The organism is Sphingomonas sp. CFBP 8760, assembly GCF_014841615.1.
Classification (GTDB): Bacteria; Pseudomonadota; Alphaproteobacteria; order Sphingomonadales; family Sphingomonadaceae; genus Sphingomonas.
The window spans coordinates 1-55,364 of sequence record NZ_JACYUG010000019.1; the positions used below are offsets into that span (position 1 = coordinate 1).

General features: G+C 68.6%; 60 protein-coding genes and 1 other RNA gene (1 of these 61 running past the window's edge). 29 read left to right on the forward strand and 32 right to left on the reverse strand.

Annotation, left to right across the window (positions count from 1 at the left end; all coding sequences use genetic code 11):
• Nucleotides 1–115 precede the first annotated feature (115 nt).
• Nucleotides 116–427 (reverse strand): hypothetical protein, encoded by a 312-nt coding sequence (locus IFT82_RS17090; protein WP_192129083.1) that lies wholly within the window; start codon nt 425–427, stop codon nt 116–118.
• A gap of 28 nt (nt 428–455) precedes the next feature.
• Between IFT82_RS17090 and IFT82_RS17095 the strand changes: the two genes are divergently transcribed.
• From IFT82_RS17095 to IFT82_RS17120, 6 genes are all read left to right on the forward strand, one after another.
• Nucleotides 456–1,034 (forward strand): thymidine kinase, encoded by a 579-nt coding sequence (locus IFT82_RS17095; protein WP_192129085.1) that lies wholly within the window; start codon nt 456–458, stop codon nt 1,032–1,034.
• A gap of 66 nt (nt 1,035–1,100) precedes the next feature.
• Nucleotides 1,101–2,009, forward strand: a complete 909-nt coding sequence (truB, locus tag IFT82_RS17100; protein WP_192129087.1) for a tRNA pseudouridine(55) synthase TruB — start codon at nt 1,101–1,103, stop codon at nt 2,007–2,009.
• Entirely contained in the window at nt 2,006–2,275 is a 270-nt protein-coding gene (rpsO, locus tag IFT82_RS17105) for a 30S ribosomal protein S15 (RefSeq protein ID WP_192129089.1), read from the forward strand. The genes truB and rpsO overlap by 4 nt, the downstream gene beginning before the upstream one ends.
• A gap of 160 nt (nt 2,276–2,435) precedes the next feature.
• Complete coding sequence (gene pnp / locus IFT82_RS17110; RefSeq protein WP_192129091.1) at nt 2,436–4,823, forward strand: polyribonucleotide nucleotidyltransferase; 2,388 nt, start codon at nt 2,436–2,438, stop codon at nt 4,821–4,823.
• A 128-nt stretch (nt 4,824–4,951) separates the two neighbouring features.
• Nucleotides 4,952–5,695 (forward strand): GDSL-type esterase/lipase family protein, encoded by a 744-nt coding sequence (locus tag IFT82_RS17115; RefSeq protein ID WP_192129093.1) that lies wholly within the window; start codon nt 4,952–4,954, stop codon nt 5,693–5,695.
• A 1-nt stretch (nt 5,696) separates the two neighbouring features.
• Nucleotides 5,697–6,824 (forward strand): acyltransferase family protein, encoded by a 1,128-nt coding sequence (locus IFT82_RS17120; protein ID WP_192129095.1) that lies wholly within the window; start codon nt 5,697–5,699, stop codon nt 6,822–6,824.
• Nucleotides 6,825–6,878: 54 nt separating this feature from the next.
• Here IFT82_RS17120 and ssrA read toward each other — a convergent pair.
• Nucleotides 6,879–7,220: a transfer-messenger RNA gene (ssrA, locus tag IFT82_RS17125) on the reverse strand.
• Between the two features lie 40 nt (nt 7,221–7,260).
• Between ssrA and IFT82_RS17130 the strand changes: the two genes are divergently transcribed.
• Complete coding sequence (locus IFT82_RS17130; protein WP_192129096.1) at nt 7,261–7,692, forward strand: RrF2 family transcriptional regulator; 432 nt, start codon at nt 7,261–7,263, stop codon at nt 7,690–7,692.
• A 47-nt stretch (nt 7,693–7,739) separates the two neighbouring features.
• Here IFT82_RS17130 and IFT82_RS17135 read toward each other — a convergent pair whose 3' ends face one another.
• The 4 genes from IFT82_RS17135 to IFT82_RS17150 are packed head-to-tail and all read right to left on the reverse strand — an operon-like array spanning nt 7,740 to nt 10,334.
• On the reverse strand, nt 7,740–8,261 hold the full coding sequence (locus IFT82_RS17135) for an NUDIX domain-containing protein (RefSeq protein ID WP_192129098.1): 522 nt from the start codon (nt 8,259–8,261) through the stop codon (nt 7,740–7,742).
• The gene (locus tag IFT82_RS17140) at nt 8,258–8,923 is read right to left on the reverse strand and encodes a TPM domain-containing protein (RefSeq protein WP_192129100.1); all 666 of its coding nucleotides are present in this window, start codon (nt 8,921–8,923) and stop codon (nt 8,258–8,260) included. Before IFT82_RS17140 ends, IFT82_RS17135 begins: the two co-directional genes overlap by 4 nt.
• Complete coding sequence (locus IFT82_RS17145) at nt 8,923–9,732, reverse strand: TPM domain-containing protein (protein ID WP_192129102.1); 810 nt, start codon at nt 9,730–9,732, stop codon at nt 8,923–8,925. Before IFT82_RS17145 ends, IFT82_RS17140 begins: the two co-directional genes overlap by 1 nt.
• 14 nt (nt 9,733–9,746) lie before the next feature.
• Nucleotides 9,747–10,334, reverse strand: coding sequence for a LemA family protein (locus IFT82_RS17150; protein WP_192129104.1), 588 nt, complete (start codon nt 10,332–10,334; stop codon nt 9,747–9,749).
• 109 nt (nt 10,335–10,443) lie between these two features.
• Between IFT82_RS17150 and mscL the strand changes: the two genes are divergently transcribed.
• Nucleotides 10,444–10,896: a large conductance mechanosensitive channel protein MscL gene (gene mscL, locus IFT82_RS17155; protein ID WP_192129106.1), complete on the forward strand. Its 453-nt coding sequence runs from the start codon at nt 10,444–10,446 to the stop codon at nt 10,894–10,896.
• 209 nt (nt 10,897–11,105) lie between these two features.
• On the opposite strand, the gene IFT82_RS17160 is transcribed toward mscL, so the two are convergent.
• Nucleotides 11,106–12,056, reverse strand: a complete 951-nt coding sequence (locus IFT82_RS17160; RefSeq protein WP_192129108.1) for an L-threonylcarbamoyladenylate synthase — start codon at nt 12,054–12,056, stop codon at nt 11,106–11,108.
• Between the two features lie 38 nt (nt 12,057–12,094).
• On the opposite strand from IFT82_RS17160, the gene IFT82_RS17165 reads away from it, so the two are divergent.
• Both IFT82_RS17165 and IFT82_RS17170 read left to right on the forward strand, forming a co-directional pair.
• A complete protein-coding gene (locus IFT82_RS17165; RefSeq protein WP_192129110.1) occupies nt 12,095–13,810 on the forward strand; it encodes an acyl-CoA dehydrogenase in 1,716 nt (571 codons plus the stop codon).
• 247 nt (nt 13,811–14,057) lie between these two features.
• Complete coding sequence (locus IFT82_RS17170; RefSeq protein WP_192129112.1) at nt 14,058–14,879, forward strand: arylamine N-acetyltransferase family protein; 822 nt, start codon at nt 14,058–14,060, stop codon at nt 14,877–14,879.
• A gap of 136 nt (nt 14,880–15,015) precedes the next feature.
• Here IFT82_RS17170 and IFT82_RS17175 read toward each other — a convergent pair whose 3' ends face one another.
• Both IFT82_RS17175 and IFT82_RS17180 read right to left on the reverse strand, forming a co-directional pair.
• A complete protein-coding gene (locus IFT82_RS17175) occupies nt 15,016–15,372 on the reverse strand; it encodes a GntR family transcriptional regulator (protein ID WP_192129197.1) in 357 nt (118 codons plus the stop codon).
• A gap of 35 nt (nt 15,373–15,407) precedes the next feature.
• On the reverse strand, nt 15,408–15,980 hold the full coding sequence (locus tag IFT82_RS17180) for a nitroreductase family protein (RefSeq protein ID WP_192129199.1): 573 nt from the start codon (nt 15,978–15,980) through the stop codon (nt 15,408–15,410).
• Between the two features lie 89 nt (nt 15,981–16,069).
• Here IFT82_RS17180 and IFT82_RS17185 point away from each other — a divergent pair, with 89 nt between their 5' ends.
• On the forward strand, nt 16,070–17,668 hold the full coding sequence (locus IFT82_RS17185; protein WP_192129201.1) for a peptide MFS transporter: 1,599 nt from the start codon (nt 16,070–16,072) through the stop codon (nt 17,666–17,668).
• Nucleotides 17,669–17,781: 113 nt separating this feature from the next.
• On the opposite strand, the gene IFT82_RS17190 is transcribed toward IFT82_RS17185, so the two are convergent.
• Nucleotides 17,782–18,774 carry an aldo/keto reductase gene (locus tag IFT82_RS17190; RefSeq protein WP_192129114.1) on the reverse strand — a complete coding sequence of 331 codons (993 nt, stop codon included), beginning with the start codon at nt 18,772–18,774 and terminating at the stop codon, nt 17,782–17,784.
• Nucleotides 18,774–20,021 carry a dicarboxylate/amino acid:cation symporter gene (locus IFT82_RS17195; protein WP_192129116.1) on the reverse strand — a complete coding sequence of 416 codons (1,248 nt, stop codon included), beginning with the start codon at nt 20,019–20,021 and terminating at the stop codon, nt 18,774–18,776. Before IFT82_RS17195 ends, IFT82_RS17190 begins: the two co-directional genes overlap by 1 nt.
• Nucleotides 20,022–20,097: 76 nt before the next feature.
• Here IFT82_RS17195 and glmM point away from each other — a divergent pair, with 76 nt between their 5' ends.
• From glmM to IFT82_RS17235, 8 genes are all read left to right on the forward strand, one after another.
• Nucleotides 20,098–21,435: a phosphoglucosamine mutase gene (gene glmM, locus IFT82_RS17200; protein WP_192129118.1), complete on the forward strand. Its 1,338-nt coding sequence runs from the start codon at nt 20,098–20,100 to the stop codon at nt 21,433–21,435.
• Nucleotides 21,435–21,629: a DUF1272 domain-containing protein gene (locus tag IFT82_RS17205; RefSeq protein ID WP_192129120.1), complete on the forward strand. Its 195-nt coding sequence runs from the start codon at nt 21,435–21,437 to the stop codon at nt 21,627–21,629. Before glmM ends, IFT82_RS17205 begins: the two co-directional genes overlap by 1 nt.
• Nucleotides 21,630–21,863: 234 nt before the next feature.
• The gene (thiD, locus tag IFT82_RS17210) at nt 21,864–22,649 is read left to right on the forward strand and encodes a bifunctional hydroxymethylpyrimidine kinase/phosphomethylpyrimidine kinase (RefSeq protein ID WP_192129122.1); all 786 of its coding nucleotides are present in this window, start codon (nt 21,864–21,866) and stop codon (nt 22,647–22,649) included.
• On the forward strand, nt 22,637–23,254 hold the full coding sequence (locus tag IFT82_RS17215; RefSeq protein ID WP_192129124.1) for a ribonuclease HII: 618 nt from the start codon (nt 22,637–22,639) through the stop codon (nt 23,252–23,254). Before thiD ends, IFT82_RS17215 begins: the two co-directional genes overlap by 13 nt.
• 186 nt (nt 23,255–23,440) lie before the next feature.
• Complete coding sequence (locus IFT82_RS17220; protein WP_274602265.1) at nt 23,441–24,571, forward strand: site-specific DNA-methyltransferase; 1,131 nt, start codon at nt 23,441–23,443, stop codon at nt 24,569–24,571.
• Between the two features lie 10 nt (nt 24,572–24,581).
• On the forward strand, nt 24,582–25,634 hold the full coding sequence (folP, locus tag IFT82_RS17225) for a dihydropteroate synthase (protein ID WP_244646901.1): 1,053 nt from the start codon (nt 24,582–24,584) through the stop codon (nt 25,632–25,634).
• A gap of 51 nt (nt 25,635–25,685) precedes the next feature.
• Entirely contained in the window at nt 25,686–26,570 is an 885-nt protein-coding gene (locus IFT82_RS17230) for a bestrophin family protein (protein ID WP_192129125.1), read from the forward strand.
• A gap of 10 nt (nt 26,571–26,580) precedes the next feature.
• Nucleotides 26,581–27,240 carry an MBL fold metallo-hydrolase gene (locus IFT82_RS17235; RefSeq protein WP_274602263.1) on the forward strand — a complete coding sequence of 220 codons (660 nt, stop codon included), beginning with the start codon at nt 26,581–26,583 and terminating at the stop codon, nt 27,238–27,240.
• Between the two features lie 65 nt (nt 27,241–27,305).
• Here the strand turns inward: IFT82_RS17235 and IFT82_RS17240 are convergent, their stop codons facing one another.
• Complete coding sequence (locus IFT82_RS17240) at nt 27,306–28,931, reverse strand: M28 family peptidase (RefSeq protein WP_192129127.1); 1,626 nt, start codon at nt 28,929–28,931, stop codon at nt 27,306–27,308.
• 66 nt (nt 28,932–28,997) lie between these two features.
• Nucleotides 28,998–29,453, reverse strand: coding sequence for a hypothetical protein (locus tag IFT82_RS17245; RefSeq protein ID WP_192129129.1), 456 nt, complete (start codon nt 29,451–29,453; stop codon nt 28,998–29,000).
• Nucleotides 29,454–29,659: 206 nt separating this feature from the next.
• On the opposite strand from IFT82_RS17245, the gene rpmF reads away from it, so the two are divergent.
• The 5 genes from rpmF to IFT82_RS17270 all read left to right on the forward strand — a co-directional run bounded on the left by rpmF (nt 29,660) and on the right by IFT82_RS17270 (nt 32,633).
• Nucleotides 29,660–29,839 carry a 50S ribosomal protein L32 gene (gene rpmF / locus IFT82_RS17250; RefSeq protein ID WP_192129131.1) on the forward strand — a complete coding sequence of 60 codons (180 nt, stop codon included), beginning with the start codon at nt 29,660–29,662 and terminating at the stop codon, nt 29,837–29,839.
• 23 nt (nt 29,840–29,862) lie between these two features.
• A complete protein-coding gene (plsX, locus tag IFT82_RS17255) occupies nt 29,863–30,942 on the forward strand; it encodes a phosphate acyltransferase PlsX (protein ID WP_192129133.1) in 1,080 nt (359 codons plus the stop codon).
• On the forward strand, nt 30,939–31,907 hold the full coding sequence (locus IFT82_RS17260) for a beta-ketoacyl-ACP synthase III (protein ID WP_192129135.1): 969 nt from the start codon (nt 30,939–30,941) through the stop codon (nt 31,905–31,907). Before plsX ends, IFT82_RS17260 begins: the two co-directional genes overlap by 4 nt.
• 61 nt (nt 31,908–31,968) lie before the next feature.
• Entirely contained in the window at nt 31,969–32,274 is a 306-nt protein-coding gene (locus tag IFT82_RS17265; protein ID WP_192129137.1) for an integration host factor subunit alpha, read from the forward strand.
• Nucleotides 32,275–32,279: 5 nt separating this feature from the next.
• Nucleotides 32,280–32,633, forward strand: coding sequence for a MerR family transcriptional regulator (locus tag IFT82_RS17270; protein WP_192129139.1), 354 nt, complete (start codon nt 32,280–32,282; stop codon nt 32,631–32,633).
• Between the two features lie 86 nt (nt 32,634–32,719).
• Here IFT82_RS17270 and IFT82_RS17275 read toward each other — a convergent pair whose 3' ends face one another.
• Both IFT82_RS17275 and IFT82_RS17280 read right to left on the reverse strand, forming a co-directional pair.
• Nucleotides 32,720–34,408, reverse strand: a complete 1,689-nt coding sequence (locus IFT82_RS17275) for a GH39 family glycosyl hydrolase (RefSeq protein WP_342355144.1) — start codon at nt 34,406–34,408, stop codon at nt 32,720–32,722.
• Nucleotides 34,409–34,508: 100 nt separating this feature from the next.
• Nucleotides 34,509–36,035 carry a peptide chain release factor 3 gene (locus IFT82_RS17280; RefSeq protein ID WP_342355145.1) on the reverse strand — a complete coding sequence of 509 codons (1,527 nt, stop codon included), beginning with the start codon at nt 36,033–36,035 and terminating at the stop codon, nt 34,509–34,511.
• Between the two features lie 198 nt (nt 36,036–36,233).
• Here IFT82_RS17280 and IFT82_RS17285 point away from each other — a divergent pair, with 198 nt between their 5' ends.
• A complete protein-coding gene (locus IFT82_RS17285; RefSeq protein WP_192129143.1) occupies nt 36,234–38,588 on the forward strand; it encodes a penicillin acylase family protein in 2,355 nt (784 codons plus the stop codon).
• Nucleotides 38,589–38,609: 21 nt separating this feature from the next.
• Here the strand turns inward: IFT82_RS17285 and IFT82_RS17290 are convergent, their stop codons facing one another.
• On the reverse strand, nt 38,610–39,488 hold the full coding sequence (locus tag IFT82_RS17290; RefSeq protein ID WP_192129145.1) for an aldose 1-epimerase family protein: 879 nt from the start codon (nt 39,486–39,488) through the stop codon (nt 38,610–38,612).
• A gap of 123 nt (nt 39,489–39,611) precedes the next feature.
• On the opposite strand from IFT82_RS17290, the gene IFT82_RS17295 reads away from it, so the two are divergent.
• Nucleotides 39,612–39,806 (forward strand): hypothetical protein, encoded by a 195-nt coding sequence (locus IFT82_RS17295; RefSeq protein ID WP_192129147.1) that lies wholly within the window; start codon nt 39,612–39,614, stop codon nt 39,804–39,806.
• A 39-nt stretch (nt 39,807–39,845) separates the two neighbouring features.
• Here IFT82_RS17295 and pheT read toward each other — a convergent pair whose 3' ends face one another.
• From pheT to rpmI, 5 genes are all read right to left on the reverse strand, one after another.
• Nucleotides 39,846–42,194 (reverse strand): phenylalanine--tRNA ligase subunit beta, encoded by a 2,349-nt coding sequence (gene pheT, locus IFT82_RS17300; protein ID WP_192129149.1) that lies wholly within the window; start codon nt 42,192–42,194, stop codon nt 39,846–39,848.
• Nucleotides 42,191–43,300, reverse strand: coding sequence for a phenylalanine--tRNA ligase subunit alpha (pheS, locus tag IFT82_RS17305; protein ID WP_192129151.1), 1,110 nt, complete (start codon nt 43,298–43,300; stop codon nt 42,191–42,193). The genes pheT and pheS overlap by 4 nt, the downstream gene beginning before the upstream one ends.
• A complete protein-coding gene (locus IFT82_RS17310; RefSeq protein WP_446740985.1) occupies nt 43,293–43,562 on the reverse strand; it encodes a GIY-YIG nuclease family protein in 270 nt (89 codons plus the stop codon). The genes pheS and IFT82_RS17310 overlap by 8 nt, the downstream gene beginning before the upstream one ends.
• A gap of 101 nt (nt 43,563–43,663) precedes the next feature.
• A complete protein-coding gene (gene rplT / locus IFT82_RS17315; RefSeq protein WP_192129153.1) occupies nt 43,664–44,038 on the reverse strand; it encodes a 50S ribosomal protein L20 in 375 nt (124 codons plus the stop codon).
• A 17-nt stretch (nt 44,039–44,055) separates the two neighbouring features.
• A complete protein-coding gene (gene rpmI / locus IFT82_RS17320; RefSeq protein ID WP_192129155.1) occupies nt 44,056–44,259 on the reverse strand; it encodes a 50S ribosomal protein L35 in 204 nt (67 codons plus the stop codon).
• A gap of 181 nt (nt 44,260–44,440) precedes the next feature.
• Here rpmI and IFT82_RS17325 point away from each other — a divergent pair, with 181 nt between their 5' ends.
• Entirely contained in the window at nt 44,441–46,555 is a 2,115-nt protein-coding gene (locus IFT82_RS17325; RefSeq protein WP_192129214.1) for an AsmA family protein, read from the forward strand.
• A 48-nt stretch (nt 46,556–46,603) separates the two neighbouring features.
• On the opposite strand, the gene IFT82_RS17330 is transcribed toward IFT82_RS17325, so the two are convergent.
• The gene (locus IFT82_RS17330; RefSeq protein WP_192129157.1) at nt 46,604–47,398 is read right to left on the reverse strand and encodes an aldo/keto reductase; all 795 of its coding nucleotides are present in this window, start codon (nt 47,396–47,398) and stop codon (nt 46,604–46,606) included.
• A gap of 74 nt (nt 47,399–47,472) precedes the next feature.
• On the opposite strand from IFT82_RS17330, the gene IFT82_RS17335 reads away from it, so the two are divergent.
• A complete protein-coding gene (locus IFT82_RS17335; RefSeq protein ID WP_192129160.1) occupies nt 47,473–48,108 on the forward strand; it encodes a DedA family protein in 636 nt (211 codons plus the stop codon).
• Here the strand turns inward: IFT82_RS17335 and IFT82_RS17340 are convergent.
• Entirely contained in the window at nt 48,089–49,513 is a 1,425-nt protein-coding gene (locus IFT82_RS17340; protein WP_192129162.1) for a hypothetical protein, read from the reverse strand. The genes IFT82_RS17335 and IFT82_RS17340 overlap by 20 nt on opposite strands.
• Before the next feature lie 196 nt (nt 49,514–49,709).
• On the opposite strand from IFT82_RS17340, the gene IFT82_RS17345 reads away from it, so the two are divergent.
• Nucleotides 49,710–50,195, forward strand: coding sequence for a Tsi3 family protein (locus IFT82_RS17345; RefSeq protein WP_192129164.1), 486 nt, complete (start codon nt 49,710–49,712; stop codon nt 50,193–50,195).
• A gap of 6 nt (nt 50,196–50,201) precedes the next feature.
• Here the strand turns inward: IFT82_RS17345 and IFT82_RS17350 are convergent, their stop codons facing one another.
• The 9 genes from IFT82_RS17350 to IFT82_RS17390 all read right to left on the reverse strand — a co-directional run.
• Complete coding sequence (locus IFT82_RS17350) at nt 50,202–50,687, reverse strand: hypothetical protein (RefSeq protein ID WP_192129166.1); 486 nt, start codon at nt 50,685–50,687, stop codon at nt 50,202–50,204.
• Between the two features lie 23 nt (nt 50,688–50,710).
• Nucleotides 50,711–51,247, reverse strand: a complete 537-nt coding sequence (locus IFT82_RS17355; RefSeq protein WP_192129168.1) for a demethoxyubiquinone hydroxylase family protein — start codon at nt 51,245–51,247, stop codon at nt 50,711–50,713.
• On the reverse strand, nt 51,244–51,729 hold the full coding sequence (locus tag IFT82_RS17360) for a disulfide bond formation protein B (protein ID WP_192129170.1): 486 nt from the start codon (nt 51,727–51,729) through the stop codon (nt 51,244–51,246). The genes IFT82_RS17355 and IFT82_RS17360 overlap by 4 nt, the downstream gene beginning before the upstream one ends.
• Before the next feature lie 4 nt (nt 51,730–51,733).
• Nucleotides 51,734–53,080 (reverse strand): S41 family peptidase, encoded by a 1,347-nt coding sequence (locus IFT82_RS17365; RefSeq protein WP_192129172.1) that lies wholly within the window; start codon nt 53,078–53,080, stop codon nt 51,734–51,736.
• A gap of 103 nt (nt 53,081–53,183) precedes the next feature.
• Nucleotides 53,184–53,852: a murein hydrolase activator EnvC family protein gene (locus tag IFT82_RS17370; protein ID WP_192129174.1), complete on the reverse strand. Its 669-nt coding sequence runs from the start codon at nt 53,850–53,852 to the stop codon at nt 53,184–53,186.
• Nucleotides 53,849–54,271, reverse strand: coding sequence for a 23S rRNA (pseudouridine(1915)-N(3))-methyltransferase RlmH (locus IFT82_RS17375; RefSeq protein ID WP_192129175.1), 423 nt, complete (start codon nt 54,269–54,271; stop codon nt 53,849–53,851). Before IFT82_RS17375 ends, IFT82_RS17370 begins: the two co-directional genes overlap by 4 nt.
• Before the next feature lie 4 nt (nt 54,272–54,275).
• Nucleotides 54,276–54,641, reverse strand: a complete 366-nt coding sequence (gene rsfS / locus IFT82_RS17380) for a ribosome silencing factor (RefSeq protein WP_192129220.1) — start codon at nt 54,639–54,641, stop codon at nt 54,276–54,278.
• Nucleotides 54,642–54,702: 61 nt separating this feature from the next.
• Nucleotides 54,703–55,308 (reverse strand): nicotinate-nucleotide adenylyltransferase, encoded by a 606-nt coding sequence (locus tag IFT82_RS17385; RefSeq protein WP_192129177.1) that lies wholly within the window; start codon nt 55,306–55,308, stop codon nt 54,703–54,705.
• On the reverse strand, nt 55,305–55,364 hold the final stretch of the coding sequence (locus tag IFT82_RS17390) for a type II toxin-antitoxin system RelE/ParE family toxin (RefSeq protein ID WP_192129179.1). Its footprint extends 228 nt past the window's final position; 60 of the gene's 288 nt are visible here — the last part of the coding sequence; its start codon lies off the right edge, out of view — the gene reads right to left on this strand; the stop codon is at nt 55,305–55,307. The genes IFT82_RS17385 and IFT82_RS17390 overlap by 4 nt, the downstream gene beginning before the upstream one ends.

Below are 55,364 nucleotides of genomic sequence, written 5' to 3' on the forward strand. Positions count from 1 at the left end.
TTCAGCCCCCTTGGGAATCCCCCAACGATTCACGCCGTTCGGATTATGCTCTAGCCGCCGATCGATCGGCTCACGTCTGATGGGATTATGGCGGTCAGCGAAACTTTTCGCGCCATCATGGATCGACCTCGATCGGCGGCGGTGACCAGTCGTCGCCCCCCGCTCCTGGCTGTGCGATCAGACTGGCAACGGCTGCGTCAGGACTTGCCCCGGAAGCTATCCACGGTGGCGCATGTTGCCAGAATACCGCAGCCGTCACATCGTCACCGCTAGGTCCCGTATCCATAAGCCACGCGATCCGCGTCATCCCCTCAAACGGCTCGTCGGCCTGTGCCACCGCCCACCAGCGACCGCGCGAATAGACGCCCTGATAACGATCCTCGGCGACGAGCACCGGATGCAATCTGGCAGGCGGGTTGCTGGACATGTCGTCGATCCTGCGGTCTGAAGCAGGGATGGCCAAGCTCTATTTCTACTACGCCAGCATGAACGCGGGCAAGTCGACCAATCTGTTGCAGGCCGATTTCAACTATCGTGAACGCGGCATGGCGACGATGCTGTTCACCGCCGCGATCGACGATCGCTATGCGGCCGGCACCATCACCTCGCGTATCGGCCTGTCCGCCCCCGCCACCACCTTCGATACGACGACCGATCTCGGCCGCTGCATCGCCGATCGTCACGTCGGCGAGCCCTTGTCGTGCGTGCTGGTGGACGAGGCGCAGTTCCTGACCCCCGCGCAGGTCGATCAACTGGCGCAGGTGTGCGACGGGATCGGCGTTCCCGTGCTCGCCTACGGCCTGCGCACCGATTTCCGGGGGCAGTTGTTTCCCGGTTCGGCGCGGCTGCTGGCGCTGGCGGACAGTCTGGTCGAGATCAAGTCGGTCTGCGTCTGCGGGCGCAAGGCGACGATGAACCTGCGTGTCGACGATAGCGGCCGGGCGCTGGCGGAGGGGCGGCAGACCGAGATCGGCGGCAACGACCGCTATGTCGCGCTGTGCCGCCGCCATTTCGCCGAGGCGCTGCTGGGCTGATCGCCCTCCCCGTTCGCAACGGCCGTTCGCACTGGCATCCCTCGCCCGAACCGCTATCGCGCCCCGATGCACGGCTGGATCATCATCGACAAACCCCTTGGCCTCGGCTCGACCCAGGCCGTGTCCGCGGTCAAGCGTGCGCTGCGCACCGGCGGCTACGGCAAGTTCAAGGTCGGGCATGGCGGCACGCTCGATCCGCTGGCGACCGGGGTGCTGCCGATCGCGGTCGGCGAGGCGACGAAGCTGGCGGGCCGCCTGCTCGACGGCGACAAGGTCTACGCCTTCACGATCCGCTTCGGCGAACAGACCGATACGCTGGACCGGGAAGGAAAGGTGATCGCCACGTCGCCGGTGCGTGCGACCATGGCGGCGGTGGCGGCGGTGCTGCCGCGCTTCACCGGCCCGATCGATCAGGTCCCCCCCGCCTATTCCGCGCTGAAGGTGGACGGCGAGCGCGCCTATGATCTGGCGCGCGCGGGCGAGACGGTGGAGTTGAAGAGCCGCGCGGTGACGATCCACGATCTGCGGGTGTCGCCGGACGATCCCATGGGCGATGACCTCACCCTCGTCGCTCATGTGTCGAAGGGCACCTATATCCGCAGCCTGGCGCGCGACATCGCGCTGGCGCTCGGCACGGTCGGCCATGTGGTCATGCTGCGGCGGATCAGGGCGGGGCCGTTCGGGCTGGAGCCGGCGATAACGCTGGACAAACTGGCCGAATTGGGGCAGTCGCGCGCCCTTGAAGGCATACTCCTGCCGCTGAGGGCGGGGCTGGACGACATCCCGGCTTTCCCCCTCACCCCCGACCAGGCAGGGGCGCTCCGTCAGGGGCGTGTACTGGCCGGGATCGCAGCCACCGATGGCGCGGCCTTTGCGATGCTCGACGACGTCCCCGTGGCGCTGGTCGATGTCACCGCAGGCGAGGTCCGCGTCGTCAGGGGTTTCAACCTGACGATGTCGAAGGAAGAATCATGACGATCACGGCAGAGCGCAAGGAAGCGCTGATCAAGGAACACGCCCGCATCGACGGCGACACCGGTTCGCCCGAAGTGCAGGTCGCGATCCTGACCGAGCGGATTCGCAACCTCACCGAGCATTTCAAGGGTCACAAGAAGGACAATCATTCGCGCCGCGGGCTGCTGATGATGGTCAACAAGCGCCGGTCGCTGCTGGATTATCTCCGGCACAAGGACGGCCAGCGTTATCTGGACCTGATCGCGAAGCTGGGTCTTCGCAAGTAACACGGAAGGGCGCCGGCAGCGGCGCCCTTCTCGTATCTGCCCCCGCGCAATCCGGCGTGCGGGCACCACGGGGCGACAACTCGCCCCACACCGCCGCGGGCCGGCTTAGCCCGCAGACAGGCCCCGGCCGGGATTTGCCCGCCGGAGTGAAGGAAAACATATGTTCGATACCAAGAAGGTGGAAATCCAGTGGGGCGGCAAGACCCTGACGCTGGAAACGGGCCGTGTCGCCCGCCAGGCCGACGGCGCGGTGCTCGCGACGCTGGGCGAAACGGTGGTGCTGTGCGCGGTGACCGCCGCCAAGACCGTGAAGGAAGGGCAGGATTTCTTCCCGCTGACCGTCCACTATCAGGAGAAGTTCTCCGCCGCCGGCCGTATCCCGGGTGGCTTCTTCAAGCGCGAGCGTGGCGCGACCGAGCGTGAGACGCTGGTCAGCCGCCTGATCGATCGTCCGCTGCGCCCGCTGTTCCCCGAAGGTTTCTACAACGAGATCAACTGCATCGCGCAGGTGATGTCGTATGATGGCGAGAACGAGCCCGATCTGCTGGCGATGATCGCCGCGTCGGCCGCGATGACGCTGTCGGGCGTGCCCTTCATGGGCCCGATCGGCGCCGCGCGCGTCGGTTACCAGGATGGGGAGTACATCCTGAACCCGTCCGATTCGCAGGTCGCCGCCGGCGAACTGGACCTGATGGTCGCCGCGACGCACGACGCGGTGATGATGGTCGAATCGGAAGCCAAGGAGCTGTCCGAGGACGTGATGCTGGGCGCGGTGATGTTCGCGCACAAGGCGTCGCAGGACATCATCAACGCGATCATCGAACTGGCCGAGCAGGCCGCCAAGGAGCCCTGGGAGCTGAAGGTCCAGGCCGACAAGGCCGAAGTGAAGGCCAAGCTGAAGAAGCTGATCGGCAAGGACATGGAGGCGGCCTACAAGCTGACCGACAAGCAGCAGCGCCAGACCGCGATCAACGAGGCCCGCGCCAAGGCGCGCGACGGCATGGCCGACCTGAAGGACGGCGATCCGCAGGGCTATCTCGCCGCGCTGAAGCTGGTGAAGAAGCTGGAGGCGGAGATCGTCCGCACCGCGATCCTGAAGACCGGTCGCCGCATCGACGGCCGCGACACCAAGACGGTCCGTCCGATCGCGGCGGAGGTCCACTTCCTGCCGCGCGCGCACGGTTCGGCGCTGTTCACGCGTGGCGAGACGCAGACCATCGCGACCACCACGCTGGGCACCCGCGATGCGGAGCAGATGATCGATGGGCTGAACGGCCTGTCGTACCAGCACTTCATGCTGCATTATAACTTCCCGCCCTATTCGGTCGGCGAAGTCGGTCGCTTCGGTGCGCCCAGCCGTCGCGATGTCGGCCATGGCAAGCTGGCGTGGCGCGCGCTGCACGCCGTGCTGCCGACCAAGGAGGAGTTCCCGTACACGATCCGCGTGACGTCGGACATCACCGAGTCGAACGGCTCGTCGTCGATGGCCACCGTCTGCGGCGGCAGCCTGGCGCTGATGGATGCGGGCGTGCCGATCAAGCGCCCCGTGTCGGGCATCGCGATGGGCCTGATCCTGGAGGGCAAGGACTTCGCCGTCCTGTCCGACATCCTGGGCGACGAGGATCACCTGGGCGACATGGACTTCAAGGTCGCGGGCACCAGCGAGGGCATCACCAGCCTGCAGATGGACATCAAGATCGCCGGCATCACCGAGGAGATCATGAAGGTCGCGCTGGCACAGGCGCATGAGGGCCGCGCGCACATCCTGGGCGAAATGGCCAAGGCGCTCGATTCGACCCGGTCGGAACTGTCGGCGCACGCCCCGCGCATCGAGACCTTCACGATCGACAAGTCGAAGATCCGTGAAGTCATCGGCACCGGCGGCAAGGTGATCCGCGAGATCGTCGCGCAGACCGGCGCCAAGGTCGACATCGACGACGAGGGCGTCATCAAGGTCTCCTCGTCCGATCCGGCGCAGATCGATGCGGCGGTCAAGTGGATCAAGGGCCTCGTCGAGGAAGCGGAAGTCGGCAAGGTCTATGACGGCAAGGTCGTCAATCTGGTCGATTTCGGCGCGTTCGTGAACTTCATGGGCGGCAAGGACGGTCTCGTCCACGTCTCGGAGATCAAGAACGAGCGGGTCGAGAAGGTGTCGGACGCGCTGTCCGAGGGCCAGGCCGTGAAGGTCAAGGTTCTGGAGATCGATCCGCGCGGCAAGGTGCGCCTGTCGATGCGCGTCGTCGATCAGGAAACCGGTGCCGAGCTGGAGGACACCCGTCCCGCGCGCGAGCCGCGCGAAGGCGGCGACCGTGGTCCGCGTGGTCCGCGCAGCGGCGGTGGCGACCGTGACGGTGGGCGTGATGGCGGCCGTGACGGTGGCCGTGGCCCGCGTGGCGGCGGCGGCGAAGGCCGTGGCGGCCCGCGTCGTGACCGTGGCGACCGCGGCCCCCGCGCCGAGGGCGGCGACCGCGCCCCCCGTGGCGGCGGCAACGAGGACGGCCCCGCGCCCGAATTCGCGCCGGCGTTCCTGACGAACGATCGCGACTGATCCTTTCGTCACGCTACGGAATACGAGAAGGGGTCCGGGCAACCGGGCCCCTTTTTCATGCGCTCTTAATCCCGTTCTAACCCCGTCCGGGCCAGCAGGACGTCGTTTCGCCACGACACGGATGATACGTGCCCGCCCACCCCGATCCTTCCTGCACGCTGCGCAACCGGTTACGATTCATCGTGACGATGGGCGCGGTGTTCGGAATCGTCGTCGGTGCGTATCTGATCTTGGCCCAGGCCTATACCGACCATCGCCGCGCCACCGCGCCGCTGCCGGAGGCGGAACGGCGCACCGATGCGTGCAGCCTGTGGTTCATCGGCAGTTCGACGATCTTCAAATGGTCGACGCTGGCCGCGGACATGGCACCGTGGGATGCGCATAACCGCGGCGTCAACGGTGCGATCATCCCGCAGATCACCGGCTGGCTGGCCAACGAGCCGCCGGGCCCGCCACCCGCCGCCATCGTCCTTTATGGTGGCGAGAACGATATCGATGGCGGCGACACGGGCGCCCAGACGCTGATGTCGCTCGATCGTTTCCTGGCGCTCAAGACCCGTCGCTACGGATCGCTGCCCGTGATCGCGATCTCGCTGAAACCCAGTCCGGCCCGCTGGTCCGAACGGCCGCAACAGATCGTGTTCAACGACGGGCTGCGCCGGCTGGCGGCCGGGCGCGACGATCTTCATGTCGTCGACATCCAGTCGTCGATGTTGGTGAACGGTCGCCCCGGCCCCTTCTACGTCGCCGACGGTATCCATATGAACGCGATCGGCTATGCCCGCTGGACGGCACGCCTGCGGCCCGCCCTGACAAATATTCTGCCCGCCGACACCATGGTGCGGTGCCGGACGATCGCGGATCGCCGCTGACATGCCGGGTCAGGCGGCCGACCGGATCGAGGGCCTGTATGCCTGGCGCGCGATCCTGATGCTGGGCGGCCTGTTGCTCCATGCCACCATGGGCCGGGAGGATTATCCGCCCTTCGTCGCGATCAACATCGCCTCCGGGTCGTTCCGGATGGGGACGTTCTTCATGATCGCGGGGCTGCTCAGCGGGTTCGCGCTGGTGCGGCGCCCCTCCCCCCACGCGTGGCTGCGCCGGCGGTTGCTGCAACTGGGTATCCCGACCGTTTTCTCGCTGCTGGTGATATCGCCGGTCATCGGGGCGCTGACGACGATCCGGTCCGCAGCGCCGATGCCGCCGTTCAGCATGTACCATCTGTGGTTCATGGTGACGTTGATCGCCTATTCGCTGCTGGCCTATGTCGTCCACCGGGCCGATCGCCATTGGCCGGTGTTCCGCCATGTCGAGCAGCGCTCGCCCGTGGCGCGGGTGCGGCAGTCGATCGTGCTGCTGGGCACCGGCACCGCCTCGTTCGTGTTGACGATCGTGACGCTCAGGATGCTGGCCGGTCTTACCGGGCCGGTCGCGTCGCTGACGCGGCAGGTGCCGCTGATGGTCGGTTACGCCCCGGTGTTCCTGCTGGGGCTGGCCACGGCGCGGATACCGACGCTGCGCCGGATATTGATCGCCCGCGTGCGGATGCCGATGCTCGTCCTGATCGGCACCGTCGTCGCGCATCTGCTGTGGCGATCGGTCCTGCGGCCGGAGGTCGGCACCCTGCTGACCGGATCGATCGACAATCTGTTGCTCGCCGCCAGCGGCGCATGGTGCCCGCCCGCCGCCGCCGCGCTGATCCTGCGATCCGCGAGCGCGATCCGCCATGTCCCACCGCTGCTGCGGCGATTGAGCGACGCCTCGCTCACCATGTACATCCTGCATTATCCGATCATCGTGGCGCTGAAGGTCATGGTCCTGCCGTGGCACTGGCATCCGCTGGTGGAATGGGCCGCGTCGGTGATCGTCGGGGGCACGCTGTCCTACATCGCCCATGTCCACATCGTCGATCGATCGCGGTTCATGGCGCTGTTGCTCAACGGCCGGCTGCCGCCACGACCGCAGGCGGACATCGGCCTGCCGGCCACCGCGCGGGTGTGATCGTCGATCGGGGAAAGTGGGGAGCTTCTGTTGCCCGGTGCCCCCCGTACCGCTGGATTCCGCTTCTGTTGCCCGGTGCGGTCCAACCGCGCTATCTTGGAGTAACCTTAGGCCGTGAGGCCCTCAGTTACGCCGCAATCGCGAGTGCTTCGTTATCGTTGGCACTTGTGTAATGGGCCGTTACGGTGGTCCCATTCCGAGCGAAAACAGCGCCTTTCAACACACGTCGATCCTAGTTCGGCCCCGTCATTACCGCCCCTTGCGAGCCGGTAGTGGTGGAGCCGCCGGGTACCGCCCCCGGGTCCGCTGCGCCTAGTCTACGCCGCAGTTTATCGCCATAGCCGGGTAGAACCCGACCGAAACGATATAGGGCGTCATGTCCCTGTGTGCAAACGCCTTTCGCTCGCCACAATGCGGGTGCATAGGACAGCCCATCATGTTGACCCAGCGTTCCCGCTATGGCCTCCGCGCGATGCTGTTCCTCGCCACCGCCCCGACCGGCACGTCGCCCACGCCGATGACCCGGATCGCGGCGGAGGCGAACGTCCCGCGCAAGTTCCTCGAACTGATCCTCGCCGATCTGCGCGATGCGCGGCTGGTCGACAGTTTCCGTGGCAAGCTGGGCGGTTACGTGCTGGGGCGGCCGGCGCACCTGATCTCGCTGGGCGACATCATCCGCGTGATCGAGGGGCCGCTGGCGCTGGTCCCCTGCGTCAGCCGCACCGCCTATCGCCGCTGCACCGACTGCAAGAGCGAAGCGGACTGCGCGATCCGCCATGCGATGATGCGGGTGCGCGACGAGACGGCCCGCATCCTCGACGGCACCAGCCTGGCCGATGCCACGGCGGAGACGTTGGCGGCGGCGTGATCCTTTACGCCGTCATTGCGAGCGCAGCGAAGCAATGACGGAAGAATTCACGAACTGCGTTCCACCGTCGCGATATCCAGCAGCAGCAGGATCTTCGCATCGATCCCCAGCCCCGCCGCGCGCCGTTCCGCGATGAAGCGCGGCACGTCGGCGGGCATCACGTGGTGGACGGTGATCCCCTCCTCCGCCGTGCCGCCGCCCTCGCCGACCCGGACCAGATCGGTCGCGCGGACGATCGTGAAACATTCGGAGGTCATGCCGGGCGAGGAATAGAACAGCCCGCAATCCTCGATCCGGCCGGCGCGATAGCCGGTTTCCTCCTCCAGTTCGCGCCGTGCGCCGTCGATCACCGCCTCGCCGGCGGTTTCGTCGCCCACCAGCCCGGCGGGCAGCTCGATGCAGTTGCGGCCGATCGGCACGCGGTACTGCTCGACCAGCACCAGCCGCCCGTCGGGATCGGTGGCGACGATCACCGCCGCGGCGATCTCCCCCTGCCGTTCGGCATATTCCCAGTTGCCCTGCTTGCGGACCGCGAGGAAGCGGCCCTCCCACATCGTCTCCACGGTCACAGTTCGATCAACCGGTCGGGCAGTTCGTTCATGTCGCTCTCCGTCTTGGGAACATGGTCGGCCAGCACCGCGCCGATCCGCTCGATCGCGGCGACCAGCCCGGCGGCGGGATGGCCGGCGCGCACCTGATCGACCAGCGCCGCCATCGCATCGCCCCATGCCTCGGGCGGGACACGGCGGTGGACCTGCTCGTCCGCGACGATCTCGGCCAGATGCTCGTCGAGCGACAGGTACAGCAACACCGCCTCGCGCGTCGCGGTGCGGCGATCGGCACCCAGCCGATAGGCCCGCACCGCCTGCCGCCGCACCCGTCGCGCCTTGGTGGCGCGCGGGGTCAGCACCAGCCGCAACGGCCGCCACGCCAGCACGAACCGCACGATCAGGAAGGCGAGCGTCTGTGCGACCAGCAGCCCGAACAGCGCGCGCTCCATCCCCGCCCCGCCCCAGCCGTCGTCCCCGGCCGGCAACAAAGCGGGATGGATCGCCGCGACGGCGGTGACCAGCAGCATCGCCGCCACCGCATAATGCAGCGCCACGTCGTGATAGGCATCGGAACGTTCGGCCAGCACGGTGACGATCTCGCCATCGGTCGTCGCCTCCGCCCGCGCCACCGCGGCCGCCACCGCGTCGCGCCCGGCCTTGTCGAGATGCAGTATCGCCATCACCACCCGCCCGAGGCGCCACCGCCCCCGAACGAGCCGCCGCCACCGGAGAAGCCGCCACCGCCGCCGCCTCCCCAACCGCCGCCGCCGCCATCACCGCCGCCGCCCCAGCCGCCGCCCAGCCCCGGTCCCCAGATCACCACCGGCGCACTGCCGCCGCGAAAGCGCCGGCCCTTCGCGCGACTGACGATCAGCGGCAGCACGATGAACACGATCACCACCGCCCAGAAGATCGCGACCCCGATATCGCCATTGTCGTTATCCTGGCGACGATTGCCGGCGGATGCCTTGACCTGTTCCTGCGCGCGCCGTTCCGCCGCCTCCAGCGGCAATTTCAATTGCTCGCCGATCGCCTGTGCCCCCGCGACGATGCCACCGCCCATGTCGCCGGCACGGAATCGGGGCAGGATCGTCTGGTTCACGATCACGCTGGCCAGCGCGTCGGTGACGATCGGTTCCAGGCCGTAACCGACCTCGATCCGCACCTTGCGCTCCTTGGGCGCGACCAGCAGGATGACGCCGTTATTCGCCTCGCCCTGCCCGATCTTCCACGCGCGGCCCAGCCGATAGCCGTAATCCTCGATCGGATAGCCCTGCAGGTCGGGTACCGTCGCGACCACGAACTGGCGGGACGACGCCTGTTCGACCTGTTCGGACAATTGGGTCAGTTCCCGCACCTGATCGGGCGACAGGATCGACGCACCGTCGACCACGCGCCCCGACAGCGCCGGAACCGTCTGTGCCATCGCCACGCCCGCGCCGACCAGCAGCAACAGCGCGGCCAGCCAGCGGAGCGGATGCAGGCCCATCGCGTATCCCCGGGTCAGCTCGCATTCCCGAAATTGACGGTCGGCGCGGTCTCCGCCCCCGGCGTCACCGCCTCGAACGGGGTCAGCGGCTTGGCGCCGTAGAAGATGCGCGCGCCGATCGCGTCGGGGAAGGTGCGGATGCGGGTGTTATAGTCCTGCACCGCCTGATTATAATCGCGCCGGGCGATGGTGATGCGGTTCTCCGCGCCCTCCAGCTGGCTCATCAGCGTGGTGTAGTTCCCCTGCGAGCGCAGTTCCGGATAGGCTTCCTGCAACCGCTGCAACGACATCGTCACCGCGCCCTGCGCACGGGCGAACTGCGCGACCTGCGCCGGATCGCCCAGCTGGTCGGGCGATACGCGGACCTGCGACGCACTGGCGCGGGCCTGCGTCACCTCGACCAGGATCGCCTTTTCCTGCGCGCCGGCGGCCTTCACCGTCGCGACCAGATTGGGGATCAGGTCGGCGCGGCGCTGATATTCGTTCTGGACATCGGCCCAGCGCGCCTTGGCATTCTCCTCGGCGGTCGGCACCGAATTGACACCGCATCCGGCAAGGGACAGCGCCAGCACGGCGGCGACGGGAACGAACGGGCGGTGCATGGAGCCTCCTGATGATCTGGATCGCACCCATACGACACGGGCATGGCTTGGCGAATAGGCAATCGTGCCCTAGCCTTACACCGGCTATCCACAGACGAAGGCGACGATCATGCTCAAGGAATTCCAAGCGTTCATCGCCCGCGGCAACGTGCTGGATCTGGCGGTGGCGGTCATCATCGGCGCCGCGTTCGGGCGGATCGTCACCTCGCTGACCGACGACATCCTGATGCCGATCATCGGCAAGATCTTCGGCGGCCTCGATTTCTCCAGCTACTTCGTCACGATGGGGCCGGTACCCGCCGCGTTGCAGGGATCGAGCGACTATGCCGCCCTGAAAAAGGCGGGCGTGCCGCTGCTCGGCTACGGCGAGTTCATCACCGTCGCGGTCAATTTCCTGATCGTGTCGTTCATCATCTTCATGGTCGTCCGCGCCGTGAACCGCGCGACCACCGTGTTCGAGCGCGAAAAGGACAAGGCCGCCGCCGTCCCCGCCGCCGAGCCGACCGATGTCGCGCTGCTGCGCGAAATCCGCGACGAGCTGCGCGCCCGCCGCGAGGTCTGACGGCCGGGGCGTGCCGGCTGGGTCGGGATAACCCGAAACCCACCTGTCCGTCATTGCGAGCGTAGCGAGGCAATCCAGGGTGTCGCGCACCGGGCTCTGGATTGCTTCGCTACGCTCGCAATGACGGGACGGGGAAGGAATGGGGACGGGGAAGGAACGGGGACGGGACAGGAACAGGGACGGGACAGGCCGGCCCGATGCCACCCCCCCTACCGGCTCGCCGCTCGGGCCAGCCGGTCGTTGATCGCCGCGCCGATCCCCGCCGCCGGGATCGGCGCCACCGCGATCGCACGGGCCGGTGAGGCATCGGCGACATGCAGCGCGGCGAACAGGTTCGCCGCCGCCTCCACCGGGTCGCCCTGTGCCGACAGCGTCGCGTCGCCCGCCACCGTGCCGAACCCGATCAGCCATTCGTCCGCCGCCGCCGTCGTCGCGTTCAGGCGCAGCGGCTTGGCGGGGGCGTAATGCGTCGCCAGCTGTCCCGGTGCCGTCACCGGTCCGGGCGCGACCGGCGTCTCGTCCAGCCCGCCCGGCAGCAGCGCCGCGATCGCCGCCGCCGGGATCGGCCCCGGCCGCAGGATGCGCCGCCCCGCCACGATCGTCGATTCCACCCCCGCCGCGCAGGGGCCGTCGTCGATCACCAGCCCCACCGCGTCGCCCAGACTGGCGATGACATGCGCGGCGGTGGTCGGGCTCAACCCGTTGCTGCGGTTGGCGGAGGGCGCGGCGAGCGGTCGCCCGGCCGCCGCGATCAGCGCCTGCATCGCCCGGTGCGCGGGCACCCGCAGCGCCACCGTCTCCAGCCCCGCCGTCACCAGCGACGCGATCGGCGCGCCAGCCCGTATCGGCAACACCAGCGTCAGCGGCCCCGGCCAGAATGCCGCTGCCAGCGCCCGCGCATCCGCATCGAACACCGCCAGTTCCGCCGCCGCCGCCAGCGAGGCGACATGGACGATCAGCGGATTGAACGCCGGCCGTCCCTTCGCCGCATAGATACCCGCCACCGCGCCGGCATCGCCGGCATCCGCCGCGAGTCCGTACACCGTCTCGGTCGGCACCGCGACGATCCCGCCGCCCCGAATCACCGCCGCCGCCGCATCGATCGCGGCCTTGCCGTAGGGGCGGACAACCGATGTGGAGGGGGCGTTTGGCGACGGCATGATTGACCCCCTATAGAGGTCGAAAAGCAGGAGAGACCATGACCTTCGTGCCCCCCGTCGCCGAACAGCGATTCGTGCTCGACACCGTCGTCCGGTTACCGGAACTCGCCGCCACCGACCGCTTCGCCGCCGCCGGCGACGACGTGGTGGAGGCGGTACTCGAAGGCGTCGGCCAGTTCGCGGCGGGCGAATGGGCGCCGCTCGCGCGGATCGGCGACACGGTCGGTGCGCGCTGGACGCCGGAGGGGGTGCGGATGCCCGACGGCTTCGTGCAGGCGTATCGCGATTATGTCGATGGCGGCTGGGGCACGATCGGCGCGCCGGAGGCATGGGGCGGGCAGGGCCTGCCCTTCGCGCTCCAGACCGCGGTGCTCGATACGCTGGGGGCCGCCAACATGGGCTTCGCGCTGTGCCCGACGCTGACGGTCGGCGCGATCGAGGCGTTGCAGCATCACGGCAGCCCCGAACAGCAGGCGGCGTATCTGCCGCGCCTGTCGACGGGCGAGTGGACCGGCACGATGAACCTGACCGAACCGCAGGCGGGCAGCGATGTCGGCGCGCTGCGCGCCACCGCCACGCCCCGTGGCGACGGCACATGGAGCGTGAAGGGCACGAAGATCTACATCTCGTTCGGCGATCACGACATGGCGCCGAACATCGTCCACCTCGTGCTGGCCCGCACCCCCGATGCGCCGCCGGGCACGCGGGGCATATCCTTGTTCCTCGTTCCCAAACACCGGCTGGATGCGGCCGGCAATCCGGGCGATTTCAACGACGTGCGGGTGGTGTCGATCGAACACAAGATGGGCCTCCACGCCTCGCCCACCTGCGTCCTGTCGTTCGGCGACGACGGCGACTGCATCGGCGAGCTGATCGGTCCCGAACATGGCGGGATGCGCGCGATGTTCACGATGATGAACAATGCCCGGCTGAACGTCGGCCTGCAGGGCGTGCAGGTGGCCGAAGGCGCGACGCAGCGCGCCGTCGCCTATGCGCTGGACCGCGTGCAATCCCCCCGCGCCGGCGCGAACAGCCGCGAATCCGTCGCGATCGTCGAACATCCCGATGTCCGCCGGATGCTGTTGCGGATGAAGGCGCAGACGCAGGCCGCGCGCGCGCTGGTCTATTACGCGGCCGGACAGGTCGACCGGGCGGGCCTGAATGAGGCGGGTGCGCGCGACCGGCTGGAACTCGTCACCCCGCTGGCCAAGGCGCACGGCACCGATATCGGCAACGAGGTCGCCAGCCTCGGCATCCAGGTGCATGGCGGCATGGGTTATGTCGAGGAGACGGGCGCCGCGCAGTATTTCCGCGATGCCCGCATCACCCCGATCTATGAAGGCACCAACGGCATCCAGGCCGCCGATCTGGTCGGTCGCAAGCTGGGCCTCGGCGGCGGCAGCGCGTTCGCCGCGCTGATCGCGGATATTCGGGCGGAGGCGGAACACCCCGACCTGATCGAACTGGTGTCGGCGTGCGAGCGGGTCGGCACCCACCTCGCCGCCGCCGGCCATGACGATCGGCTGGCGGGCAGCTATCCGTTCCTCACGATGCTGTCGGTCGCGACCTGCGGCTGGCTGATGGAGCGGCAGGGGCGCGCGGCCACGGGCGACGCGCCGTTCATCGCGATGAAGCGCGCGGCGGTGCGTTTCTATCTCGACCAGATCGTGCCCGAGGCGCTCGGCCTGCGCGCCGCGGCGATGGCGAGCGCGGACGTGCTGTACGCGGTGCCGGCGACGGCGTTCGCGGCGTAGGGGGGTTCCTCAGGCACTGTCCCGGCAAAGCCTTTGCCAGACTTCTTCCACTTCCCCGGCGGAGGCCGGGGCCCAGTTGGGTGAAGTGTCGTGATAACCCACCACGGCCTTCCCAACTGGGCCCCGGCCTCCGCCGGGGAGGCAGGTAAGTAGGCATGAGCATTCTTACGTAAATGCCGACCGGCCAGGCCGATACCGCCCTGACGACGGCATCGATTTCCCGCCATCATGCGCTACATACCCCGTCATGTTCGACCTAGACGCCTATCTCGCCCGTATCGATATGCCCGCGCGGCCCACGCCCGATGCCGCCGGCCTCGCCCGCCTCCAGCACGCGCACCGGCTGGCGATCCCGTTCGAGAATCTGAACGTGATCCTCGGTCGCGGCATCGCGATCGACAGCGAGTCCGTGTTCGCCAAGCTCGTCACGGCGCGGCGCGGCGGCTATTGCTTCGAACAGAACCGGCTGTTCGGCGACGCGCTGACCGCGCTGGGGTTCGACCATCGCCCGCTGCTGGCGCGGGTGTGGCTGGGGGTCGGCGATACCGTCCCGCCGCTGACCCACACCTTCAGCCTTGTCAGCGTGGCGGGGCAGGACTGGGTCGCCGATCCCGGCTTCGGCGGCAGCTATGCCCCGGTCATGCCGCTGGTCGACGGTGCTGAGGCGGAGGCGCCCGATGGCGCGCGTTTCCGCCTGCGCCACGGTGCCGCGCATGGCTGGACGCTGGAACGCCATGGCCCCGCCGCCACCACCGATGGTCGCGGCGGGCATGACGGCTGGCAGGTGCAGTACAGCTTCACGCTGGCGACGGCGCATGACAGCGATCTGGCGATGGGCAATTTCTGGTCCGCCACCGCGCCGGCCAGCCGGTTCCGCCTGCACCGCATCGTCAGCATCATCCTGCCGCATGGCTTCGCCACGCTGACCGACACCGCCTATCGCCGCCATGCCGCGGGCAAGGACAGCGCCGGCACGATCACCGATCCGCGCGTCTACCGGATGCGGCTGGGCCTGATGTTCGGCATCGCGCTGGACGAACAGGAGGTCGCGGCGCTGGGCTTGTTCTGACCGGACGGCCCGTTGCCGGCGCAGGATGACGTGAAACTTAGCCTGTCGTCATTGCGAGCGTAGCGAAGCAATGACGGGGTAGGTCACGCCGATGCCGTCCCGTTCCGGCCGACGACGCCGCGAACCGGCTACGCGTTCAGACCCGCTCGCGCGCCAGCAGGTCGTCCCAGTCCAGCCCCAGCAGATCGACCGCCTCCACGATGCGCGGCCATTGCACGCGCCGGAACGCATCCTGTTCGGCGGCGCGCAGCCGGTCGGCGGCACCGGGCAGCACGAACATGCCGACGCCGCGCCGCACCTCGACATAGCCGTCGTCCTGAAACCCCTGATACGCCTTGGCGACGGTCAGCGGGTTGGCGCCGTGTTCGGCCGCGAAGGCACGGACGGAGGGCAACTGGTCCCCCGCCCGGTACACGCCGCGCAGGATGCCGGCCGCGATCGCGCCGCGCAGGCGGAGATAGACCGGGCTGTCCTCGTTGCTCAACGCTGTCATGCTCTGGTAGTACACCATCGGTCGCGGATGTCGACTCACCAGTGCGTCACGATGCGATCGATTGCGGGACGCGGGCGTTCGTCCAGCGGGCGCGACGGCGTGCCGATGAAGACGAAGCCGACGATCCGTTCCGGCGCGGCGCCGAACGCGGCCAGCACCGTCTCGCTGAACGCCGCCCAGCCGGTCAGCCATCCCGCCGCATAGCCGGCGGCATGGGCTGCATGGAGCAGGTTCATGCACGCCGCCCCCGCCGACAATTCCTGTTCCCATACCGGAATCGGACTGTCCGGGCGCGGACTGGACAGCACCACGACCAGGGTCGGCGCCTGGTGCGCGAACTGTTCCAGCCCGGCGATCTCGCCCGCCGATGCGCCCGGCTTCTCCGCCCGGCACGCCTCGGTCAGCAGCGTGGCGAGCGCCGCGCGCCGTTCGGGGGCCACCACCACGAACCGCCACGGCGCGATCTTGCCGTGATCCGGGGTCCGCGCCGCGATCGTCAGCATCCCCGTCAACTCGTCGGCATCCGGTCCCGGCGCGATCAGGTCGCGCGGCTTGCCGGAGCGGCGGGTGGCGAGGAAGGCGGCGGGGGTGGAGCGGTCGTTCAGCATCCCCGCCCACATGGCGATGCCCGCGCAACTTTACACCCGCCCCGATGCCGCTAGGGTCGCCTCCAAGATACGCGGAGAGCATGAGACATATGGCGACAGTGATGCAGGGCGGCGGGGTGCCGCCCCATGCGAAGACGTTCCTGGGGCATCCGCGCGGCCTGTATCTGCTGTTCTTCGCCGAGTTGTGGGAGCGCTTTTCCTATTACGGGATGCGCGCCATCCTGGTGTTCTACCTGACCAAGCACCTGCTGTTCACCGAACAGCCCGCCTATGCGGTGTACGGCGCCTATACGTCGATGGTGTACATCACCCCGATCCTGGGCGGCTGGATCGCCGACCGGTATCTGGGCGCGCGCAAGGCGGTGCTGGCGGGCGGCGTGCTCATCACCATCGGCCATCTGCTGATCGCGCTGGTCGAGGGGCCGGTGGGCGTCCACGGCACCGCGCTGGAGGGTTTCTATGCCGGCCTCGCCTTCATCATCGTCGGCACCGGGTTCCTGAAGGCCAACATCTCGGTGCTGGTCGGCCAGCTCTACCGCCGCGACGACCTGCGGCGCGACGGTGCCTTCTCGATCTTCTACATGGGGATCAACACCGGCGCGTTCGCCGGGCCGATCGTGGTCGGCGTGCTGGGCGAGACGGTGGGCTGGTCATGGGGCTTCGGCGCCGCCGGGATTGGCATGGCACTCGGGCTGGTGGCGTTCGTGCTGGGCCGCCCCGCCCTGCACGGCGTTGGCGCCCCGCCCTCGGTCGAGCGACTGAGGGCACGCAGCCCGATCGGGCTGTCGCGCGAATGGGCGATCTATGCCGGCGCGCTCGTATGCGTGGCGGTGTCGTGGTGGCTGGTGCGCAGCCAGGGCGTGGTCGGCACCGCGCTGGTCCTCGCCGCGCTGGTGACGATCGGCTACATCCTGTGGACGGCGGTGGTGAAGCTGCCGCGCGAGGATCGCGACCGCATCTTCGCCGCGCTGTTCCTGATCGCCCTGTGCCCGCTGTTCTGGGCGCTGTTCGAACAGACCGGCTCGTCGCTCAACGTCTATACCGACCAGCAGGTCGACCGCACGATCCTGGGCTGGACGATCCCGGCGACGGTGTTCCAGTCGGTCAATCCGTTCTTCATCATCACGCTGGCGCCGCTGTTCGGCGCGCTGTGGGTCAAGCTGGCGCGGGCCGGACGCGAGCCGAGCGCGCCGTTCAAGTTCGGGATCGGCCTGATCCTGATCGGCACGGGCTTCTTCGTGTTGAACTGGGGCGCCCCCGCGCAGGGGCTGACCCCGGCGATCTTCGTCATCCTGCTCTACATGCTGCATTCGATCGGCGAATTGTGCTTCTCGCCCGTCGGCCTGTCGTCGATGACGCGGCTGTCGATCCCGCAGATGACCGGGCTGATGATGGGCACGTGGTTCCTGTCGACCGCCGCCGGCAATTTCCTCGCCGGCCTGATCGCGCAGGCGACCGGTGGCGAGGGCGCCGGCCCGGCGCAGGTGCTGGAGGTCTATGCCCGCTGCGGCTGGTTCGCGATCGCGATCGGCATCGTCGTGCTGCTGCTCGCGCGGCCGGTGACGAAGCTGATGCACCTCGACACGCTGGGCAAGGATGTCGATCACGCCATGGCGGGCGACGCGGTGCTGGCCGAACCGGCGGCGGCGGGGATCGATACCCGCGGCGAACAGTCGCCGCGGCGGTGACGTAACGCCAGCCACGCCGTCATTGCGGGCGTAGCGAAGCAATCCAGAGCGTCACGCGCCGGGCGCCGGATTGTTTCGCTACGCTCGCAATGACGGCGTGGAGCAGGCCAGCCCTACAGCCGCGTCATCGCCATCGCCCGCTCGCCGTAGCGCGGCCCCGCCGTCCCCCCACGCGGCGCGGCGGCATCAAGCGCGGCGAGATCGTCGGCGGTCAGCGTCACGTCGACCGCCTTCATGCTGTCCTCCAGCGTCACACGGCGCTTCGATCCGGGGATCGGCACGATATCGTCGCCTTGCGCCAGCAGCCACGCCAGCGCGACCTGCGCCGGGCTGGCGTCGTGCGCGGCGGCGATGTCCTTCACCACGGCCACCATCTCCATGTTGCGCGCGAAGTTCTCGTCGGAATAACGCGGGTCGTTGCGCCGGTAATCGCCCTCGGGCAGGTCGTCGCGGCTGGTGATCTGCCCGGTCAGGAACCCGCGCCCCAGCGGGCTGTACGGTACGAAGCCGATGCCCAGTTCGCGGCACGCCGGCAGGATCGCCTCCTCCACGTCACGCTCCCACAGCGAATATTCGCTCTGGAGCGCGGCGATCGGGTGGGTCGCGGCGGCGCGGCGGATCGTCTCCACCCCCGCCTCCGACAGGCCGAGATGGCGGACCTTGCCCTCCTCGACCAGCCGGCCCATCGCGCCCACCGTCTCCTCGATCGGCACGTTCGGGTCGACGCGGTGCTGGTAGAACAGGTCGATCGTCTCCACCCCCAGCCGCTTTAGCGACCCCTCGCACGCGCGGCGGACATTGTCGGGGGTGCTGTCGACCCCGGTCATGCCGTTGTCGTCATAGCGGAACCCGAACTTGGTCGCGATGACCACGCCGTCGCGTTTGCCCCGGATCGCGCGGCCGAGCAGTTGCTCGTTGACCAGCGGACCATAGATTTCGGCGGTGTCGAACAGCGTGACGCCCAGGTCGATCGCGCGGTGCAGCGTGGCGATGCTCTCGTCCGCGTTCGCCTCGCCGTACATCCCCTTGCCGATCCCGGCCATCGGCATGCAGCCGAGGCCCAGCGCGGAAACCTCGAAATCGGGGCCGAGCGTGCGGTACTTCATCAGATATCCTCCGGCAGCGGATCGTGGCTGATGCGGGAAACGGTCGCCACGGCGGCAAGGTCCATCGTCACGTTGCCCAGCGTGCGGAAGATGTCCGGGATCGTCTCCACCGCGACGAGCAGCCCCAATGGCGCGATCGGCACCCCCAGCACGGCGGCGATCGGCGCGATCGCGCTGACGAAGCTGATCTGCCCCGGCAGGCTGACCGAGCCGAGCGAGGTCAGCGCCGCCACCACCACCGCCGCCGCCATCGTCCCCGGGGTCAGCGCGATCCCGAACCAGCGCGCGACATAGATTGCCACCGCCAGGTTCATCGCCGGCCCGGTCCAGCGGAAGATCGCCACCGCGATCGGCAACGTCAGCCCGGCGGTGGACACGGGCACGCCCAGCGCGCCTGCCCCCTTCAGCATCGCCGGCAGGCTGGCGAGCGAGGATTGCGTGCTGATCGCCACCGCCTGCGCCGGCAGTGCCGCGCGCGCGAAGCGGGCGATCCCGATCCGCGCGCCCAGCAGCGCCAGCGGGATCGCGCCGAGCAGCGAGACGGCGATGCCCACCGCCGACACGGTGACGACGTAATGGACCAGCGCGCCGAACGCCGCCGTCCCCGCCCGCGCGCCCACCACCAGCGCCAGCGCCAACACGCCGAGCGGGGCGAGCCACAGCACCCAGTTGATGACGACCAGCATCGTCTCGCGCAGCGCTTCGAACACGGTCGTCAGCAGGCGACGGCGCTCGGCATCGATCCGGGTCAGCGCGAAGGCGAAGATCAGCGTGAAGATGATGAGCGGCAGGAACGCGTCCGCCGTCGCCGCCGCCAGCGCGTTGGTCGGCACGATATGCGCCAGCAGGTCGCCGATCGGCGGCGCCTGCGCCACCGGCGCCGCCCCGGTCAGCGCGGCCCGCAGGCTCGCCCCCGCCTCGGCGGGCAACGGCACCAGATCGAGGAACAGCGGTGTCAGCAGCGCGGCGGCCAGGGCGGACACGAACAGCAGCGACACGAACATCAGGATCGCGCGCGCCGCGATCCGCCCCGCCCGCGCCGCCTCCGCCGTCGCGGCGACGCCGGTCACCAGCAGCGAGACGACCAGCGGCACCACCGTCATCTGCAACGCGTTGAGCCATGCGGTACCGACCGGCTGGGCCAGCAGGATCGCGGTGCCGGCGGCGGACGGCGTCCAGGCGGCAAGCGCGATGCCGCCGAGCAGGCCGGCGATCAGCGACAGGAGGATGCGGGTGGGTTGCGACATGCTTGCTCTTGGCTGTTGATCGGGGTTGCCGCTAATGGGTGGTACGCTAACCGATAACGGAACGGAACGCCGCGACATGGCAAGGAAATATTTCGGCACGGATGGAATTCGCGGGGCGACCAATGCCGGCGTGATGACCGCGGCGATGGCGATGAAGGTCGGCATGGCGGCCGGTACCTACTTCCTGCGCGGCGATCACAAGCACCGGGTGGTGATCGGCAAGGATACGCGCCTGTCGGGCTATATGCTGGAATCCGCGCTGGTCGCCGGCTTCACCGCGGTCGGCATGGATGTGGTGATGACCGGCCCGTTGCCGACGCCCGCGATCGCGATGCTGACCCAGTCGATGCGTGCCGATATCGGCGTGATGATCTCCGCCAGCCACAATCCGTTCGCCGACAACGGCATCAAGCTGTTCGGACCGGACGGTTATAAGCTTTCCGACGAGGCGGAGGCGGCGATCGAGGCGCTGATCGATGGCGACATCCCGCTCGCCCCGTCCGACCATATCGGCCGTGCCCGCCGGGTGGACGATGCCGCCGGCCGCTACATCCATTTCGCCAAGTCGACCTTTCCGGAAAACCTGCGGCTCGACGGGATGCGCATCGTGATCGATTGCGCGAACGGCGCCGCGTACAAGGTCGCGCCCGCCGCCCTGTGGGAACTGGGCGCGGACATCATCCCGATCGGCGTCACGCCCGACGGCATCAACATCAACGCCGGTGTCGGCTCGACCGCGCCGGAAACGCTGGCGGAAACCGTCGTCGCCTCGGGTGCGGATATCGGCATCGCGCTGGACGGCGATGCCGACCGGCTGATCGTGGTCGACGAACGCGGCCGGGTGGTCGACGGCGACCAGTTGATGGCGACGATCGCCGCCGCCTGGGCCAGGGTCGGCAAGCTGGCGGGCGGCGGCCTGGTCGCCACGGTCATGTCCAATCTGGGGCTGGAACGGCATTTGGCGGCGCAGGGCCTCGGCCTCATCCGCACCGCCGTCGGCGACCGGCACGTGCTGGAGAAGATGCGCAACAGCGGCTACAATGTCGGCGGCGAGCAATCGGGGCACATCATCCTGTCCGACTACGGCACCACCGGCGACGGGCTGGTCGCCGCGCTCCAGATCCTCGCCGAGGTGAAGCGCGCCGGTGCCCCCGCCAGCGAGGTGCTGCACCGCTTCGAACCGCTGCCGCAATTGCTGAAGAACGTGCGCTTCGCGGGCGGCAAGCCGCTCGACACCGAGGCGGTGAAGGTGACGATCGCCGCCGCCGAGGCGGAACTGGCCGGGCGCGGGCGCCTCGTCATCCGTGCTTCGGGCACCGAGCCGGTGATCCGGGTGATGGCGGAGGGCGAGGATGCCGGGCAGGTCGAACGCCTCGTCGATCGCATTTGCGATGCCGTGCGGGCGGCCGTCTGATGCTGGAGATGAAGCCAGCCTGCGAACGCTGCGGCACCGATCTGCCCGCACAGGCACCCGGCGCGTTCATCTGCTCGTTCGAATGCACCTTCTGCGCGGAATGTGCCGACGAACTGGACGAACGCTGCCCCAACTGCGCCGGCGAACTGGTCGACCGCCCGACCCGGGCCAAGAGCAAGGCGACGCGGCAATAGGGGCCTCGCCCTCACCCTTTGCCGCCCGCGACGTCTTTCCCTCTCCCGGCGGGAGAGGGAGGGAGGCGCAAAGCGCCGGAAGGGTGAGGACCGTTATTGATCGGCGAGCACCGGCCATGTCCTACACCGCCCATCCGCGTTACACCTGCCCCCGATTCATATCGCCCGAAGGTCACACATCGGGTGAAAGACCCCTGTAGGATGCGACTTTACTGTGACTTTCCGAGCCTCCGCATGACCCCCCGTTCCGGCATCGCCCGCGTCCTGATCGTCGCGGGTTCCGATTCGGGCGGCGGTGCCGGCATCCAGGCGGATATCCGCACCGTCACGATGCTCGGCGGCCATCCGATGACCGCGATCACCGCGATCACCGCGCAGAACACGCTGGGGGTGCAGGCGGTGCATCCGGTGCCGGTCGACATCGTCGTCGCGCAGATGCGTAGCGTCATCGACGATCTGGGGGTCGATGCGGTCAAGATCGGGATGATCGGATCGGCCGCGATCGTCGATGCGGTGGCGGAGGTACTGGCACCGCTGGGCGTGCCGGTCGTGTTCGATCCGGTGATGATCGCGACCAGCGGATCGGTATTGGCCGATCCCGCCGCCGTCGTCGCGTTCGGCCGGCTGATGCGGCTGGCGACGCTCGTCACCCCCAACCTGCCCGAACTGGCGGCGCTGGGCGGCGAGGCGGCGGTGCGCGCGACGGGCGCGGCGCTGCTGGTGAAGGGCGGGCACGGCGAAGGCGAGGAGATCGTCGACCGGCTGGTCACCGATGCCGGCGATACGGTCTGGACCCATCCCCGCATCCATACGCGCCACACCCACGGCACCGGCTGCACGCTGGCGAGCGGCATCGCCACTGGGCTGGCGCAGGAGCTGGCGCTGGCCGACGCCACCGGCCGCGCCATCGCCTATGTGCAGGCCGCGCTGGCCGCCGCGCCGGGGATCGGCGGCGGGCATGGGCCGATGGGCCATGCGCTGGGCCTCCACCCGTTCGAGGCGCTGACATGCCCGGCCTGAGCCATGAGCGCCGCTACCTCGCCCCCGTCGTCGGGGTGGACGAGGCGGGGCGAGGGCCGCTCGCCGGGCCGGTGGTGGCGGCGGCGGTGATCCTGCCTGCACGGGGGGTGCCGCGCGGGATCGACGATTCGAAGAAACTGTCCGCCGCGGTCCGCGCGCGGCTGTGCGCGCAGCTGCTCGATTGCGCGCAGGTCGGCATCGGCATCGTCGAGGCGGACGAGATCGACCGGCTCAACATCCACTGGGCGACGATGAAGGCGATGACGCTGGCGGTCGATGCGCTGGTCGCCACGCACGGCACGCCGCCCGGCCATGTGCTGGTCGACGGCAACCGCCTGCCGCGCTGGGATTATGCCGCCACCGCGCTGGTCGGCGGCGACGCGCTCAGTCGCTCGATCGCCGCCGCGTCGATCGTCGCGAAGCACACCCGCGACCGGATCATGATCGCCCATGCCGAGGCGCATCCGCAATACAACTGGCATTCCAACAAGGGCTATGGTTGCCGCCATCACCTCGCCGCGCTGCGCGATCATGGCCCCACATCGCTTCATCGTCGCAGTTTCGCGCCGGTCGCGCAGGCCGAACGGGCGTTATCGCCCGACTGAGTCTTTCCCGCCACAATCGCAAGCGGTAGCGGCAGGATAGCCGTCCCCGACCCCAGATATATGCCGCCGCCGCCCCTCGCCTCCCCGCACCGGCGACTCGCCCTGCCGGGTCGGCGAGACAAGACTCTTGACGGAGTCAATCGCCACGTCACCATAGGTCCGAGAAAAAGGGGATGTGACGTGGGCCTGACTAAGACGATCGCGCGACCGCGCGCTGCCGCCGCCTCGGTACAGGCACCGGCGGCACTGCCGCTCGACCAGATCCTGATCGCCGACTGCATCGCGGCGATGCGGGCGTTGCCGGCCAAGTCGGTCGACATGGTCTTCGCCGACCCCCCCTATAATCTGCAACTGGGCGGCGAGTTGTTCCGGCCGGACGGCAGCCATGTCGATGCCGTCACCGACGACTGGGACAAGTTCGACACGTTCGCCGCCTATGACGCGTTCACGCGCGCCTGGCTGGCGGAGGCGCACCGCATCCTGAAGGACGACGGCACGATCTGGGTGATCGGCAGCTATCACAACATCTTCCGCGTCGGCACCGCGGTGCAGGATCTGGGCTACTGGATCCTGAACGACATCGTGTGGCGCAAGGCCAACCCGATGCCCAATTTCCGCGGCACCCGCTTCACCAACGCGCATGAAACACTGATCTGGGCATCGAAGCACGAGAAGGCGAAATACACCTTCAACTACCGCTCGATGAAGACGCTGAACGACGAACTCCAGATGCGCTCCGACTGGGAATTTCCGATCTGCGGCGGGCCGGAACGGTTGAAGAAGGACGGGGCCAAGGTCCACCCGACCCAGAAGCCGGAGGCGCTGCTGTATCGCATCCTGCTCGCCTGCACGAAGCCGGGCGACGTGGTGCTCGACCCGTTCTTCGGCACCGGCACGACGGGCGCGGTCGCCAAGCGGCTGGGGCGCCGCTGGATCGGGATCGAGCGCGAGACGGGCTATGTCGCCGCCGCCCGCGAACGCATCGCCGCCGCGCTGCCGCTCGACGAATCGGCGCTCGCCACGATGCAGAGCCCGCGCCAGCAACCGCGCGTGTCGTTCGGCACGCTGGTCGAGAACGGCTATCTGACCCCCGGCGCGGTGCTGACCGATGCGAAGCGCCGGTTCCGGGTGACGGTGCGCGCCGACGGCTCGCTGCTGGCCGATGGCGGCGAGACGGGATCGATCCACAAGCTGGGCGCCACGTTGCAGGAGGCGCCCGCCTGCAACGGCTGGACGTTCTGGCATCACGAAACCGGTGGCAAGCTCCAGCCGATCGACACGCTGCGCCAGACCTGGCTGCTGGCGACCCAGCCCTGAGGAACCGGTCCTGACCCTGTACCTACGCCCCGTCCGCTTCGTCGACACGCCGGTCGGGCTCGACGATGGCAGCGTCGCCCGGCTGGCGGGCGGGATGCAGTGGTTTGCCGCCTATGAGGTGGTGGACGGCAACGGACGCCGGACGCTGGGGATAGCCGACACGGTGACGCTGGGCGATCGCGCCGCGCTGCTCCATGCCCGCATCACCGCGCCCCGCGCGCCCTGGACCTGCGGTGCGCGAACGCTGCGGTTCGACCAGCCGCTGGTCGCCGGCATCCTGAACGTCACGCCTGACAGCTTTTCCGACGGGGGTCGCCACGTCGACGATCCGGCGGGGGCGACCGCGGCCGGGGTCGGGATGCTGGCGGCGGGCGCGGCGCTGGTCGATCTGGGCGGCGAGTCGACCCGGCCCGGCGCGGCGGCGGTGTGGGAGGGGGATGAGATCGCGCGCATCGTCCCCGTCGTCGAACGGCTGGCGGCGGGCGGTGCGCTGGTATCGATCGATACCCGCAAGGCCGGGGTGATGGCGGCGGCGCTGGCGGCGGGGGCGGGCATCGTCAACGACGTGTCGGCACTGCTGTGGGACGACCGCGCGCTGGACGTGGTGGCGCAGGCCGGCTGCCCGGTGGTGCTGATGCACTCCCCCGACCCCAAGGGCGGCGGCCATGGCCGGGTGGCCTATGCCGATGTCGTGGGCGAGGTGTTCGGCTGGCTGGAGGCGCGGATCGACGCGGTTGTGGCGGCGGGGGTCGACCGGGCACGGATCATGGTCGATCCCGGCATCGGCTTCGGCAAGTCGCTGGCCGACAATCTGGCGCTGATGAACGGGCTGGCGGCGTTCCACGGCCTCGGCTGCCCGATCATGCTGGGCGCCAGTCGCAAGCGGATGATCGGCGCGCTGGCGGGCGAGGCGGCGGTCGACGCGCGGCTGGGCGGCAGCATCGCGCTGGCGCTGAAGGGGGCGGAGGCGGGGGTGCAGTTGCTGCGCGTCCACGACGTGGCGGAGACGGTGCAGGCGCTGAAGCTATGGCGCGGCTGGCGCGATCGCGCACTGGCCGGTTGAACCGGATCGGTGCTACCGCGTTCGCACTCGCAATAAACGGAGCCGCGTCCCTTGATTATCGATGCCACCCCGCGCCTGCGCCAGATCGTGTCCGAGGTCTGGAAACCCCTGATCCTGCTGTTCGTGTGGGATGTGGTCGTCACCGTCACCTATTTCGTGCTGCCGTTCCGCGCGCCGTCGCTGCCGCTGACGCTGTTCGGCTCGGCGCTGGCGCTGTTCCTGGGGTTTCGCGACAATTCCGCCTATCAGCGCTGGTGGGAAGGCCGCGTGCTGTGGGGCGCGATGATCAATGCCTCGCGCAGCCTGTCGCGCGCCGCCCGCAACTTCATGCCCGGGGACGAGGCGCGCGACCTGAAGCGGTCGATCGTCCTGCGCCAGATCGCCTATGTCAACGCGCTGCGTTGCCAGTTGCGGCGGCAGAGCGTGGACGGCGAGGTGCTGCGCTTCCTGTCGGAGGGAGAGGCGGAGCCGGCGCTGGCGCGGGCGAACACCGCCAACGGTCTGCTCGACGGCACCGGTCGCCGCATCGCCGATGCGCAGCGCCACGGCTGGATCGACACCATCCAGCAGACGCAGATGGAGGCGGTGCTGGTCGACATCGCCAACGCGCAGGGCGGGATGGAGCGGTTGAAGAACACGCCGCTGCCCAACCAGTACCGGTTCTTCCCGACGCTGTTCACCCACCTGTTCTGCATCCTGCTGCCGATCGGGCTGGTCGAATCGCTGGGCTTCGCGACGCCGCTGGGCTCGACGGTGGCGGGGCTGATGTTCCTGGCGGTGCTCCAGATCGGCGACGATCTGGTCGATCCGTTCGCCAACACCGTCCACGACGTGCCGCTGACCGCGATGTGCCGGACGATCGAGATCGACCTGCTCCAGTCGATCGGCGACCAGGCGCCCGATCCGGTGAAGCCGGATGACGGCGTTCTGTGGTAAAGGCGACGGCATGACCGACACTTCCCCCCTGCGCGCCGCCATCGTCCCCGTCACGCCGCTGCAACAGAATTGCACCCTGATCTGGTGCACCGCGACGATGAAGGCGGCGGTGGTCGATCCCGGCGGCGATCTGCCCCGCATCCACGCCGCCATCGCCGAGGCGGGGGTGACGGTGGAGCAGGTGCTGCTGACCCACGGCCATATCGATCATGCCGGCGAGGCGAAGCCGCTGGCGGACGAACTGGGCGTGCCGATCGTCGGCCCGCACGAGGACGATCGGTTCTGGCTGGCGCGGCTGGACGAGGATGGCCGCAACTACGGCATTCGCGGCGTGGTGTTCGAACCGGATCGCTGGCTGGACGATGGCGACACGGTGCAGATCGGCGACCTGACGCTCGACGTGTACCTGACGCCGGGGCACACGCCCGGCCATGTGATCTTCCACCACGCCCCTTCCGCCTTCGCGCTGGTCGGGGACGTACTGTTCCAAGGATCGATCGGGCGCACCGACTTTCCGCTCGGCAGCTTCGACGATCTCGTGACCTCGGTGACGCAGAAGCTGTGGCCGCTGGGCGACGTGACGTTCATCCCCGGCCACGGCCAGCCGAGCACCTTCGGGCATGAGCGGCGGACGAATCCGTTCGTCGGGGATGCGGCGCTGGCACGGTAACGAACTGCTTTGCAGCGTGGTCGCTCCCCTCCCCTTCAGGAGGGGGGCATTTCCTGCCGCAACGCCTATCGCCGCGCCGCCGCCGTCTTCGCCCGGATCGCCCTGAACTCCGATCCCTGCTTCCAGTCCGGCCACATCGCGCCGTTCGCCAGCGTCGTGCCGACCGAGCGGATCAGCCCGACATCCGCCGCCGCGCCGCGCAGGTCCCAGTCGGCGGACCACGCGTCGCAGGTCTGGTGATAGCAGCGCATATAGCCGTCCAGCCATGCCTGCCCGCCGGCCCGGCCACCCTCGACCAGATCGGGCGCGCCGCTGATCGCCATCAGCAGCAGCGTCGGCACGCCGCGCCGCGCCACCGAGAAGTGATCGGCGCGGTAGAACAGCCCCCGCTCCGGCAGCGCCTCCGGCGTCACCGTTCGCCCCTGCCCGGTCGCGGCGGTGCGCAGCATGTCCTCCAGCGTATTCTGGCCATCACCGACCAGCATCACGTCGCGTGCCGGCCCCGCCGTCTGGAGAATGTCGAGCGTCAGGTTGGCGACGGTGGTGGCCGCCGGATAGACCGGGTCGGCGGCATAGGTCTCGGACCCGAGCAGCCCCCGCTCCTCGCCCGTCCACAGCGCGAACACCTGCGTCCGCGCCGCCGGTGCCTTCGCGGCGGCACGGGCGATGGCAAGGACGCCGGCGACGCCCAGCGCGTCGTCATTGGCGCCGGGGCGGATGCGGCGGCCCTCGGCATCGGGCGCCCCCTCGCCGTAAGCGTCCCAGTGCGCGCCGTACATCACCACCTGATTCGGGCGGACCCGCCCGGTCACCCTGGCCAGCACGTTGCGGCTGGTCGCGCGGGTGACGGTGACGGGCAGGTCGGCGGTGAACCCCGTGCCGGGGATGGCCACCGGCCGGAAATCGGCCTGTCGTGCCTGGAGGCGCAGTTTGGCGAGATCGAGCCCGGCGCCCGCAAACAGGCGCGTCGCCGCCGCCCCCTCCAGCCAGCCCTGCAACAACACGCGCGGGCTGCGCGGGTTGGCGACGTCGTAATTCTCACCCGCCGGCGCGACGACGGTGTTCCAGCCATAACCCGCCCCGGCGGTGTCGTGGACGATCAGCGCGGCGATCGCGCCGCGCCGGGCCGCCTCCTCGAACTTGTAGGTCCAGCGGCCGTAATAGGTCATGCGCCGGTCGCCGAACCGCCCCGCCGCCGGCTCCCCCGCCACCGCCTCGAAATCGGGATCGTTGACCAGGAAGACGGCGACCTTGCCCTTCAGGTCGACGCCCTTGAAATCGTCCCACTGCCGTTCCGGCGCGGTGACGCCGTAGCCGACGAAGACCATCGGCGCCCTGGCGATGGCCGCCCGATCGACCGGGCGCACCGTGCTGAGGTAGATGTCGGTGCCGGGCACCAGCGCGGTGCCGTTGGCCGCGACGCCGCCCTTGCCCAGCCGGGTACGGATCAGCGGCACGTCCTGTGTCCAGCTGCCGCCGCGACCGCCGGGCTCCAGCCCCGCCGCCCGGAACTGGCCGACCAGCCAGTCGATCGTCTTCGCCTCTCCCGCCGTGCCCGGCGCACGACCGCCGAACGCGTCCGACGCCAGCACCTTCACATCGGCCGACAGCGATTCCGGCGACACCGGATCGGGCGCGGGCGCGGCGGCGATCAGCGGGATGGCGGCGGCAAGAAGGGCAAGGCGTTGCATCGGCAGTATTTCTCCGGGGATCGCGACGGGGTCTATCGTGCGGCGCCCGTCATGGCGAGGCGGATGTCAGATGTCCCGGCCGGATCGTCGCCCGGACGGTGGCGTCACCCGGAACGTGGTGGGGCACAGGATCAGTATCCGCACGGCCGTCGCCCGCAGACCGAACGGCGGCGAGGGGTGGCCGAGCGGGCGTGACCGTAAAAGCTGCGCCAGCGAGGCCGGTACATCGGCGAATCGACCGGGCGACGTGATGGTCATCTCCGCCCGCGCGGCCATGGCATAGGCATTGGCCTGCTCGCAGGACGTGATCGACCGGATCGTCACGGCGAATGCCTTCGCCCGTGCGGCAAATTCGGCATCCGACGAAGCGGGCCGCCGCTTCACCGTGATCTGCATCATCGATCCCACCCCCGCGGGCAAGGTGATGGCAGGCGTGGGGGCAGGCGATATCCGGGCGTGCCCCGGTGCCGCGATCAGCAGGAAAGCCGCCCATCCTATCACCCCGATCGCACGGTCCGTCATCTCGCCATCCCCTTCGCCGGTCGATCAGACTATCCGGTGTCCAGACCGATACAAGCGGTTCCTGCGACGCCAATCGCTTGCGCATTTCTGCCGATCCGCTATAGGGCCGCGCTTCGCGATAGGTTCTGGATCGCCTGCGCGGCCGCATCGGCCGGGCATCGCTCCTGCGCCCGTCCACCGGTTCAACACGTTATCAAGGTGCCGCAATGGCCGTCCCCAAGAGAAAGACTTCGCCCTCCAAGCGTGGCATGCGCCGCGGTCACGATTCGCTGACCGTCGCCGCATTTCAGGAATGCCCGAACTGCGGCGAACTGAAGCGCCCGCACGTGCTGTGCACGTCGTGCGGCCATTACAACGGCCGTGAGGTCGTGTCGGTCGAGGCGTAAGCCAGCCCGAACGGAACCACGAGATGACAGACCAGCCCTGCATCGCCATCGACGCGATGGGCGGTGACGAAGGGCTGGCGGTGATGCTGGCCGGGGTCGCGAGTGCGCGACGCCGGCTTGCCGCGCAATATGACGGCCTGAATTTCCTGCTGGTCGGTGACGAGACAGCCATTCGCGCCGGATTGGAATCGCATCCCAACCTGAGCGCGCATTCGGAAATCGTCCACGCGCCCGAACTGGTCGGCCCCAACGAGAAACCGAGCCAGGCGATCCGCCGTGCCAAGGTGACCTCGATGGGAGTCACCATCGATCTGGTGAAGAAGGGGCGTGCCCACGCCGCCGTCTCGTCCGGCAATACCGGGGCGCTGATGGCGATGGCGAAGCTGTCGCTGCGGACGCTGCCCGGCATCGACCGGCCAGCGCTTGCCGCGCCGTTGCCGACGCTGGGCGACAACGACGTGGTGATGCTCGATCTGGGCGCGAATACCGAATGCGATGCCCGCAACCTCGTGCAGTTCGCGGTGATGGGGGCGGCCTATGCCCGGATCATCTTCGAGCTGGACCGGCCGCGCGTGGCGTTGCTGAACATCGGGTCCGAGGATCAGAAGGGCACCGACGAAATCCGCGCCGCCGCCACCGAATTGCGCGCGGCCACGCACCTGCCGCTGGCCTTCACCGGCTTCGTCGAGGGCGACAAGCTGGCGCGCGGCAACCACGACGTGATCGTGTGCGACGGGTTCGCCGGCAACATCGCCCTGAAGACCGCGGAGGGTACCGCGCGCTTCGTCGGCGATCTGCTGAAACGCGCCTTCACCAGTTCGATCCGGTCCAAGGTCGGGTTCCTGATCTCGCGGCCGGCAACCCAGTTGCTGCGCGATCACCTCGATCCGAACAACCATAACGGCGCGATCTTCCTCGGCCTGAAGGGCATCGTCGTGAAAAGCCATGGCAGCGCCAACGAACTGGGTGTCGCCACCGCGATCGCCAATGCAGTGAAGCTGGTCCGCGCCGACCTGACGCGGCGGATCGCGGAGGATCTGGGGCTCGACCATCGCCCCGCCCCGACGCCGACCGCGGTCATCGATACGGGAGTGGGCGTATGATCCGCGCGGTGGTGACCGGCACCGGGTCCGCCCTTCCCGCCCGCCGCGTGTCGAACGCCGAACTGGCGGAGACGGTGGACACGACCGACGAGTGGATCGTCGAGCGGACCGGCATCCGCTTTCGGCACCTCGCCGGCCCCGACGAGACCACCGCGACGCTAGGGCGCGATGCCGCCATCGCGGCGATCGCCGCCGCCGGCATCGCCGCCGACCAGATCGACCTGATCGTCCTGGCGACCGCGACCCCCGACCAGACCTTTCCCGCCACCGCGACCAAGGTGCAGGCGATGCTGGGCATCGACGATTGCGTCGCGTTCGACGTGGCGGCGGTGTGTTCGGGCTTCCTCTATGCGGTGCAGGTCGCCGATGCGATGATCCGCACCGGCATCCACCAGCGGGCGCTGGTGATCGGTGCGGAGACGTTCAGCCGCATCCTGGACTGGGAGGATCGCACCACCTGCGTCCTGTTCGGCGACGGCGCCGGTGCGATCGTGCTGGAGGCGCAGGAAAGCGACGAGGCGGACGGCCGTGGCATCCTGGCGACGCGGCTCCATGCCGATGGCCGCCACAACGGGCTGCTCTATGTCGATGGCGGGCCGTCGACCACGGGAACGGTCGGCAAGCTGCGCATGAAGGGGCGCGAGGTGTTTCGTCACGCGGTGACCAACCTCGCCTCGGTGATGGGTGAGTCGCTGGCGCTGGCCGGGCTGGAGGCGGACACGGTCGACTGGCTGGTCCCGCATCAGGCCAATGCCCGCATCCTCGACGCCACCGCGCGCAAGCTGAACCTCTCGCCGGACAAGGTGATCGTGACGGTCGACCAGCATGCCAACACGTCCGCGGCATCGGTGCCGCTGGCGCTGGATGTCGGCGTGCGTGACGGCCGGGTGAAACAGGGCGACATCGTCGTGCTGGAGGCGATGGGTGGCGGCTTCACCTGGGGTGCGGCGGTGATCCGTTTCTAGACGATGAAGGGTCTTCCGGAACCCGGATCGCTTGTGTAGTACCCGCCCAAGGGGAACGAGAATGAGCGAAGTTGGTACGTTGACCCGCGCCGACCTGTCGGAGGCGCTTCACCAGGAAGTCGGTCTGAGCCGGGCGGAATCCGCCAAGATCGTGGAGCAGATCCTGGCCGAGATGTGCGAAGCGCTCTCGCGTGGCGAGAATGTGAAGATTTCCGGTTTCGGTACCTTCGTGCTGCGTGACAAGGGCGAGCGGATCGGCCGCAATCCCAAGACCGGGGTAGAGGTGCCGATCGCACCCCGCCGGGTGCTCACCTTCCGCGCCAGCCAGATGATGCGCAACCGTATCGTCGCGCCCGTCGCCGGCTGAACCGGATGAACGCACCGACGTCCAAGGCCAGCGGGGCGTTGCGGACGATCGGCGAGATATCGGCGGAAACCGGCCTGCCGCATCATGTGCTGCGGTACTGGGAGACGCGGTTTCCCAGTTTGCGTCCGTTGCAGCGTGCCGGAAACCGTCGCTATTACCGGCCGGAGGATGCCGCGCTGGTGCGGCGGATCGATCTCTTGCTGAACAAGCAGGGCTATACGATCCGGGGCGTCCAGCAATTGCTCGCCGCCGAACGCGGGGAAGCCCCCGCCGCAGAGGACATCGCATCCAGCCTGACGACGATCCGCAACATGCTGGCCGATGCGCTGGCGACGGATGTACGGCGATCGGGCGGATAAGGTCGATCCGACCGCAGTCGTCACGGCGGGCATAGGGACGCAACGACCGGTCGCCCGTGGCACCGTCGCACGGGCTGGACGACGGATCAGCGACCATCCAGTACGACCAAGGCGACGCCCTGCCGTGGCAGATCGAAGGCGACGGTGACCGTACCCTGCCCCCCGGCGTTCGACGCGAGCGGTTGCGCCTGCATCGTGGCGGCCGTCTCCAGTGCGGCATATTGGGTCGCATCGGGATTGAGCGGCGACCCCATCCGCTTCCACGCCGAAAAGGCGTTGCCGTTCGCCTCGTCCACCCGCCAGATCGTCGCCCGTGCCGGTGCCCCGCCACGCAGACCGTTCACCGCCAGCCGGATCGCGGCGGGGGGTCCCACGACATCGTCGTCGTGATAATGCCACACCAGCACCGCCGTGCGGCCGTCCGTCGTGCGCGTCGCGATCGTGCCGATATCGGCGGGACCACGCACGCCATCCGCGACGATGCTGTCGAGCGGCACCTGCGCATCGCTCGTCGCGCGCAGGCGGTTGGGGCCGAGTTGGGCGAACAGCCGGAACACGTTCAGCACCGGCAGCGCGACACCGTTGGAGGCCAGCTGGCGATAGCCCGCGAACCACGGCTGGTCCTCGAACTCGAACGACCATGACAGCACGCCTTCCAGATTGACCCGCCGTCGGGCCGCCAGTTCCCAGATGCGCGCGAAGCTGGCCGCCGTGTAGCTCGAATACATCGTGCCGTTGCGATAGGCGTTCTCCGGCCCCGGACAGGCGGCGCAGCCTTCCGGATCGCTCTCGCCGATCACCACCGGTCTGGTCGCCAGCGCCGGTACCGACGTCGCCTTCACGAAGCCGCGATCGACCTCCTGCAGATGATTTGAGATACCCATCCGGACATGGCCGTCGACGAAGCTCGGCCGCCCCTTGGCGTGGAAGGCGAGGAAATCGGTCGGCGTGCCGATCTTGCCGGTCGCGTAATTGGTGCCCGATGTGACGTGACGGAGGAAGCCGTCCATGAATTCGCCCCCCGCCCCGGCCGAATCGGGACCGCCGACGCGCGCGGTCGGCAGCGCGCGACGCACGCCGTCGACCGCATAATCGTGCAGCTTGTAGAACGCTTCCCGCGGGGCTTCCCAATAGGCGCCGTTCGCCTCGTTCCACACCTCGAAATACCAGCGTTCCACCTCGGCGCGGCCGTAACGGGCGACGTTGTGCAGCGTCCATCGATAAACCAGCTCGCGCCACTTGTCGTAGCTTTTGGGTGGATAGGCCCAGCCGGATATGATGTATTTATAGTCGAAGCCGGGCCGCCAGTTATGCTGGTAGGGCGTGCCCGCCGGGGCGGAGGTCATCGCCTCGGGCATGAAGCCGATCTGCAGATAGGGGCGCACCCCGCGCGCCAGATAGGTGTCGATGATCCGGTCGACGTTGGTCCAGTCATAGACCGGGGTGCCGTCCTTCGCCTCCGTATAGACGTTGGTGCTGCCCCATTTGAACGAGGCGGTACCATCACCGGTGTTGAGCAGGTTGTGCGCGCGGAAGAACACGTCGCCGCCGCGCAGCTTGCCTAGTTCGACCAGCAGTTTGCGGCCGTCCTTCATCGTCGCGTAATTCGGCTCGTCCGCGCCGAAGAACCGCCAGACCGGCGGCAATGTCCCCTCGGTACGGTCGGCCTGCACGTCGATCGCGACGGGGATGGCAGGGGGGATGGCGGACGCCCGCACCATCGCTGGCAGCGGCAGGCCCAGCATGGTGATGGCGGCGATGGTCGAACGGATCACGGGCCTGCCCTCTCCTGTCCGTGCCTGTCGCCGGATCAGCCGGCCGCGATCATGACGCAGACCGGCGGCAGGTTCAACGGCCCGTGATGGGTATCCCCTCCTAGCGTTCCCGGGTCGCCGCGAACTTCACCTTCGCATAACGATCGGCGATATAGCCGACCTCCCACGCGCTCTTGGCGAGGAACACGGGATTGCCGTCGCGGTCGCGCGCCATCGCGCTGCGGTTCAGGTCGGTGAACCCCTTCAGGTCGGCGGGGTCGGCGGCGGATACCCAACGGGCGGTCTCGAAGGGGGCCGGCTCCAGCCCGGCGGCGACCTTGTATTCGGCATCGAGCCGGCTGAGCAGCACTTCCAGCTGAAGCTGGCCGACCACGCCGATGATCCAGTTCGATCCGATCTCCGGATAGAAGACCTGCGTCACCCCTTCCTCGGCCATGTCGTCCAGCGCCTTGCGCAGCTGCTTGGTCTTGGTCGGGTCCTTCAGGACGACGCGGCGCAGGATTTCGGGCGCGAAATTGGGCAGGCCGGTGAAGCGGATGTCGGCGCGCTCGGACAGCGTGTCCCCCACCCGCAGCGTGCCGTGGTTGGGGATGCCGATGATATCGCCGGGATACGCCTCGTCCGCGATCTCGCGGTCCTGCGCGAAGAACAGGATCGGCGAGTGGACCGCGATCGGCTTGCCGTGGCCGGTCGGCGTCAGCTTCATGCCGCGCTTGAACACCCCCGAACACAGCCGCATGAAGGCGATGCGATCGCGATGCTGCGGGTCCATGTTGGCCTGCACCTTGAAGACGAAGCCGGTGACTTCCTTCGCCGATGGATCGATCGGCGCGGGGTCGGCCGGTTGCGGCCGGGGCGACGGCGCATGGGCGGCGAGCGCGGCGATCAGTTCGGCCGGCCCGAAATCCTTGAGCGCGGAGCCGAAATAGACCGGGGTCAGGTCGCCCGCCCGGTACGCGTCGCCATCGAACGAGGCATAGCCGCCCTGCGCCAGTTCGATCTCCTCGGCGATCTCCGGCGGCAGATCGGGATTGTCCTCGACCTTGCCCTGATAGGTGCGGCTGTCGCCTTCGGGACGATGCAGGCGGTTGGTCGTGAGGTCGAGAATGCCCTGGAAGGTGCCACCCATGCCGATCGGCCAGCTCATCGGGCAGACGTCGAGTTGCAGTATCTCGGCGATCTCGTCGAGCAGTTCGAATACCGGCCGCCCCTCGCGATCGACCTTGTTCACGAAGGTGATGATCGGCACGTTGCGCAGGCGGCAGACCTCGAACAGCTTGCGCGTCTGCGGCTCGATACCCTTGGCGGCGTCGATCACCATCACCGCCGAATCGACCGCGGTCAGGGTGCGATAGGTATCCTCCGAGAAATCCTCGTGCCCCGGCGTGTCGAGCAGGTTGAAGGTGATGCCGCCCTTTTCGAACGTCATCACCGACGAGGTGACGGAGATGCCGCGCTGCTGCTCGATCTTCATCCAGTCCGACCGGGCGCGGCGGGTCTGGCCGCGGGCCTTCACCTCACCGGCCAGATGGATCGCCCCCCCGACATAGAGCAGCTTTTCGGTCAGCGTCGTCTTGCCCGCATCGGGGTGGGAGATGATCGCAAAGGTACGGCGGGGAGAGATCACGGCGACAGACTCGGGGATGGCGCGGGCGGGGCCACGCGCGGGGAGATGGATCGAAGCCCGCGCCTTGCCAGAAACCGGCCGGGGGCGACAGGGGGTCATCGGCCGCGACCGGGTCGCCGCCCGACACAGGGCGGGCCGGGATCGCTTGTCCCCCTGCCGATGATCTGCGACGATCGGGTGAACGGAGGGGGGAATGTCATGCGAGGGATCGCACGCACCGCCGGGTGGATCGGGATCGTCGCGGCGGCACTGATCATGCTCGTCGCCATCCTGCTGGCGTGGCACCTATATGGCGCCCGTCCGTGGCTGGACGGTGCGGTCGACGGTGCGGCGGTCGCCGGCCCGGTGACGATCGCCCGCGATGCCGGCGGGGTACCGACGATCACCGCGACCACGCGTGGCGATGCCAGCTATGCGTTGGGTTATCTTCATGGACAGGAACGTTTCTTCCAGATGGACACGCTGCGGCGGTCCTCGGCCGGGGAATTGTCGGCCTTGCTGGGCAAGGTGACGGTATGGCGCGACCGGCGGGCGCTGGCCCACCGCTTCCGCCACCGGGCCGGCGTGATGCTGGCACGCCTGTCGCCGGCCGAGCGCGCGATGCTGCGCCGTTATGCCGCGGGCGTGAACCGGGGGCTGGCGGACCTGTCGGCGACGCCGTTCGAATATCTGCTGCTGCGCGGCCGACCCTTGCCGTGGCGGCCGGAGGATACGATCCTGACCGTCCTGTCAATGTATCTCGACCTGCAATCGCCCCTGCCCGATCAGGAGATGCTGCGCGCCCGGGCCGAACGTCGGGGCGGCGAAGGACTGGCGGCGCTGCTCTATCCCCCGGCAACGCCGCTCGACGCGCCAATCGACGGGTCGCGCCTCTCCCTGCCGCCGCTGCCGGTGCGGTTGCAGCCGATGCCGGTCGTGGCGGCGCGCGCGGCAATGGCGGACACACCGGTGCCGGGAAGCAACAACTGGGCGGTGGCGGGGCGGTTGTCGTCGAGCGGCGCCGCGCTGGTGGCCAACGACATGCATCTGGGGGTCGGCGTCCCCGGCCCCTGGTATCGCGCGCGTATTGTGGTCCGCCCGGCGGGGGCTACGCAGGCGACGCTGGACGTGACCGGCGTCACCCTGCCCGGCAACCCGACGATCGTGGCGGGCAGCAACGGCCGCATCGCCTGGGGTTTCACCAACAGCTATATCGACACCGCCGACGCGGTTGTTGTCGATGCCGTGCCGGGGCGGCCGGGCTGGTATCGCACCCCGCAGGGACCACGCCCGATCCGGCGGATCGCGGAGCGGCTGTGCATCCGCGACGATTGCCGGCCGATCGCGGTCGAGGAAACGATCTGGGGACCGGTCGTCGCGACCGATGCGCAAGGGCGGCGGCTGGCGATGCGCTGGACCGCGGACGACGACGATGCGGTCGCGATCGCGCCGAGCTTCGCGATGGAACGGGCGGGATCGGTCGCGGCGGCGATCGCGGTGGCGCACCGGGCGCGGATGCCGCAGCAGAATCTGGTGGTGGGGGACCGGGCCGGGCGGATCGGCTGGACGATCATCGGACAGGTGCCGGCCCGGTTCGGCTTCGACGGACGCCGTGCGACCAGCTGGGGGGATGGTACGCGCGGCTGGCATGGCACCGTGCCTGCCGACACGGTGCCGGTGGTCGTCGATCCCACGGGCGGACGGCTATGGACCGCGAACACCCGCGTCGTCGGCGGGGCGGCCTATGCGATGCTGGGTGACGGCGGGTACGACAATGGCGCGCGCGCCACGCGCATCCGCGACCGGCTGTTCGCGCAAGGGCGGTTCGCCCCGCGCGATTTCCTGTCGATCCAGCTCGATGTCGGCTCCTTGCGCATCCGCTGGTGGCGCGACCTGATGCTGCGCGAACTGAAGGCGCGCGCCGGTGATGAACGGCTGCACAGGATGATCGCACCGGTGGCGGCATGGACCGGGCAGGCGGAAACCGGATCGGCGGGACAGCGACTGATTACCGCGTTCCGGGCGGTCGTGATCGCCGATGCCTATGGCCGCTATATGGGCGGTATCCCGACATGGCGGGGCAGTTATGCGGTTCCGGCGGCGGAAGGCGCGATGCGGCGACTGCTGGAGGCGCGCCCGGCCGGGCTGGTGCCGCCGGGCCATGCCGGATGGCGATCCTTCATCGATGCCGCGCTGGCCGACGTCGCCAAGGCCGTGGACGAACAGGCGGACGGCCAGCCCGATAATTTCCTGTGGGAGGCGGTGTCGGCGGCGGATGTCCGCCACCCGCTGGCACGGGCCATTCCCCTGCTCGGCCGATTGACCGATCCCGCCGACCGTGCGGTGCCGGGCGACGCCGGCACCGTCCGTGCGCAACGCCCCGGCTTCGGCGCCAGCGAACGGTTCGCGGTGTCGCCGGGGCACGAGGCGGAGGGGCTGTTCCACATGCCCGGTGGCCAGTCGGGCAACCCGGTCAGCCCCTACTATCTTGCCGGACATGACGACTGGCTGGCCGGTCGGCCCCGCCCGTTCCTGCCGGGGCCGGCCCGGTGGACGCTGCGGCTGGTGCCGTAGCGCCGCCCGGCGGTCGATCCTCTAACCGTCGAGTAGGGTGATCGTCATCGCGATCCGCTTGTCGGCATGTGGGGCCACGGCGAAGACGCCGGGCTTGTCGCGGAATTCGCCGGCGAAGCCCACCGGATCGGCGATGCCGTGCCACGGCTCGATGCAGACGAACGCCGCGCCGGGCTTGGTCCAGATGCCGAGCGCGGGGGTATCCGGAAAGCCGACGCGCAGTCGCGGGCCGGTCGCGGCACCATAAATGACCGCGTCCGATGCCACCGGGTCCCATACCAACGCATCGTGCTCGAACAGCGTATCGGCGAGGTGAAGCGTGCGGCCATCGAGCGGGCCGTCGTTCGTTGCCTCCGAGATCAGGCCATCGGGGGTGATCGCGCGCAGGCGACCGGGTTCGTCATGGTCGAACACGATGCGATGATCGCCGCGCGCCTGCCCGAACGGCAACGGCCACGCGAATGCCGGGTGAAACCCGAACTGCGCATATAGCGGCACCGCCGCCGGGTTCAGGACCCGCGCCTCGATCGTCAGCGTCGCCGCGTCGAGGCGGAAGCCGATTTCCAGCCGGAACGCGAACGGCCATGCGGCCCGTGTCCGCTCGCTGTCGACCAGCGCGAACACGACATGCCCGTTCCCCCGATCGATCACCTCGAACGGCAGGTCGCGGGCGAAACCGTGCTTCGTGATCGGGTAGTCGATGCCGTCGACCCGGATCGTGCCGCCTGCGGTCACACCGATGACGGGAAACAGGATCGGCGCATGTTTCGGCCAGAACGCCGGATCGGCATCCGTCATCAATTCGGCGCCGGCGGCATCACGCAACGACACGAGCTCTGCACCGAACGGGTCGATCACGGCGGAGAGACGATCGTTCGCGATGCGGATCGGGTCGGTCATGGCGGCATCCTGTCTGGTTGCGTCGGATTGAATGACGATGCGTGAAACCTACGCGCATGAGATTGTATAATATGCAGCAAGCAGCTATTTCAATGCGATCGATTGAATCAGGCCGCTCCGATCATGATGGATGATACTCAGAACCTGATCGCGCTGGTCCATGCCCAGGGGGTCAAGGCTGGCCGCGACGCGGACCGCTCCCGGCTCGATTGCCCGTTCTGCGACGATCGGATCGACCTGTGCACCGCATGGCTGGCCGGATACAGCCTGGGTCGGATGGGCCGACAGTTGAGCGAGGCCCGGCTGCCATCGGTGTAGCGGGGGGCGCGACCATCCCGCCCCCCCGCTCCCTGACGATCAGCCGCGCAGCGTCGCCCCCTGTTTGGCGGCGGCGGCGACGACCTTGTCGGCGATCGCCTTCAACTCCGCCTCGGTGAAGCTCCTGTCGCCGGGTTGCAGCACGATCTCGACCGCGACGGAGGTTTCGCCGTCGCGGGCGAACACGTCGAACACGCGGGCGGCGATGATCGCGCTCTTGTCGGCACCGCGGATCGCGCGGATCAGCGTATCGGCCTGAAGCGTCGACGGCACCAGAAAGGCGAAATCGCGACGCACCGCCTGCAGGGCCGGGGGCACGAAGGCGGGCCGCATGAAGCCGCTCGCCTTTCTGGCCGGGATCGCATCCAGATACAGTTCGACCGCGGCGACCGCGCCGGTGAGATCGAAGGCGCCCAGCAGCGCCGGGTGCAGCATCCCGAACCGGGCGAGGATTGTCTTGGGGCCAAGCCGCAGCGTGCCGGACTGGCCGGGATGCCATGCCTCGCCCGCTTCACCGAACACCTGAAGATTGTCGACCGGCGCACCGGCGGCGGCCAGCAGGGCCAGCGCCTCCGCCTTGGCATCATAGGCGTCGAACGACGCGGCCTTGCCCTCGCGCCAGCCGCGTGCGCGACGGTCGCCGGCAAGGATCAGGCCCAGCGTCGCCCGCTCCCCTTCCGCCAGATAACGGCGGCCGAGTTCGAACAGGCGGACGCTGCCCGCCCCGCGCCGCAGGTTGCGCGACGCCGCCGACAGGATGCCCGGCAGCAGCGACGGGCGCATCACCTTCAGATCCTCGCTGATCGGGTTGGCGAGGGTGAAGGCACCGCCACCGAACGGCGCCGCCTCCGCGTCGGACACGAAGCTCCACGTCACCGCCTCGTCCAGCCCGCGCGTGGCGGCGGCGCGGCGGACGCGGCGTTCCAGCTTCTGTTCGGGCGTCGCGGTCGGCCGGGCGACACCGGGCACGCGCGGCAACGGCACCGGCGCGACCTTGTCGATCCCCTCGATCCGGATGACTTCCTCGACCAGATCGGCGGTGCCGTCGATATCGCGACGCCACGACGGCGGCGTGACCCGCCAGTCGTCCCCGACGCCGAAGCCCAGCGCTTCGAGGATCGCGCGCTGCCGATCGGGCGCGACCGCCAGGCCACCAAGCGTTTCCGCCAGCGCCGGATCATAATCGTAATGCCGGGTGCCGAGCGGCGCTTCCCCTGCCCGCGTCACGGTGCTGGCAGTGCCCCCGCACAGGTCGAGCACCAGCCGCGTCGCGATGGCGAGGCCATCGTCGAGGAACGCAGGATCGACACCACGCTCGAACCGCTGGCGCGCATCGGAGGTCAGGGTCAGCGCTTGCCCCGTGCGTGCGATCGCCTCCGGATCGAAATAGGCGCATTCGATGACGATGTCGGTCGTGGCATCGGACACACCCGAATGCTCGCCGCCCATGATGCCGCCGATATCGTGGACCGCGACGTCGTCCGCGATCACGGTCATGCCGCCGGACAGACGATACGTCTTGCCGTTGAGCGCCAGCACCTCCTCGCCATCGCGCGCGGCGCGGGCGACGAGTCCGCCGGACAATTTGGCGCGATCGTAGACGTGGAGCGGACGGCCGAGATCGATCATCACGTAATTGGTGATGTCGACCAGCGCGCTGATCGGCTTCTGCCCGATCGCGGTCAGGCGGCGGCGCATCCAGTCCGGCGCATTGCCGTTGGTCGCACCGGTGACGGTCTGTGCGAAGAAGGCGGGGCATCCCGGCGCTTCGGTCCGCACGTCGGGGCCGGGGCCGTCGCCCGTGACCGGATCGACCCGCAGCGGCTTCAGCGTTCCCACCCCGGCGGCGGCAAGGTCGCGGGCGATGCCGCGCACGCCCATGCAATCCTGCCGGTTGGGGGTGATGCTGACGTCGATCACCGGATCGGTCAGGCCGGCATAATCGGCATAGCTGGCGCCGACCGGCGCATCGGCGGGCAGTTCGATGATCCCGTCATGCCCTTCGCCGATCTGGAGTTCGCGGGCGGAACACATCATGCCGTTCGATTCGACGCCGCGGATCGCCGCGACCTTCAGCGTGATGTCCGCCCCGGGCACCCAGGTGCCGGGACTGCCGAACACGCCGACCAGCCCGGCGCGGGCATTGGGTGCGCCGCACACGACCTGCATCGGTCCATTACCGGCATCGACCGACAGCACCTGCAATTTGTCCGCCTGCGGATGGCGTTCGGCGGACAGGATGCGCGCGACGGTGAACGGGGCCAGCACCGCGCCGGGATCGGTGACGCCTTCCACCTCCAGCCCGATGCGGGTCAGGGCGATCACGACCTCGTCGAGCGTGGCATCGGTGTCGAGATGCTCGGCGAGCCAGGAAAGGGTGAACTTCATGCGCCGACTCCCCCGGACAGCGTGGGTACGTCCAGGCTCGCGAAGCCGTAATGCTTCAGCCAGCGGATATCACCGTCGAAAAACGCGCGCAGATCGTCCATCCCGTATTTGAGCATCGCCAGCCGATCGATTCCGCAGCCGAATGCGAACCCCTGCCATTCGGCGGGGTCGAGGCCACAGGCGGCGATCACCTTCGGGTGCACCATGCCGCTGCCCAGCACTTCCAGCCAGCCACCGTTCTCGTCGTCGCCGGAGCCGCCGATCACGCGCTTTCCCTTCACCAGCGTATAGCCGACGTCGATCTCCGCTGAGGGTTCGGTGAAGGGGAAATAGCTGGGGCGCAGACGCAGCACGATATCCTCACGCTCGAAGAACGCCTTGAGGAACGTCTCCAGCGTCCATTTCAGGTGGCCCAGGGTGATGCCCTTGTCGATCACCAGCCCCTCGACCTGATGGAACATCGGCGTGTGGGTGGCGTCGCTGTCCGACCGATAGGTGCGGCCGGGCGCGATGATGCGGATGGGCGGCGGCTGATCCATCATCGTGCGGATCTGGACGGGCGACGTATGGGTGCGCAGCACGCGCTTCACCGTGCGCTCGTCGCCATCGGCAGGCATACCGGCGAGGTAGAAGGTATCGTGCATCGCGCGCGCCGGATGCGTCTCCGGAATGTTGAGCGCGGAGAAATTATGCCAGTCGGTCTCGATCTCCGGCCCGGTCGCCACCGCAAAGCCCAGATCGGCGAAGATTTCCGCCAGTTCGTCCATCACCTGGCTGACCGGATGGACCGTGCCGGTGGCGGACAGATCGACCGGCAGCGTCATGTCGAGCGTTTCGGCGGCAAGACGCGCGTTCAGCACCGCCGCGTCCAGTGCCGCCTTGCGTGCGGCGATCGCGGTGGTGACGGCCTCGCGCAGGGCGTGGATGGCCGGGCCCTGCACCTGTCGCTCGTCCGGGGTCATGCCGCCCAGCGTCTTGAGCAGGCCGGTGATGCGGCCCTGCTTGCCCAGCGCCTCCACCCGCACCGCATCGAGCGCGTCGGGGGCGGGAGCGGCGTCGATCGCGGCGAGCAGGGTGTCGCGCAGGCTGTTCAGGTCGTCAGTCACTTGTTGCTCCCGGGGATATCCGCAGCCGGCGGGCCATGCCCGGTCCGATTGCCCGATAGTCCCATTGTTCGTTGCGCGCTTCGATCGGATCGACTTTCCACGCCCGCCGCCATTCCTTCAACCGCTTCTCCCGCAGGATCGCGGCCTCCATCGTATCGTGCCGTTCGTACTGGACGAGGAACCCGATGTCGTACCGCCGCGTGAAGCCGGGGATCAACCCCTCACGATAGCGGAAGACGCGGACCAGCAGGTTCAACGTCACGCCGATGTACGAAGCATGGCGACAGCGATCGCCCCAGAACCAAACGGGGCGCCGGTGTTGCCACCGACGCCCCGTATCGCGTTACCGGTCGGACGGTGGCGTTACGCCGCCTGCTCCTGCTGCGGCAATGCAGCCTTCGCCTGTGCGATGATCGCGGTAAAGGCGCCTTCCTCGTTCATGGCGAGGTCGGCCAAGATCTTCCGGTCGAGCTCGATGCCGGCCAGCTTCAGGCCGTGCATGAACTGCGAATAGGTCAGGCCCTCGGCGCGGACACCGGCGTTGATGCGCTGGATCCACAGACCGCGGAACGTGCGCTTCTTCACCTTGCGGTCGCGATAGGCGTACTGCCCGGCCTTTTCGACGGCCTGGCGGGCGATCCGGATCGTGTTCTTGCGACGGCCGTAATAGCCCTTCGCCTGATCCAGAATCTTCTTGTGCTTGGCGCGGGTGGTTACACCCCGTTTGACGCGTGCCATTGTCTAGTTCCTTCCGCTCAACCGAGACCGTACGGTGCCCATGCCTTCACCGCAGCGGTGTCGGCCTTCGACAGCACCTTGGTGCCGCGATTCTGGCGGATGTACTTGCCGTTGTGGTGCGCCAGGCGGTGGCGCTTGCCGGCGACGCCGTGCTTCAACAGGCCGGTGGCAGTGAGCTTGAAGCGTTTCTTGACGCCGCTCTTCGTCTTCAGCTTGGGCATTTTGGTCCTTTCGGTAGGCGAAGCTGGGACAGCCGCGGCAGCCCTGAATGGCCGGGCAGTCCTGTAGCGCTTCGCTCGTGAAGCGCGCCCCTTAGCGGCGGGCGCGACGGATTGCAACCGATGCACCGGCCGCCGATACGACCGATGCGGAACCGGAACGGTCGTGAAGCGTCGGGGGGCGATGGACACCGTGACCGGACGCAACAACGCCGTCGATACCGACCGGACGGGCCGTCGCCGCCGGATCGCGCGCAACGTGGCGCTGGCCCTGCTGGGCTTGATCGCGGCGACATGGCTGGTCCTGTTCGTCACCAAGGGCCGGTTCCTGAAGGGATCGTTCGAGCGGATCGTCGGGTCGCTGACGCATCGCACGGTGGCGGTGGGGGGCGATTTCCAGCTCTATTTCGCGCCGTTTCGCATCAAGTTCGTCGCGGAGAAGCTGACGATCGCCAATCCCGGCTGGGCGACCCGGCCGCACCTGTTCTCCGCCGAGCGGATCGACACGCGGATCGCGCCGCTGTCGCTGCTGTTCGGCAAACGGCGCCTCTACACGCTCGACCTGACCGATGGCGCGGTCGATCTGGAATGGAACGCCGCGCACACCGCCAATAGCTGGACGTTCGGCGACAAGAAGGGCGGCGAGCCGCTGGCGTTTCCGCGGATCGACACGGCGACGGTGCGCGGCACCACGGTGCGCTATCTCGACCCACGGATGCAGTTGCTGGCGGACCTGGCGCTGGACGACATCGTGTCGAACGACGCGCGGATCGGCAAGGCGGTGGGGGTGAAGGGCACCGGCCGCATCCGCAGCGCGCCGTTCACGCTGACCGCGCGGCTGCTGTCGCCGGACGCCACCGCGAATCGCGGGCGCAACGAACTGGTCGCGCGGATCAGGGCGGTCGGCAACACGATCGACGTGGCCGGCACCCTGCCCTCGATCGCCGATATCGAGAACGTGCCGCTGTCGGTCGCGGCGCGGGGGCGCAACCTCGCCGCCCTGCTGGGCATCATCGACGTCGCGATCCCCAATACCCGCACCTATCGCCTGCGTGGACGGATGGTGAAGAACGGTGACGAATACCGCTTCACCAACCTGACCGGCATCGCCGGCAAGACCGACCTCGCCGGTCGGCTGACCGTCCTGAACGGCGATCGCATCCATCTCGATTCGGTGTTGACGACGAAGAGCCTCGACATCGTCGATGCCGCTCCGTTCATCGGCTACAATCCCGATATCGTCGAGACGCGCGGGGCGGTGGCCGCCGCCGCCGCGACCGGCGCGGCGCCGCAGCGCCTGCTGCCGGAAGCGGCCTTGCCGATCGAGACGATGCAGCGGTTCGATGCCGACCTGAAATGGACGATCGGCGTGGTCCGGTCGCGCAACATCCCGATTGCCGATATCGACCTGACACTGGCCCTGAAGAACGGGCGGCTGGCGCTGTCGCCACTCAGTTTCGCGATGGCGCGTGGCAACGTCGCGTCGGACGTGGTCTTCGACACCCGCCAGCGGCCCAGTGCGGTCAGTTACGACATCCGCCTGGCGCCGACGCCGATGGGGCGGCTGCTGGCGGGCTATGGCCTGGTCGAATCGGGCACGACGGGGATGATCAAGGGCCGTATCCAGTTGGCCGGACGCGGCGACAGCATTCATGATTCGCTGTCCACGTCGCGCGGACGCATCGCCTTCGTGATGCCGGCGGGTGCCTTGTCGGTGCGCAACGTCCAGCTGGCGGAACTGGATATCGGCACGTTCGCCCAGCGGATGTTCCAGGGGAAGCTGGACGAGCCGGTGCGGGTCAATTGCGGCCTCATCGCCTTTTCCGTCCGGCGCGGCGTCGCGGCGGCGGACCCGATCCTGTTCGATACGCGCAAGAACGTGATCGTCGGACGCGGTGGCTTCAGCTTCGGGACGGAAGCGGTCGATCTGGCGTTCCGCGCCGATTCGAAGAAGATCAGCCTGTTCTCCGGCCAGTCCCCGGTCGGCATCGGCGGGTATTTCGCGGCGCCCGCGCTGAAGGTGATCTCACCCGAACTGGTGAGCCGGGCGGGTGCCGCGCTGGGGCTGGCACTGGTGGCGACGCCGCCAGCCGCCCTGCTCGCATTCGTCGATGTGGGCGATGCCAAGGCGGCAGCCTGTGGGCCGGTGCTGGCCGGGGCGACCGCAGCGGCACAGAAGACGATCAAGGGCGAAAAGCGCGACGACGTCGGCAACGGCACCACGGCGACAGCGGAAGACGGCAAGCTGGGCAGCGGCCAGCGCAAGCAACAGCGGAAGAAGTTTCTGGGGATATTCTGATCTACCCCCCGTTCCGTTCGGAACGGGGGGTGATGGAATATTCGCCGGTTACATCGACCGCGGATCGGGGCCGAGACGGCCATCGTCGCGGTCGAGCGCGTCGATCCGGGCGATATCCTCCTCGCTCAGGACGAGATCGAGCGCGGCAAGATTGTCGCTCAGATGCTCCGCGCTCGACGCCTTGGGGATTACCGACAGGCCATGGGCCAGATGCCAGGCCAGCACGACCTGGGCGGCGCTGCGGTGATGGCGATCCGCGATGGCGGCGATGGCGGGGTCGGCCAGCAGGTCCTTGCCCTGTCCGATCGGACTCCAGCTCTGCGTCACGATGCCGTGCGCCTCGTGGAAGGCACGGGCTTCGCGTTGCTGGAAATGCGGATGGAGTTCGATCTGGTTGACGGCGGGGGTGACGCCGGTGGCGCCGATGATCGCCTCCAGATGCTCGGGCAGGAAGTTGGACACGCCGATCGAGCGGGTCTTGCCCGCCTCGCGCAGCCGGACCAGCGCCTGCCATGCCTCGACATAATCGTCGGCGGCGGGCACCGGCCAGTGGATCAGGTAAAGATCGACGGCATCGCGCCCGAGCAACGCGAGGCTTTCGTCCAGCGCCGCTTCCGCATCGCGGTGGCGATCGTTCCATAATTTCGTGGTGACGAAGGCATCGTCGCCTTTCAGCCCGTCGCCCACGCCGCGTTCGTTGCCATAGATGGCAGCGGTATCGACCAGCCGGAAACCGAGATCGAGCCCGCGTCGCACGATCAGCGCGGCTTGGGGATCGGGGATTTGCCACGTGCCCATGCCCAGCTGGGGGATGGTGTGGCCGTCGTTCAGGGTGATATCCATGCCCCACCCAACCGCCATCGGCGGGCGGCGGTTCCGATTGACCGGCGGGGCCGCATCGGCCAAGCCCCGCGCCCATGTTCGAAAAGATCATCGCCACGCTCGCCGGCTTCACGATCTGGGTAATCTCGTCCGGGGGCTATGTCGGCATCGCGCTGCTGATGGCGATCGAAAGCGCCTGCATCCCGCTGCCGTCGGAAATCATCATGCCCTTTGCGGGGTATCTGGTATCGACCGGGCGGTTCGACCTGTTCCTGGCGGCGACGGCGGGGGCGCTGGGGTGCAATCTCGGCTCGATCGTCGCCTATGAGGTGGGCAAGCGCGGCGGCCGGCCGATGGCGGAGCGATGGGGCCGGTATCTGCTGATCGGCGCGGACGAACTGGACGCGGCCGACCGGTTCTTCGCGCGCTGGGGCAATCTGGCGGTGCTGGTCGGGCGGCTGCTGCCGGTGATCCGCACCTTCATCGCGTTTCCCGCCGGCGTGGCGCGGATGCCGCTGGTGCCGTTCCACCTCTATACCTTCATCGGATCATGGCCGTTCTGCCTCGCGCTTGCCTGGGTGGGCATGAAGCTGGGCGACCAGTGGAACAGCGATCCGCGGCTGAAGGCGGCGTTCCACCAGGCCGATCTGGCGATCGGGCTGGTGCTGGTAGCGTTGATCGGCCTGTACGTCTGGCACCGCGTGCGCGGGATCAGGAAGAACCGCGCCTGACTTCCTGCCGGCGGACCTGCGCGATCAGCATCGCCAGCAAGGGCAGCGCGAGGCCGAGATAGAGCCACAATCCATGCCATGTCGTCCATCCCCACCAGTCGCTGGGGATGGTGCGCAGATCGCCATGCCGGAAACGCAGGTCGTACACCGCGCTCCATAGCGGGAAACGGTATTCAGGTGGCGCGAAGATCTCCGCCGCCGCGATCATCAGGTTGATCGCCATCGACAGGCCGAGCAGCCCGGCGGTCGCGATCCGCTGCCACCCATGGCGCAGGCTCGACCAGAACGGCGCGAGGCCAAGCGCGAACAGCCCCGCCATCGCCATCGCGTGGCGTGGCCCGGTGGCGTTGCCTCCGTCCCAATAGACATAGGCGGCGTTGACGAGCAGCCCGATCGCAACCACCGCGATGGCGACAAGCCCGATGCCTTTGCTCCGCCGGTCCTCGGCCAGCGAAGCGAGGCCGGGCACCGCCAGCACCAGTATCGGTGCGACCCAGACCAGACCGCGTCGATCGCCGAACACGATCTCGAACAGGACGGACAGGCGCGGCACGCCCAGCCCGAACAAGCCCTGCTGCATCCCCTCGAATCCCTGCACCCCGGCATAGCCGATGCGGAACGGCGTGCCGAACGCGATCAGGTTATAGGCAAGCAGCGGCATCAGCCCCGCGATCCCACCCGCCGCCGCCAGCCCGAGCAGGCGCACCCGATCGGGATGCCCCCGCAATCGCCACACGGCCCACAGGGCGATGGCGCTGCCGGCCAGCACCGCCTGATATTCCACCACCACGGCATAGCCCAGTGCCGCCCCGCCGAGCAGCGCCGGAACCCCACGCCCCCGTGCCGCCGCGCGGGCCAGCGCCCACACCGCGATCACGAACAGCGCCGCCACGGCGGCATGACCCATGATCGTCGTCGACAGCCCCCAGATCGGCGACCCCAGCGCATAACCGAGCGCGGCGACCAGCCCCGCCGCCGCACGGCCGGTCAACGCCAGCCCGAGATCGTAGAGCAGCACCGCCGCGATCGCGGTGAGCAACGCCGGTCCGGTGATCGCGGCCAGCCGCAACCGCCATTTCAGGAACCGGTCGAGCCGGGTATCACCGACCGACCTGACGATACCCGTCGCCCGATCGCCCGTCACCGCATCCGCCAGCGCCACGGCGGGAAGCGCCAGCAGCGTCATGCCCGGCGCCTTGTCCAGATAGACATGGCCATCGAACACCGCCTTGTCGATCGTCAGCGGCGCCCAGTGGTCGATACGCGCATCGCCCCGCTCGACCAGTTCGATCGCGGCGAACAGGCGGGTGGCGTTGTTGGGGTTACCCTCCCACGAACCGAACCAGCCGGTGGATAGCCAGACGAGCACGAACAGGAGGAGCGGGATCGATCGGGCGGGGGTCACGAGCGCAGGTCATGCCCCGCCGGCGGGGCGTTGCCAATGTCGTGCCCACGAATTTTCGATCGACCGCGATCGATTGCCCCCGGCATCCATGCCATCCTTTGGGATCATGACGATCGTCGGCGATCATATCCTCGCATGGCCGGGGCGGTGTCGTGTACGAGGCATAGATGAGCATAAAGAGCGCCGGGATATTCTGATGCACCCCGCCACCCGGCTGATGATACCCGCCCTGCTCTTGGCGGCCTGCCATGGAGCGGAAGGCATAACGCGAAGCGCGGATGCCATCATCGGCGATGTCGTCGTGACCGTCGCGATCCCGGACGGTCTGGAAGCAGGCGGCATTCCCGGCGGCCTGACGATACGCCGTCCAAGGGCGGAACAGACCCGCCGCCCGTCCGAGTTGACGCTGACCGCAGCGGGCGGCGTATCGCCGATCCCGCTGGACCGGGCGCATGGCACCGGCGCGGCCGCGATCCGCTATGGCCTGAAGCGGGAGGCCGGCGGGTCCGGCGGCGATGCGGTGACCCTGATCGCGGAGCGGCGTTGCGGCATGTTGCCGCTCAGGCTGCGCCTCGACACCCAGGTCGAGGAAAATGGCACGGTCGATCCGGCCCCGGTACTGGCGATGCTGGCCAGCGCGCGATGCTCACCGTCCGCCGGTAGGATGTCCGGGGCGGGGTAACCGCCCTTACGGTATGGCGCGCTCGTCCGCCTGACGCGCCTTGCGTTCGGCGCGGGCCGCGCGGGCCTGTTGCGCGAAGCAGCCGGTGGCGCCGCCCGCCCCGACCGTCGAGCAACTGCCGATCGTGTTGACGCCGCTGCCGGTGTCCATCACGCCCTGCGCACGGGCGGCCCAGCTCTGGTTCTGGGGCGTGACCTCGAAATTGCGCAGCTCCTTGGGGACGCGGAACTGTTCTTCGGCGGAACGGCGTTCGCACACCACGATCTCGTCACCGTCGTTGTTGGTCGGGCAACGCTCGTTGCCGTAGAGGACGAGAACGCCATTCACCGGCGCGCCGCGCCCGGTGCCCGACTGCTGCTGCACCGGACGCGGGCGCTCCGCCCCCGGCAGCGCCGCCTGTGCCGACACGGTCTGCACGCCAGGTGTCGCCGTCTGGGCCGCCAGCGGACCGGGCAAGGCCACGGCCAGCAACAGGGTGAACGCCATCCTCATCGTCATCACTCCCCTAAACTCCGTCAAATCCGCTTGGCGGCGGCGATGGCGACCTTGCACCCCAGCCGGATCACGCCGCTCAGGATCGGATAGCCGAACGCATTCTCCGCTCCTGCCGCCAGTGCGTGGTCGCGGTGTTCCAGTTCCTCGGCCTGAAAATCGGCGATCGCCTCGGTCAGTTCGGGATCGCTGTCGCCCAGATCGACCAGCTGCTGGGCGTAATGCTTGTCGATCTCCGTCTCGACCGCGGCGGTGCAGGCCATCGCCGCATCGGGACCAAGGGCGGCGGTGGCCGCGCCCAGCGCGAAACCGGCGACTTTCCACAGCGGCTGGAACAGCGTCGGCCGCACGCCCCGCTCCACGATCATCCGGTCGAAGAACGCACGGTGGAGTTCCTCCTGCGCGGCCATGTGGTGGATCGCGCGCGAGGCGGGATGCCGGTCGCCCAGCACCGCCAGTTGCCCCGCATAGATTCGGATCGCACCATATTCACCAGCCTGATCGACGCGGATCATCGCATCGGTGGCCTCGCGCCGGTCACCGGGTTTCCAGCCGCTCATCGTGTCGCCTTTCGCATCATCAGCACCAAGATGGTGACGGCCCCGCCCAAGGATAAGATGGCATTGAACCCGGCCAGCGAGATGCCCGCCAGCGTCCACGGCGCGCGGTCGCACCGGATCAGGGGCGCGCGCATAATCGCGGCCAGTCGCTCCGACGGGTCGAGCCCGGTGAAGTCGATCGTCGAGGTGCAGGCGGTGAAACCCGGCCACCAGCCATATTCGACCCCGGCATGGGCGACCCCGATCGCGCCCGACACCCCGATCGCCAGCGCGGCGAGCACGACCAGCCCGCTCCGCTCCCGCCCCGCCGGCACGAAGAAACCCAGCCCGGCCAGCGCCACGGCGGCATAATGCGGCCAACGCTGCCAGTGGCACATCTCGCACGGGTACAGCCCGCCCAGCAATTGCGCCCCCCACACCCCCGCCAGCAAGGCGACGGGCAGCAGGAAGGCGATCAGATGGGCAGCAGACGGCCGGGTCATGTGCTTACTTGGCGACCGGCTTCACCACCGGCCTCGTCGCGGCGGCGACCTGGGCCGGGCCACCGAGCCGGGCCACCGTCTTGAGCGCGTAGTTGAGCTGGAAGTCCTCGACGCCCTGCTTCTTCAGGCCATCGGCCGTGGCGGTGAAGCGGGGGTCTTCCTTGCTGTCCTCCTCCAGCGCGCCGTTATCCAGCTTGGCCTCGTTGAGCAGGTGGCGGCGCAGATCAGCCTCGCGCACCACCGGCCGATCCTTGTAATCGGGATCGGACAGCTGCGGCACGCGGATGTCGGGTTCGATGCCACCTTCCTGCACCGAATGGCCGGAGGGGGTGTAATAGCGCGCGGTGGTGATCTTCAGCGCGCGCTGCGGCCCCAGTTCGATCACCGACTGGACCGATCCCTTGCCGAAGCTGCGCTCGCCCATCACCACCGCGCGGTGATGGTCCTGCAAGGCGCCCGCGACGATCTCCGACGCAGACGCCGTGCCGGCATCGGTCAGCACCACGACCGGCAACCCCTTGGCCGCATCGCCGGGGAACATGCTTTCGGCATAATAACGGTCGATGTCGTTCCCGCGCCCGCGCTGCGACACGATCTCGCCCCGCTCCAGGAACAGGTCGGACACCGCGATCGCCTCCTGCAACAGGCCGCCGCCATTGTTGCGCAGGTCGACGACATAGCCGAGCGGCGCATGGCCCAGCGATTGCCGGATCGCGGCGATCGCGGCGCGTGTCTCGGTACCGGTATCCTTGGAGAAGGTGTTGATGTTGATGTAGCCGACGTCGCCGCGCACTTCCCACTTCACCGGTTTCTGCACGATGCGTTCGCGCACCATCGTCACGTCGATCGGCTTGTCCCGGCCCGCGCGGACCAGCGACAGCGTGATCTTGCTGCCGGGCGCGCCGCGCATCTTGGTCACCGCCTGATCCAGTGTCAGGCCATAGGCGAGTTCGCCGTTGATGCGCAGGATCAGGTCGCCCGCCTTGACCCCCGCACGGTCGCCGGGCGCATCCTCCTGCGGCGCGATCACCTTCACCGCGCCATCGTCCATCCCCACCGTCAGACCCAGGCCGCCATAGGCACCGTCGGTCATGATCCGCAGATTGTCGTACTCGATCCCGGTCTCGTACACCGAATGCGGATCCAGCGAGGCGAGCATCCCGTCGATCGCGCCCTTTATCAGGGTCTTGTCATCGACCTTGTCGACATAGTTCGACTTGATCCGCTGGAACACGTCGAGGAACTGATCGAATTCGCGATAGGTATCGGTATCCGCCGCCGCCATCGCCGCAGGTGGAATGACGGCAAGCGCCGCAACGATCGCAGTGGCGGTAAGAAGCGGACGACGCATCGGAAAACCCTGACGGCAAAACGGCAATCCCGCCATCGTAGCGGCAATCCCGCCCCCGTCAAAGCGCGCTGATCGTGAACCGCGGCTTAAACGGGGTGAAGGATCAGTGGATCAGCGCCGCTGCATCGACCGGCTCCCCCCGACGGCGCAGTTCGACGGTGACGTGCGGCCGGTCGCCCCGGCGCGCGCTGCCGATCACCGCTCCGCCACTCACCCGCCTGCCCGGCCGCACCGCCAGCGTGCCGAGCCCGGTCAGCACGCTGGTCCACCCCGCGCCGTGATCGACGATCACCGTGCCGCCATAGCCGCGAAACGCCTGCGCATAGCGGACGATGCCCCCTGCGGGCGCCACCACCGGCGACCCCGGCGCCACCGCGAAGGTCAGGCCGCGTGATCGCACCCCCGCCTCCGACAGGGTACCGAAGCCGGTGACGAGCCGCCCCGTCACCGGCAGGCGATAGGCCGAAGCGGCACGATCATCCTGTCTGGCATCCGAAGGCTTCGTCAGGCTGCGATGACGAAGCCGGGCAAGGCGGGATGCCAGTTCGGGCCGCAATCCGGCCAGTACAGCGCGCAGATGGATCAGGTCGTTGATCGATCCCGGCTGGACCAGCGTGGCGATCACGGGCGGGCGCCCCACCGCTTGCATGACGGCCAGCAGCCTTGCGATCGCCACCGTGTCGGGCCGGTCGACCGGCATCGGCGAGGCAGCGGGCAGGCTGGCACCGCACAGCAGCGCCATCGCCACGACACCGATCGCCCGCGCCTTCATCCTTCGCGGTGATAGGGATGGTTGGCGAGGATGCTGGTGGCGCGGAACAGCTGTTCCGCCAGCATCGCGCGGGCCAGCAGATGCGGCCAGGTCGCCCGTCCGAACGACAGCAGCAGATCGGCCCCCGCCCGCGCCCCGTCGTCGAACCCGTCGGCTGCGCCCAGCAGGAACCGCGCTTCGCGCACGCCGTCATCGCGCCAGCGACCAAGCCGCTCGGCGAAGGCGACCGATCCCAGTATCTCACCCTTCTCATCGAGCAGGATGCGCCGACCCTGCGCCACCGGCGGCGACTCGCGGCCGCCGGTGTCCGGCAGTTCGGTGACCCGCGTCGGCCAGGCGATCCGCTTCAGATAGCGATCGACCAGTTCCGCTTCGGGCGAGCGGGCGATGCGACCGCGCGCGACGATGTGCAGCAGCACCGGTTCAGCTGCGGGGCGTGCCCGCCGGCATCGGCGCGTCGGGCGCCGGCGCATCGCCAAACGACCACATCCGCTCCAGATTGTAGAAGGAACGAACCTCCGGCCGGAACAGGTGGACGATGATGTCGCCTGCGTCGATCAGCACCCAGTCGGCGGTCGGCAACCCTTCCACCCGGCAGGGGCGGCGGAACTCCGCCTTGATCCGCTCGGTCAGCTTCGCCGCCATCGAGGCGACCTGCCGGGTCGAACGACCGCTGGCGATCACCATGTAATCCGCGATCGTCGACTTGCCGGCGAGCGGAACGGAGACGGTTTCGACCGCCTGATCGTCGTCCAGGGATGCCAGGATCAACCGGTGCAGCGCCTCCACCTCGGCAGGGTCGGACGGCGTCGGGGCCGAAGGGCGGGAGGCAGAGGGAGTAGAGGCCAAGTCAGTTCCTTGAAGGGTGCAGCCCGAGGCGTATGTGCCAGTCGGGATCGCCGGCCCGAAGGCCGGTGGCGGACGTCGGATCGGGGCGGAAGCGCATCAGCACGATGGCCGGCAAACTCCACGTCGTCCATCGTTTCGCGGCCGACTGCGGTCGTCGATAGCGCCGCAGCCAGGCCATCGCGGGGGCCGCGAGGGCATGTCCGTCATACCCCGGACGCGTGACGACCGCAATCGGGATCGCACGCGCGATCCCGCGCCAGTCACGCCAGCGGTGGAATTGTGCCAGATTGTCCGCCCCCATGATCCAGACGAACCGCCGTTTGGGATAACGACGTTGCAGGGCGCGGATCGTATCGACGGTGTAACGCGTCCCCAATTTGGACTCGATCGTGGTCGCCCGGATCGGCGCCCGTCGTGCCATCGCCCGCGCCGACGCCAGCCGCGCGGCGAGCGGCGCCATGCCCCTGGCAGGTTTCAGGGGGTTGCCCGGTGACACCAGCCACCACGTCTCCTCAAGGTCCAACGCCCGATTCACGGCCAGCGTGACGTGGCGATGCCCACGGTGCGCCGGATTGAAACTGCCGCCGAGCAGGCCGGTGGGGGTCATGGCTCGACCAACCAATTCTCACGCTCGTGGTGGATGCGCAATAACTCCACCCGCCC

Bases quoted from the DNA above. Each gene is read 5' to 3' on its own strand.
- IFT82_RS17090 (WP_192129083.1), bottom strand. From the start codon at position 427: ATGTCCAGCAACCCGCCTGCCAGATTGCATCCGGTGCTCGTCGCCGAG.
- IFT82_RS17095 (WP_192129085.1), top strand. From the start codon at position 456: ATGGCCAAGCTCTATTTCTACTACGCCAGCATGAACGCGGGCAAGTCG.
- truB (WP_192129087.1), top strand. From the start codon at position 1,101: ATGCACGGCTGGATCATCATCGACAAACCCCTTGGCCTCGGCTCGACC.
- rpsO (WP_192129089.1), top strand. From the start codon at position 2,006: ATGACGATCACGGCAGAGCGCAAGGAAGCGCTGATCAAGGAACACGCC.
- pnp (WP_192129091.1), top strand. From the start codon at position 2,436: ATGTTCGATACCAAGAAGGTGGAAATCCAGTGGGGCGGCAAGACCCTG.
- IFT82_RS17120 (WP_192129095.1), top strand. From the start codon at position 5,697: ATGCCGGGTCAGGCGGCCGACCGGATCGAGGGCCTGTATGCCTGGCGC.
- IFT82_RS17130 (WP_192129096.1), top strand. From the start codon at position 7,261: ATGTTGACCCAGCGTTCCCGCTATGGCCTCCGCGCGATGCTGTTCCTC.
- IFT82_RS17140 (WP_192129100.1), bottom strand. From the start codon at position 8,923: ATGGCGATACTGCATCTCGACAAGGCCGGGCGCGACGCGGTGGCGGCC.
- IFT82_RS17145 (WP_192129102.1), bottom strand. From the start codon at position 9,732: ATGGGCCTGCATCCGCTCCGCTGGCTGGCCGCGCTGTTGCTGCTGGTC.
- IFT82_RS17150 (WP_192129104.1), bottom strand. From the start codon at position 10,334: ATGCACCGCCCGTTCGTTCCCGTCGCCGCCGTGCTGGCGCTGTCCCTT.
- mscL (WP_192129106.1), top strand. From the start codon at position 10,444: ATGCTCAAGGAATTCCAAGCGTTCATCGCCCGCGGCAACGTGCTGGAT.
- IFT82_RS17160 (WP_192129108.1), bottom strand. From the start codon at position 12,056: ATGCCGTCGCCAAACGCCCCCTCCACATCGGTTGTCCGCCCCTACGGC.
- IFT82_RS17165 (WP_192129110.1), top strand. From the start codon at position 12,095: ATGACCTTCGTGCCCCCCGTCGCCGAACAGCGATTCGTGCTCGACACC.
- IFT82_RS17170 (WP_192129112.1), top strand. From the start codon at position 14,058: ATGTTCGACCTAGACGCCTATCTCGCCCGTATCGATATGCCCGCGCGG.
- IFT82_RS17175 (WP_192129197.1), bottom strand. From the start codon at position 15,372: ATGACAGCGTTGAGCAACGAGGACAGCCCGGTCTATCTCCGCCTGCGC.
- IFT82_RS17180 (WP_192129199.1), bottom strand. From the start codon at position 15,980: ATGCTGAACGACCGCTCCACCCCCGCCGCCTTCCTCGCCACCCGCCGC.
- IFT82_RS17185 (WP_192129201.1), top strand. From the start codon at position 16,070: ATGGCGACAGTGATGCAGGGCGGCGGGGTGCCGCCCCATGCGAAGACG.
- IFT82_RS17190 (WP_192129114.1), bottom strand. From the start codon at position 18,774: ATGAAGTACCGCACGCTCGGCCCCGATTTCGAGGTTTCCGCGCTGGGC.
- IFT82_RS17195 (WP_192129116.1), bottom strand. From the start codon at position 20,021: ATGTCGCAACCCACCCGCATCCTCCTGTCGCTGATCGCCGGCCTGCTC.
- glmM (WP_192129118.1), top strand. From the start codon at position 20,098: ATGGCAAGGAAATATTTCGGCACGGATGGAATTCGCGGGGCGACCAAT.
- IFT82_RS17205 (WP_192129120.1), top strand. From the start codon at position 21,435: ATGCTGGAGATGAAGCCAGCCTGCGAACGCTGCGGCACCGATCTGCCC.
- thiD (WP_192129122.1), top strand. From the start codon at position 21,864: ATGACCCCCCGTTCCGGCATCGCCCGCGTCCTGATCGTCGCGGGTTCC.
- IFT82_RS17215 (WP_192129124.1), top strand. From the start codon at position 22,637: ATGCCCGGCCTGAGCCATGAGCGCCGCTACCTCGCCCCCGTCGTCGGG.
- IFT82_RS17235 (WP_274602263.1), top strand. From the start codon at position 26,581: ATGACCGACACTTCCCCCCTGCGCGCCGCCATCGTCCCCGTCACGCCG.
- IFT82_RS17240 (WP_192129127.1), bottom strand. From the start codon at position 28,931: ATGCAACGCCTTGCCCTTCTTGCCGCCGCCATCCCGCTGATCGCCGCC.
- IFT82_RS17245 (WP_192129129.1), bottom strand. From the start codon at position 29,453: ATGACGGACCGTGCGATCGGGGTGATAGGATGGGCGGCTTTCCTGCTG.
- rpmF (WP_192129131.1), top strand. From the start codon at position 29,660: ATGGCCGTCCCCAAGAGAAAGACTTCGCCCTCCAAGCGTGGCATGCGC.
- plsX (WP_192129133.1), top strand. From the start codon at position 29,863: ATGACAGACCAGCCCTGCATCGCCATCGACGCGATGGGCGGTGACGAA.
- IFT82_RS17260 (WP_192129135.1), top strand. From the start codon at position 30,939: ATGATCCGCGCGGTGGTGACCGGCACCGGGTCCGCCCTTCCCGCCCGC.
- IFT82_RS17265 (WP_192129137.1), top strand. From the start codon at position 31,969: ATGAGCGAAGTTGGTACGTTGACCCGCGCCGACCTGTCGGAGGCGCTT.
- IFT82_RS17270 (WP_192129139.1), top strand. From the start codon at position 32,280: ATGAACGCACCGACGTCCAAGGCCAGCGGGGCGTTGCGGACGATCGGC.
- IFT82_RS17285 (WP_192129143.1), top strand. From the start codon at position 36,234: ATGCGAGGGATCGCACGCACCGCCGGGTGGATCGGGATCGTCGCGGCG.
- IFT82_RS17290 (WP_192129145.1), bottom strand. From the start codon at position 39,488: ATGACCGACCCGATCCGCATCGCGAACGATCGTCTCTCCGCCGTGATC.
- IFT82_RS17295 (WP_192129147.1), top strand. From the start codon at position 39,612: ATGATGGATGATACTCAGAACCTGATCGCGCTGGTCCATGCCCAGGGG.
- pheT (WP_192129149.1), bottom strand. From the start codon at position 42,194: ATGAAGTTCACCCTTTCCTGGCTCGCCGAGCATCTCGACACCGATGCC.
- rplT (WP_192129153.1), bottom strand. From the start codon at position 44,038: ATGGCACGCGTCAAACGGGGTGTAACCACCCGCGCCAAGCACAAGAAG.
- rpmI (WP_192129155.1), bottom strand. From the start codon at position 44,259: ATGCCCAAGCTGAAGACGAAGAGCGGCGTCAAGAAACGCTTCAAGCTC.
- IFT82_RS17325 (WP_192129214.1), top strand. From the start codon at position 44,441: ATGGACACCGTGACCGGACGCAACAACGCCGTCGATACCGACCGGACG.
- IFT82_RS17330 (WP_192129157.1), bottom strand. From the start codon at position 47,398: ATGGATATCACCCTGAACGACGGCCACACCATCCCCCAGCTGGGCATG.
- IFT82_RS17335 (WP_192129160.1), top strand. From the start codon at position 47,473: ATGTTCGAAAAGATCATCGCCACGCTCGCCGGCTTCACGATCTGGGTA.
- IFT82_RS17345 (WP_192129164.1), top strand. From the start codon at position 49,710: ATGCACCCCGCCACCCGGCTGATGATACCCGCCCTGCTCTTGGCGGCC.
- IFT82_RS17350 (WP_192129166.1), bottom strand. From the start codon at position 50,687: ATGAGGATGGCGTTCACCCTGTTGCTGGCCGTGGCCTTGCCCGGTCCG.
- IFT82_RS17355 (WP_192129168.1), bottom strand. From the start codon at position 51,247: ATGAGCGGCTGGAAACCCGGTGACCGGCGCGAGGCCACCGATGCGATG.
- IFT82_RS17360 (WP_192129170.1), bottom strand. From the start codon at position 51,729: ATGACCCGGCCGTCTGCTGCCCATCTGATCGCCTTCCTGCTGCCCGTC.
- IFT82_RS17365 (WP_192129172.1), bottom strand. From the start codon at position 53,080: ATGCGTCGTCCGCTTCTTACCGCCACTGCGATCGTTGCGGCGCTTGCC.
- IFT82_RS17370 (WP_192129174.1), bottom strand. From the start codon at position 53,852: ATGAAGGCGCGGGCGATCGGTGTCGTGGCGATGGCGCTGCTGTGCGGT.
- IFT82_RS17385 (WP_192129177.1), bottom strand. From the start codon at position 55,308: ATGACCCCCACCGGCCTGCTCGGCGGCAGTTTCAATCCGGCGCACCGT.